Origin of the sequence: Gudongella ferriphila (assembly GCF_046224405.1) — a bacterium.
Taxonomy (GTDB): domain Bacteria; phylum Bacillota; class Clostridia; order Tissierellales; family Tissierellaceae; genus Gudongella.
Genome location: NZ_JBJXRK010000002.1, coordinates 1 through 57671 on the forward strand (window position 1 = coordinate 1; position 57671 = coordinate 57671).

Genomic DNA, 57671 nt, shown 5'->3' on the forward strand with positions numbered 1-57671 from the left:
TTCGGTGTTGTGCACTGTTATTCATATTTAGAGCATAATAAGATAACATTTTTTACTTACAAACTAAATCTTCATGATATAAAATCAAAATTTTCCAACTCGTAACAAAAACGCCTGCTGTCTTTTCCCTGCAGACGTTTTTATGTTGTTTGAAACTACATACTCAAATATTTATTAGAATTTACCAATTATTACATCCGATTCCTGTAGTATTCCAGCATCTACAAGAGCTCTCTGGAATGATGTTGCTTCCCTTGAGACCCTTACTGTCGCTCCGGAGATTGTATCCATTGAATTCTGGACAGTCCCCGTGGCTCCTGACGCTACATCCACTCCAAAGACGTTTTCTTCATTTATAGCACCAGCATAACGTGGATCAGACCAATCTATAAGGGATGTAAACTCTTTCGCATCCTTTCCAACAAGTGAATCAGCTATCGCATTCATGTTACCATTCCAACCGCCTGTACCATAATACCCGTATATAACATCTTGTGGAACTGCAGTCCCATTCTCAAATTCTACTCCAAAGGCTTCCAAGAACTCCTGAACGGTTGAGTCTTCAGTTATTCCTTCAAGAGCTCCCGTCTTTGTTACTACATGTGACCATGGGCTTATGTTAAGTATCATGTTCTCAGCCAATCCATCCCACTCTGCTGCACGAGAACCGCTTGTTCTAACGGTTGGAACCGTCAATCCACTTCCTATTGTCATCTGGCCAACCGGCAAACTCAAATCAAAATCCTGAGGAATCTTCATTTCAAATTGGTATCTCGTAATGGGATCAACCATTACAAGAGCAGTAGTGCTGTCTTCACTTACTCCCACTGCATAAAATGCCATCATATCTGATGTGTATACTTTAAACATGGAATCTCCGGCCTTATATTCTTCTCCACCATGGGCCGGTGTAGGGTCGATTGAATAATCCAACTCCACGTATGCATTTCCGCTTTGACGCATCGTCCAATATCCATCCTTCATAACAAAAAATCTTACCTTTGCATCTTCGATTATACCTTCTTCGTCCAAATTAAGTATGGTTTCGATATACTGGGTTGCATCTTCAAATTCCACACCTTTTGCTTCATCTTTCCATGAGTACCCTACATAGGTTCCTTTCAACGAAGTTTTTTCTTCAATTGCAGCAGGTTCTTTACCTGATTCTAAATCCTCCTGAACGGTATTGCTTCCCGCACACCCAACAAGTGTAAAAACCATGGCAAAGATAATTACTAATATTATTAATTTCTTCAATATCATTTCCTCCTCAATTTATGTATTGTCAGCAACAAAATTAAACTTGACTAAACATAATTATAAGGAGCCCACCAGCCTAAGTCAATTGGAATAAGACCAAATGGTAAAACCAGTGATATTAATACCTTTAAGATTAGGTACTTATGTCACTTTTTTTGTTAACATGGCGCTTTTCATTTATTTTCACTAACTTCCTGACTCCTACTGGACCAATATATTGCTGCTTCAGTTCTGTTGCTGACATCAATCTTCTTGAAAATCCTGGTTACATTATTCCTTACTGTTCTTTCAGATATGAATAAGGTCTTCCCAATTTCCCTGTTTGTCTTGCCAAGACTAATCAACTCCAGAATCTGCTTCTCCTGTGGTTTCAACTCCACTTTGTGCTCCAAGGGATTTCTTACTATGTGCATTATACTTCCTACTACTTCCTCATCCAGAATGGATTTTCCTTCAGAAACATCCCTGATAGCAGTCAAAATTCTATTGCCATCAATATTTTTCAGGAGATACCCTTCCGCTCCAGCCATTATTGAATCACTTATAATTGAATCATCTGTATATGCGGTAAGCATTATGACCTTGACATCTGGATAGATTCTTTTGAACTCTCTACATGCCTCTGTTCCTTTACCATCTGGCAACTTAACATCGAGAAGAATCACATTTGGCTCTATTTCTTCCAAGCGCTTGACTGCTTCCTGAATATTTCCAGCTTCACAACAAACCCTTAAGTCCTTATTTTTATCAATCAAAACTCGCAGTCCATAACGAACAATTTCGTGGTCATCCACTAACATTACATTAATTCTTTTTTCTGTCATGATCAATTCCCTCCCAGGAAACAGAAATCTCAACTACCGTACCCTTGCTATTGCTTTCAATTGTTAAAACACCATTTACACTGGCCGCTCTTTCCTCCATTGACTTAAGTCCATAGTTTTCGGAATCAATCAAATCATCCTTTATGAAACCTGTTCCGTTATCGGCTACTCTAACTACCACCGACTCTGTAGTAGTGTAAATATTAACGTCTATTCTGTCAGCCCCCGAATGCTTTATAGAATTGAGCAATGCTTCCCGGATTATAAAATAAACTTGATTAATTTTTATCTTGGAAAGAATACCCAATGTAATTTGTGTTACATCACAACTCAATTCTATCTTCACATTGGTTTTTCTCCTCAGATCTTCAACAAAAACCTCAATCTCATATCTTAGATCCTCTATCTGAAGGTTTGAGTCCCTTAACTGATTCATGAATCCCCTTATACGGGTTATGGTCTCGTTAAGATTATCCTTTACTTCCCTAAGTTCAGATGCTATCTTCAGATCATTCTGCATTTCAATTATCCCTTCCAGATGAAGACCTGACGCAAATATATTTTGAATTATTACATCGTGCAATTCCTGAGCCATGAGTCTTCTCTCGTTACTTAGTGTCTGCTGTTGAGTCAATCTTTCTAATTTCTTACTGGTCTCCTTTTGGAAAATCCGAATTGCAAGCAAGAAAAACATGGTTATTCCTACTGCTAAAATAGTCCTTCCCAACTCCACAGGAAAACCGAATAAATTATAATATAAATCCTTGTTTATTATATTTGAAGGAAAAAAAGATCTCCTCTCAACAAAGAGTCCAGCAAGTATCCCATACAAGCAAAAAAACACTGACAGTCCTATAAGGTTATTGGATGCATTTTTAAGTTTGATTTCTCTCATTCTTGCTGAATTCTTAAACAATGCGTAGGATGTCATCAAGGCCCCGGGAAGTCCGATAAAGTACCTGCTGGCGACCCCAGCAGATATAAGGGTTTCAATGTAGTTCACACCAATAGAATCATCAAGCTTGTAGATCGTCATCAAAATCCAAACAACAAAAATAATCCAAGGTAAGCTTCCAGTCAAGAACTTTCTTCTATCACCTATTCCCAAAAGCTTAAGTCCAAACATCCACAGGAAAATAAAAGATAATACATTTGTAAAGAGCCCAATCATACCAAGATATAAATTATATTCAGGATATAGATTTGAAATCCTAAACATTACCAGCCATTCTGTTATTCCATGTAGTACTCCAAAAATACCTAGGTAATTGATTGCCCCAAGTAGCCTAAAGCTGCTCTCTTTGTAATTTCTCTGAAATAGTGCCGAAAGTCCCATAATAAAGAATGCAGCTCCATAGACAAAAAACAACAGTACATATTGCCTTTCTGTATACATTGCACCACTCCTCTCCAGATGTATTAGGCAAAACGATATAAACTTCAAAGCAAAATATAGACGGGGTCTCCCCCGCCTTTAGTTTACTTGAAGTTCTCCGCGAATCTCTTTCCAAAGTCCCTGCATTCATCCATGGCTTCATCATTTGGATTCCACAGTACCTTGATTCCGTCCTGTGCAATCTCGAAATTGGCTTCCTTCAATTTGCCTTCGAGAATCTCAATTGACTCACCGCTCCAGCCATAGGATCCGAATGCTGCTGCCTTCTTGTTCTGGAATCCAAGACCCTTGACCATTTCCATCAAGCCGCCTACAGCATGCTGGATGCTCTTGTTGACAGTTGATGAGCCCACAAGGATCCCCTTTGATCTGAAGATTTCAGTGATTATGTCATTCTTGTCTGTAATAGCAGCATTGAAAAGCTTCACTGTAACCTCTGGATCTGTCTTTCTGATCCCCTCCATGATTCCCTCAGCCATTCTTCTGGTTCCGTGCCACATTGAATCGTAAATGATTGAAATCTGATTTTCCTGGTAGTTGTCGGCCCACTCCAGATATTTCTCAACAATCTGTGCAGGATTGTCTCTCCAGATAACTCCATGGGATGTGGCAATCATGCTGAGTGGAAGCTCAAATCCCAGGACTTCATTTATTTTCATTGTAACAAGCTTGCTGAATGGTGTAAGGATATTGGCATAGTACTTAATGCATTCTTCCCAAAGCTCACACTGGTCCACCTTGTCATTGTAGAAGAATTCAGAAGCATAGTGCTGACCGAATGCGTCATTGCTGAACAGGATATTCTCACCGCTCATGTAGGTCATCATGCTGTCTGGCCAGTGTAGCATCCTTGCCTCTACAAAGGTAAGGGTTGATTCACCTATATCCAAGGTATCCCCTGTCTTGACCTCTACGAAATTCCAGTCCTCGTGATAGTGACCCTGGAGTATTTTCTTTCCGTTCTTTGTACAATACACAGGAGTGTCAGGTATTTCCTTAAGAAGCAGCGGAAGCGACCCGCTGTGGTCCACCTCACCATGTTGGGCGATTATGTAGTCAATCTCATTAAGGTCAATTTCCTTCTTGAGATTGTCCACAAATTCCTTTGCATAGGGAGCCCACACTGTGTCTATCAAGACAGTCTTCTCGTCCCTCACCAGGTATGAGTTATAGGAAGAACCCTTGTTTGTTGAGTACTCGTCACCATGGAATTTCCTCAGTTCCCAGTCAATCTTACCTACCCATTTCACCTTGTCAGTAATTTTAAAGCTCATTGAAAAACCCTCCTTTTAATTGTATATATGTTAAACCCCACTTATTTGGGGTAAAAACTCCACTACAAATAACTAATTGGGGTGATAACTTGAAATCTATTGAAATAATGGTAAAGGAACACGAAAACATCCGAAGGATGCTTAAGGTCCTCAGGGAAGTCTCCTACAGGATAATGACAGGTGGCAAATACGACCTTGAGGATCTTCCCGAGATGATTGATTTTGTGAGAAACTATGCAGACAAGCTTCATCACGGCAAGGAGGAGGATATCCTCTTTGAGGCCATGAACGCACAAATCGAGAAACTCGCTAAATCAGGCGCCATCACAGGTATGTATATTGAACACGACCAGGGGCGACTTTTTATTGCAAATCTTGAGTCAGGCTACAAATCCTTCAAGGAAGGCGATGACCGTGCCCGACTGGACATCATCGGAAATGCAATTGCCTACACAGACCTTCTTGACAGGCATATTGAAAAGGAGAATACAGCGCTGTACAAATTTGCTGAAAACATGCTTCCAGATGAAATCAAGTCAAAGGTTGACGCTGATTGTGACCAGGTTGAAAATGAAGCTACAATTTCCGGAACCCAGGCCAGATACCTTAACATGTTGGATATCATGGAGGACAAGTACAGACCAGAATAAAGCCCGCAAGGGCTTTATTCTATTTCTTCTAGCCTTTCCATGTCCAGGACATGGATTTTTCTGTGTCCCTCAAGCCTTATGATTCCAGCCTCCTGAAACTGCCCAAGCTTTCTGCTCAATGATTCCTGGCTCATACCAAGATGTGAGGCCCAGTCCCCCTTTGTCATCTGGAGCTGCACCAGACCGTCTTTTTCCAGGTCCATAATACTTTTTGCAATTCTTCTTTCCACCGATGACAGGCTTATGTCCTCAACAAGGGTTTCTGCCTTTTCAAGCCTCTGGCTAAGCTCCTCCAATATCTTAAGGGCAATTGATGGGAATCTTGACATCAGTCCCTTCAGGTCCTGACCGTCTATCTTGCACATTATTGTCTTTTCCATGGCCACTGCGTTGTCCTTAGTCAATTCCCTGGAGAACAGGGTCAGCTCTCCCATAAACTGACCTGGACCAAGAATACGGAGGATCTGTTCCTTTCCAGACTCACTGAATCTGGTGATCTTGACCCTTCCCTTATGGATTACATAAAGGCTGTCATGTCTATCCCCGGCATGGTATATGGCTTCACCCTTTTCAATGCTCTTCTCCCAGGTGATCATGGCTATTTCGAACATCTCATCCTTTGTTAGATTACTGAAAATCGGTACCAGCTCTATGCAATTTTGGTCTTCCCTTTCATGGCAGTTGCATTTCATAGTTATTCTCCAGTCTGTAAAACCTTTTTCCTTGTCCTTCCCTTGTCTCCATATGCAAGAAGTCTCACTGCGTTTATTATTACCAGCAGGACGCTTATCTCATGAACAAGCATTCCAAATGAAAGGTTCACGGTCTTTACCAAAACTCCCATCAGAAGCAATGCCGCCACTCCGATTGCAAAGTATATGTTCTGCTTCATATTTGCCACAGTGGCCCTGCTAAGGCCTATGGCATGGGAAAGCTTTCTTATTTCCTCAGACATCAGCACCACATCAGCTGTTTCCATGGCCACATCCTTGCCTGCTCCCCCTATTGCTATTCCAAGGTCTGCAGATGCCAGAGCTGGGGCGTCATTCACTCCGTCTCCAACCATGCCCGTGGGACCGTATTTTTCCTGAAGCTCCATAAGGACCCTCACCTTATCTTGAGGAAGCAGTTCGGCATAATAATCATCAAGTCCAAGCTCCTGAGCTATGGCCCCTGCTGCCCTTTCATTATCTCCTGTGAGCATTACTACCTTTTTTATTCCAAGGGATTTGATATTTTGAATCAGTAATTTTGCATCCTCCCTTACAACATCCGCTATTGCAATGATACCCAAAATCCTCCTATCAAATCCAACCATAATGGCAGTCTGTCCCTTATTTTCCTCATTTTGAAGGATCTCTTCAACCTCCTTAAGATCATATCCATTTTCTGATAGAAGCTTTCTGTTTCCAAGTAGATATTCCTTGCCTTCAATCCTTGCCCTGATTCCGTGTCCGGTGATTATTTCAGCCTCATCAACGGTTCCTTTGTATTCACCCAGTTTTTCCTTTGCATGGTTGATAACAGCTCTTCCAAGTGGGTGTTCTGAATAGCTTTCACCTATTGCTGCAATCCTTAGAAGTTCATCCTCTTCAATACCCATTGCTATCACTTCAGTTACTACTGGCTTTCCAATTGTAAGGGTTCCCGTCTTATCAAAGGCCAGCACTTCAAGCTTGCCAAGTTTCTCCATGATCTCGCCACCCTTGACTAGGACGCCGTGTTTTGCACCGTTTCCTATTCCTGCCACTATTGATACGGGGGTGGATATGACCAATGCTCCCGGACATGCTATTACTAGCAAGGTCAGGGAAAGAACCAGATCCCTTGTGAAAAGGTAGAGCATGGCTGATAGAACTATTATTCCAGGGGTGTAATACCTTGAGAATTTCTCCAGGAACTTCTGGGTCTTCGCCTTCTTGTCCTGAGCTTCCTCAACCATTTCAAGTATCCTGGCAAAGGTCGTGTCATCCCCAACCCTGTCGGCTCTTATCTTTAGATATCCGGACTCAAGGATCGTACCTGAAAACACCTGGTCATCCTCGGCCTTTGGTATTGGAAGGGACTCTCCAGTGATTGCCGCCTGGTTTATATATGCATTTCCTTCAACTATGGTTCCATCTACGGATACCTTCTCTCCAGGCTTAACTATAACAGTTTCCCCTTCAAGCACATCCTCAGGGTCAATCTGGATTTCCATCCCTTCCCTGATCACCCTGGCCGTATCAGGTGCCAGGTCCAGAAGCGCCTTAATGGAGGACCTTGTCTTTTCAATGGTTCTTGACTCCAGGTAATCTCCAAGCATGAAAAGATAGGTCACCGCTGCAGCCTCCCAGTACTCCCCTATGAAAAGGGCTCCTGTAACTGCGATTGTGACAAGGGCATCGATCCCTACTATCCTGTATTTAAGTGCGGCAAATGCGTTCTTGAATATGGGAAGACCTGCCACTATTGCTGTCGCCAGCATAAATATGATCGTTATTGGGGAATATCCTGAAATTTCCTTTAGGACAAATGCTGTCACTACAAGAAGAGTCGCTAGGATCACCCTGTGCTTTTTACTTATCTTTGGCATAATCTTCACCTCCTGTGATTACTTTTCCTTCAGTACCTCAAACCCAAGCTTTGCAATGTTGTTCTTTATGGTTTCCGAGTCCACAACATTTTCATCGTACTCAAGCTTGATCTTTGAGGAGTTGAAAAGCACTTCGTACTCCTTCACTCCTTCGGTCTTCTTAAGCATCCCCTCAAGCTTCATGGTACATGACGGACAGGTAAGTGTGTCCAGTTGGTATGTTTTTTTCATTATGTTTCCTCCTTAGTTTTCTTTGTTGATTTAATTATAGGATAGTTTACCCATTAAAGCTTTGACCTAGGTCAAAATTCATTAAAAACATATGACCACAGCGATCCCGAGGGATGGACTGTGGTCAATTGGCCAAAATTCATATGGTTACTTATTATTGTATCTAATTATATACTCGACAAATTCGTCCACATCCTCCTTGGTGATGTCGTAGGAGGTTACAAACCTCACCTGCCCCTGTGAAGGGTCTGTGACATAGAACTTGAAATTCTTCAAAAGGTGCTCAATGAGGCCCTTGTCCATAAAGGCAAAAACCATATTGGTGCTAACTGGGGAGTACAGGCTAACTCCTTCCTGGCCTGAGATTCTCTCTGCCAGATACTTGCCCATCTGGTTTGCATTCCTTGCGTTTTCAATCCAAAGGTCATCCTCCAGGTATGCAATGAACTGGGCGCTTATGTACCGCATTTTCGAAACCAGCTGCATTCCCTGCTTTCTATGGAAAAGATAGCCCCTTCCAAATTCACTCTTCAAGGATACAATGGCCTCACCCATCATCATTCCATTCTTGGTACCTCCGAAGCTCAATAGGTCTACACCTGTATCAGTGATCATTTCCTTCAGTGTGGTGCCAAGGGCCTCAACTGCATTTGCAATCCTGGCTCCGTCCACATGGAGAAGCATGTTATTCTCATGGGCAAAGTCTACCAATGCCCTTATTTCCTCCACCGTATAAAGGGTCCCCATTTCCGTCGTCTGGGAAATCGAAATCACCCTGGGCTGAACTGAGTGCTCGTCTCCAATGACCTCAAGAAGCGGCTCTATGTCATCTATTGAAATCTTGCCTTCCCGGTTTGGCACCTGAATAATCTTGTTTCCTGCAAACTTTTCCATGGCCCCGCACTCGTCAACATTTATGTGTGCAGTCTCCGCAGCCACTATTCCCTCATAGTTCCTCAAGAGTCCCATCAGTCCAATTACATTTGCTGCAGTTCCCGTGGTCACAAAGAACACGTCGGCTTCACATCCCAAAAGCTCACGAATTTTTCCTTCAGCCTTCTTTGTGGTCTCATCTTCTCCATATGCGTGTGCATAGCCTTCATTTGCATCTATGATAGCTTCCATTATCTTCGGATGGACACCTGAAGTATTGTCGCTCTTAAACATTTTCATCACTATTCCCCCCATCATTTCTTATATTATACAACAAATGTTTCAATTTCTCTATTTTACAATATTATAATATAGTATAATTCTAGATGAGAGAGGTGATTTCCATGCTTTCCTATACGGCCATAATAATCATAGGCTACCTGTTTGGTTGTCTTCAGTTTGCATACATATATGGGCGAGTCGTAAAAAAAGTTGACATCAGAAACCTGGGAAACAGGAATGCCGGTGCAACCAATGCTGCCCAATCCCTTGGGATAAAGGTAGGAGTCGCCATTGCCATACTGGATATTTTAAAGGCCATCGCAGCCGCTACCCTTGTAAGATACCTGTTCCCACAGCTTATTTCAACAGATGGCATGCTTCCCCTTTATGTTAGTGGGGCCGCTGTAGTTCTTGGACACAACTATCCTTTCTTTATGAACTTCAAGGGTGGAAAGGGAACCGCCTCAACTGTGGGGATGCTATTTTCAATTAATATGACGCTTGGTATTCTTGCTATGTTAATAATACTGGTTCTTACAATCATAACTGACTATATCATCTATGGGACATTGGGGCTTCTGATACTCCTAGTTTTAGCGACAATCTATTATGATTTTGGTCTGCCCTGCCTGATAATTGCTCTTTTGCTGTCAGTTCAATCCATATACAAACACATACCGAATTTCAAGAGAGTTTTTCGCAAGGAAGAAAAAGGCCTCCGAGCAACCATCAAAAAACAGCCATAGGACAAGGTCCTGTGGCTGTTGCTTTTTAAAGGATTATTTTCTTTTGTTCTTCTTTTCGCTGGCTCTTTCTCATTTCGTATTCAAGTATCAAACGCTTTCGTAGCTTGTATTAATGAATATTCCCTCTTTTGTTTTCATCCTCAAGCCAGGGTATGCAAAAGCTACCACAAGGTATATTAATGTTCCAATAACCTCTGCCCTAGTTAGCTCTATGGCCAGATAGTAGCAGAAGATTATCGTCATGGATGCTCCAATCAATGCCAACACCTTATATAATCTATCATTTATGTGAAACGACGACTTGCTCCAAAGGTCAGGAATCACATCCGGCATTCTCACCAAGGCAATAATTACCACTGTCATTACAACATTGGAGAGGAAGTTCCCAACATTCGCTACACTTCCTATATCCCATCCAAGCAGTATGATTGAAGCTGCCAGGGAATATATTATCATCAGTATGTAATGAGGTGTGTTGAACCTCTTGTTCTTTGTTCCGAGAAATTTGGGGAACCATCCATCTTCACAGGCCTGAACAATTGGTGGAGTTATCCAGCCTAGCAGTGCATTTAGGGATGTGACAAGTGCCGTCATAGCTCCAAATACTATAAAGAAAATATAAACCGGATAAGGAAGCACCTCATAGGCCGTAACTGCAAGAGATTTCCCAGCAACCTCAGAAATCGGAAGAACCCCTGCAGCGACAACTGCAACGAGAACATACAGTCCAGTAACCACTATGGTGCTTACTATTATTGCGAATGGTATATCCTTGGTGGGATTCTTGCATTGACCACTGAAATTTACAATAAATGTTGATCCAATTGTTGCAAAGCTCATCAATGCAGCTGCTGACATTATCCCCGAAAATCCATTAAGCATAAAATCAGGACCACCCATGAAGTCCGGCTTTACATGGAATATTCCATAGCCACCGAATGCCAAAAGTGCAACTGTAAGAAGTATCACCATCATGTACTGGGCTTTTGCTGCCACCTGAACCCCCAAGAGATTTATTATGACAAGTCCAGTCAGTACAATCATGGCCACAAGCTGTATGTTTGCCCCGGGAATAAAGCTTAGCACATAGCTTCCAAATGCCAAGGCATATAGGGATGCGCTGAAGAAGTATGATATGAACACTACAGAATATACCCCTCCAAACCATTTACCTCCAAACAGGGACGCCTGAGTATAGAAGCCACCGTTCATCTTTATGGTAGCTGCCGAAAATATCTGAGGCAAAGAAGAAAGCAGAACCATAACAGAGCATACCATCAAGGCAATTACAATGGACTTTCCAGTAAGACCTATTGCTATGCCCAGGAGAGACATTATTCCTCCTCCGATCACGTTACCAATGGCCATTGCCACCAGGTCTCCTCTTCCAAGAATTGCATTACTTTTGTTACTAGACATAGGATCACTCCTCTTAAGTATATTTTTTCTGGCTGTTTACAAGGTCAATTCTGAGTGTAAGAAAAGCCTAATTTAAGAGCCTGTGTATTGATCTGCTCGAATTTTTCCTTCCCTTTTTTCCGGAACATGTCATTCATTCCATCTATTGCCTCTTGCTCGCTGAAATAACCGCTTTCCCTAACTATGACTCCAGCCATGATTATATTGGCACTCTGAATGTTGCCCAGCTCTTTTGCCATTTTCAGACAGGGTACCTCAATTACAGTTATATCCTCTCTGACATCCTGTGGAATCTCCACCATATCTGAATTCACAACAATTGTTCCCCCGGGTCTGATTGTTCCTATGAACTTGTTGAAGGCAGGTAGATTCATTGCCAGTACAATGTCGGGCTGCTCCATTGATGGATTGTATATTCTTCCCTGATCAAACTTCACGGTGCAGTTTGCTGTGCCGCCTCTCATAGCTGACCCGTACTGAGGCATCCATGTGGCCTTGTACCCCTTGTAGAGGGCCATCTGTGACAATAGAAGACCTGCGGTTAGTACTCCCTGCCCACCAAAGCCTGCAAATACTATTTCTTTCATTTATTTCGCCTCCCTTGATTTAAACTCACCCAGTGGAAAGTATGGTATAAGTTCCCCTACAATCCTTTCCATGGAATCCACAGGGTTTAATCCCCAGTTTGTTGGACATGGTGAAAGCACTTCCACAACTGAATAGCCTTCTTTGTTTATCTGTGCTTCCAAGGCATTCTTGATATACTTTTTGGTCTTGGTTATGTTTACTGTATTATGGACACTTCCCCTGGCTGAGTAGGCAGGATTAAACTGTGTGGCAACGAGTTCGGGGAATCTTATTGGCATTCCCGTAACTGAACAATCCCTACCATGGATACTTGTAGAAGTTTTTTGACCTGGCATGGTTGTATTGCTCATTTGTCCCCCGGTCATCCCATAATTGGTATTGTTTATGATGATAGCGGTGAATCTCTCGTTTCTATAGGCTGCACTGGTGGTTTCACCTATTCCGATACTGTACGCATCCCCATCTCCCTGATATGCGATTACAAGGTTATCACTGTTTACCCTTTTCATGGCAGTAGCAACAGCACCTACTCGACCGTGGGAACAATGAAGTCTGTCTGCCTGAACCACCGCACCCAAAAGGCTTGAGCAGCCTACTCCTATACCGAAAATCACATTGTTCTCCTGCCCAAGCTCCTGTAGGCACTCGCCTATGAGCCTTGTCACTATTCCATGACCACAACCAGGGCAAAACCCATTTTGTTTGTCTATCAGTTCAGGAACTTTTCTTGAAATTGCCATTAATATACCTCCTTAATTTCTCCAGATACAAGCCTATGGAAGTCCTTTTTTATACTCCCGATTGCTGGGACTCCATATACATGTGGATTGCAATAGACTGGAACATTTTTTTCTAATATCTTCTTGACGGTCAATGCAACATCCTCTACCATTTGACCTGTGGCGTTTGCTTCCACTGTGACAAATCCTTTGACCTCAGGGTTAACTTCCATGAAGGCCTTCTCCGGAAAGGGCCAGGCGATTATGGGCCTTATGAATCCTACTTTCCAGCCTTCTTTTCTTAGCTCTTCAACAGCACCAATTGTGGATCTTCCAGGAAGTCCATATGATACAAAAACATACTCTGCATCCTCAAGGTATCCGGATTCCCACCTTTGTTCATTCTCCTTGACTGACCTGTATTTTTCATTCAGTTCAACCGCCTCTGTCAGGCTGTTTCTTTCAAATATCCCAATTTTCTTATTGGTATACTTTCCATCAAATCCCCAAGGAAATCTCTTTGTTTCCCTCATTTCAGGCATTACTGCAGGTTCCATCATTTGCGCCAAAGCTCCCTCTGTCATAAGAACCGAAACCATCCTGTACTTCTCGGCCAAATCGAAGGCAAGTACAGTCAAGTCAACTGCTTCCTGAATGCTGTCCGGGCAAAGAACGATGCATCTGTAGTCTCCGTTTCCACCCCCTCTTGTTTCCCTATGGTAATCACACTGAGCTGAGAGAAGTGTCCCAATCCCATTTCCATATCTAACCGTATTTACAACAACCGCTGGTAGCTGTTCGTCCGAAAGGGTTGTCATTCCTTCCTGCTTGAGGCTTATTCCTGGTCCCGATGATGCAGTTATTGACCTTACACCACAAGCAGCTCCTCCAATGATCATGTTTATTCCGGCAATTTCAGACTCTGCCTGAATAAATGTACCTCCCACCTCTTCCATCCTCCAAGACATATATTCCATAATCTCCGTGGATGGTGTGATGGGATACCCTGCATAGAGCCTTGCACCTGCCCTTATGGCCGCTTCTGCTATAGCTTCATTTCCTTTGATCATATCTGACATTACATTCCCTCCATTTCTAGTTAATATGCCTTGATCTCGTAAACAAAATCAGGGCAAGTTACATAACACATTCCGCATACTATACATTTTTCATGGTCAATCACGGTATATTGATATCCCGCCTGATTAATGTCTTCAGCAAAGGATATGGCATCCTTGGGACATGCTTTAAGGCAAAGACCGCAGTGTTTGCATCTTTCTGGCGTGGTCAAGACCATTCCTTTCTTTTCAGTTGTTGCTCTTTCACCCATTTCAATTCCTCCCCTTATGTTTTCCAGGATTGCTCCTCACTATATGCTTTCCCTCAGCAGCTCTCCCAATATTTTGATTCCATCCACTATCTTTTCATTCTGCATAGTTGAAAAGTTTAGTCTCATGGACGACTCACAGCCTCCTTCAGGATAGAAAGATCCTCCAGGTACAAAGGCGACTTTTCTTTCTATGGCTCTATGTAGAAGTTCCCTGGTGTTCATATGAGATGGCAGTTCCACCCATATAAACATTCCGCCTTTGGGATAATAATACTTGGCATCCTCAGGAAATTCTTTTTTTATGGTTTTCAACATCAGGTCACGGCGCATTTTGTACACACTGTTGATTTTTCCAATGTGTTCATCCAGGTCATTGCTCTCAAGAAACCCATCAACCTGCATTTGTGCAAGTTCAGCTGACTGCAGGTCCATTCCGTTTTTAACCAGTTCGTATTTTCCAATTATTCCCTTGTCAGCGCATACCCATCCGACTCTTAATCCAGGTGAGAGTATCTTTGAAAAGGAACCGAAGTATAGTACTCTCCCCTCAGTATCCATGGACTTGATGGATGGTATCCGATCACCTTCAAACCTCACTTCACCGTAGGCATTGTCCTCCAGTACAATAAGATCATGTCTTTTTGCCACTTCCAGCAGTGCCTTTCTTCTTTCCAATGACCATGTCCTCCCTGTGGGATTCTGGAAGTTTGGAATTACATATATAAGTTTAGCCTTGGGTGTCCTCTTTATGGCCTGTTCAAGCTGGTCGATCATCATTCCTTCCTCATCACCGTCAACACCAATTATATTGGTTGAAAAAGGTTTAAAGGCTGATATGGCTCCAAGGTATGAAGGATTTTCCGTAATAATCACATCCTCCTCTTCCATATACATCATTGCCGCAATGGTAATGGCCTGCTGTGAACCGGTTGTGACAGCTATGTTCTCAACCTCTGCTTCCACACCCTCCCTTTTCATCAGTCCGGCAATTTTTTCCCTCAAGGATATCCGTCCAAGGGTAAGACCATACTGAAGTGCCACATGGGGGCTTTCTCTCATTACCTTATCCGTTGCTTTCCTCATCTCTTCCCTAGGGAAAAGGTCAGGATCCGGCAGTCCCCCCGCAAAGGATATGGTTCCTGGATTTGAGGCTATAAGCTTCATTACCTCCCTAATGTCAGATGGTTTTAAATCATTCATTCTGTTAGCATAATTCATTTTTAATTCCCCCTTTCTTTGATGTTTGATGCTAAACACGCCAGTGCTATTGAATTCAATTTTATTTCCGCTGTATCTGATCTTGACCCAAGAACCACAGGTGCAGATGCCCCAAGGATTATACCTGCCCATTTGGCATTATTCCACAGAAGCCATGACTTACCCAGGGAATTTCCAGTCTCCATGTTTGGAAATAACAGAAGGTCGACATCTCCAGTGATCTTGCTGTCAATCCCCTTGTGGGCAGCAGCCTTAGGGTCAAAGGCAACGTCAAATGCCATTGGTCCTTCAATTATGCATCTTTCCACTTCGTTTCTCTTTGCCATGTTAACCAAACCGTCCGCATCCACTGTGGACTGGATTTTCTGGTCCACATTTTCATTGGCTGCAAGTGCTGCAACCTTTGGCATCTCCATCCCAAAGCCCTGAAGTGCCATTAGGGAGTTCTGTAGAATAACCTTTTTCTGCTCAAGATCAGGGCTTGGGTTCACTCCACTGTCCGTGCAGTAAAGCAATTTATGATATTGTGGAATCTCATAGGCAGCCAGGAGTGACAAGAGTCTGCCAGTTCTAAGGCCATTGGCCTTGTCAAGAATCGCCCTGAGATAGATGCTTGTATTGACGAATCCCTTCATAAGTACCTTGGCCTCACCAGACCTAACTAAATTTACGGCTTCTGAGGAAGACTCCTCAGGGGTTTCTCCATGGATAACCCTATAGTTTGAAAGTCCCATTCCATTGGCTATCTTTTCAATCTCGCCTTTATTACCTACAAGTATGGGCTCCACCAGACCCAAGTTTTCAGCCATGCTGACAGCCTCTATAACCTCTGCATCCTGTGCTCCCGCTACTGCAATGGTCACCCTGTCCTGCCTACTGGCCCTTTCAATCAGTTCCTTAAAATCTTTTATCATTTACACCCTCCTTTATACATACTCCTTTGGTGTCTCCTGACCTGTAAAATATCTGATTGCACCCAGTGCCAAAGCTTCCATTTCCATCTCTCCAGGAATTATCTCAACTGGGGCAAGATAAGAAACCATCTTGGAGACTTCACTTGCAACGTGACTTGAGTAGGCAATTCCTCCTGTCAGTATTATCCTATCCACTTGTCCTGAGAGGGTAGCTCCATACATTGAGATCTCCTTTGATACCTGGTAGACAAAAGCATCCATTACCAATCTTGCCTTCTTGTGGCCTGACTCGATCATTCCCTCAATTTCAATCATGTCCTTGGTTCCAAGATAATCATACATTCCACCGGTATTGCTTATTTTGTCTATCATTTCAGATTCTGTATACTTTCCTGAATAACAGAGCTTTACCAGGGGATATGCCAAAAGACCGCCACTTCTTTCAGGTGAAAATGGCCCATCGCTTCGTCCACCACTTCCATCTATCATCTTCCCCCTCTTATGGGCTACAATTGATATTCCAGACCCAAGATGAGCAACAATGAAGTTAAAGTCCTTGTAATCACCTCCTAATTTTGCTGCGGTTTTTCTTGCAACAGCTTTGTGATTCAATGAATGTAGCCAACTTGCCTTTTCAATATCAGATATTCCTGTTATTCTGGAAACATCCTGAAATTCATCAACAGACACGGGATCCACAACCAGGGAAGGCACACCTAGCTCATCACCTATGGCCTTTGCCAAGACAGCACCCAGATTTGAAGCATGCTCCCCATTGATTGCACCTTCTAGGTCTTGTAGCATTCTGTCATTTACAGGATATATCCCTCCTTCCACAGGTTTCATCAAACCTCCCCTACCCACCACACAGCCCAGCTGATCCAAAGAGTAGTTGTTCTCTGCAAGAGCCTTTTCAATTAGTGACTTCCTGAAGGCGAACTGATGGAATACCGTTTCATAGTTTTCCAAATCTTCCTGTATGTGAGAAATACTCTTTTTAAAAACCTCTTTTTCCCCCTGGAACAATCCTATCTTTGTAGATGTCCCACCTGGATTGATTGTCAATATTAACATGATTCCCTCCTCTTAAAACGTTTATTTTATGCATCAATAGCTTTCAATCTTCCTTCCCTTGCGGGATTAAATGTTGCTGCAATACCAAGAGCCATTATCATAAGGACAGAAGCAGAAACAAATGCAAGCCTGTAGCTTGACAATGAGTCGAACATGACTGCTGCAACCATTGGTCCGATTGTTCCACCAAGACCCCAACCTGTATATACAAGTCCATAATTGATGCCGAAGTTATTCAAGCCATATATATCCGTGACTATTGAAGGGAAAAGAGGAAATGCGGCTCCGTAACAGGCTCCAGTCACGGCAACACCAATTGCCAGGGTCCCTGGTGTGGAATAGTACTGGAAGAGTAGCATATTCAGTGCCTGGATCCCAAATACCATCTTCATTAGGTTCACCCTTCCCATCCTATCGGACAACCTCCCTGCAATTATCCTTCCGGCAGTGTTGAATATCGATATAAGTATAACCAGGAGAAAACCTCCCTCCCATCCTGCCTGAACTTTTGCGATGTTGGTGATATGCCCTATGATCATGAGTCCAGCAGACGCTGAAAGACCAAGCATAAGCCAGAGTTTATAGAATCCTGGGGTGCAGACCATATCCCTCCACCCAATATCAAATGAATCGTGCATCTGTTTATTTATATTGGAACTCCCTTCCTGATAGACCTTAGGAGGATTCCTTAGAAACTGGGCCAAAACAGCTGATGCAAACAGGGCAGCCAGTCCAATGTAAATAAAGGTTTTTTCAACGCCTATGCCATTTATGAGCTTGTTGGTCAAAGGTGAATATAGGGTTGATGACAATCCAGCCCCTGCCACTACAATTCCCAGTACCTTTCCCTTTCTTTCTGGTGGATACCATTTGACTACTGGAGGTGACGTGGATGCATTTATTATCCCTATTCCTGTACCTGTGATTATTCCCATTGTCAGGACCAACCATACCGGGCTCATGAACATTCCTGAAAGTATGAGTCCTGAACCCATCAAAACCACACCAAGACTTGCAATTGCTCTTGGCCCTTTGGTATCCTGCAGCTTTCCGAATACCACCATGGCGATCACAAAAGATATTGTAAATGCCGTATAAGGCAAGGATGCCTGTTTGCTGGAAAAGCCATGATTTTCTATCAATGCTTTGCTTATAACGCTCCACATGTAGATTAACCCTGATATGAAATTTAGTGTTACAGCAGCCCACAAGACTTTATGTCGTGAGTAATCCTTCGATTTTTTCATTTTATCCTCCTTTTTTCGGAACATCGTTCCGATATTAAACCGTAAAGAAAAGTTCTTTGCCCCAAAGGACTTTCAGAACCTTCTTTTTACCTTATCTGTACAACTTCTTTGCTTACTAGATCCGATATCTCCAACAATTTTTCAATTTTTTCCTGAATCTTGTCATTCTTCATCCTAGCCGTGGGTCCCGATATGCTTATGGCAGCGACAGCCTCTCCATTTCTGTCAAGTATTGGCGCGCCTATACAATAAAGACCTATCTCCTGCTCCTCATTATCAATTGCATAGCCCTTTTCTCTTGTTTCAATTAGCTCCTTAACCAGGTCTTCATAGTTATCTATTGTACTTGGAGTATGCTTCCTAAATTCCATACCTGAAAGCTCATCCCAGTCTACTTCACTGTTGTATGCCAAAAGACACTTTCCAACTGATGATGAATAGGGCTCTGTGCTGGATCCTACGTTGGGATTTACGGACAAAACCTTGTCGTTATCAGATTCCTTAAGGATAATAATGCTTCTGTAGCCTCCCTCAGGATCTCTGTCTAGAATCGATGCATTAACTACCTCTCCAAATTCATCAAACAATTTCTTTGCAAAAGGTCTTATTACTTCAGCCAAGGACAGCTTCTCACCTATAAGAAGACCCATTGCATATATCTTTAGTCCAAACCAATATTTTTCATCCTTCTCATTCTTGTAGACAAATCCCTTCTTTTCAAGGGTCGCAAGAATTCTGTGAACAGTACTTTTATGTAAATCCAATTCTCTGCCTATTTCAGAAACCCCCATTCCATGGCCATTTCTGTACATAAGCAACAGTAAATCCAATGCCCTTTCAACGGACAGTATTGTTTCAGACATAAAAAACCTCCCACAAAATTGACACACGTTTTCCATAAGTTTATTCTGAATAATCAATCTTGTCAACCAGAATTTTATTCTGTTTTGTTTATTACCTCCGAGCAACCATCAAAAAACAGCCATAGGACAAGGTCCTGTGGCTGTTGCTTTTTAAAGGATTATTTTCTTTTGTTCTTCTTTTCGCTGGCTCTTTCAATCTTGACCTTATGGCCTTTGATTGTCTTGCCATTGAGTCCATTCATGACCACATCAGCATAGTTACCCTCAATCTCCATAAATGTGAACTTATCGTACACATCGATGTTACCAATAAGCTTCTTGCTTAGTCCAGTCTCCTGGAATATGGCTGAAAGCAAGTGTCTCGGGCTTATTCCCTGCTGTTTTCCAACGTTTACATGAACCCTTGTGCTGGTACCCTTTGACTTGTACTTCTTGGCTGTATCAACCATGTCCAGCTCCTGGTGGTTTTCCATCAGCTTGTTTTCCTCAAGGTACATCTTCAAAAGTGCGCTGGCGATGTCAAAGGAATTGTATTCCTCCTGAAGCAGTGTGTCTATCATTGAGGAGTGCTTTGCAATATCCTCTGAATCAATTGCCTCCCTGATCTTCCCAAGAATAGTGTCAGTATGCTGCTCCTTGATATCCTTCAAGGTTGGCAGGTCTCTTCTCTCTATTTTTGTCTTGGTGTATTTTTGAATGTCCTTAAGTTTGTAGATCTCCCTGCCTGAAACAAAGCTGAAAGCGGCTCCATCCCTACCGGCCCTTGCGGTTCTGCCGATTCTGTGCACGTAATACTCCTCATCCTGTGGGATATCGTAGTTTATTACCATGTCAACATCGTCAACATCCAAGCCCCTAGCAGCAACATCCGTCGCAACCAGGATGTCAATGGTTCCTTTCCTGAACTTACCCATAACATTGTCACGCTGATTCTGCTTTAGGTCTCCGTGAAGTGCATCGACGGAATATCCTCTGGCCTGGAGCTCTCCAGCAAGCTCATCAACCTTTCTCTTTGTGTTGCAGAAAACAATTGTAAGCTTTGGATTGTTTATATCAATAAGCCTGCTCAGTATTTCTGTCTTCATGTGCTGCTTCAGCTCAAAGTATGCCTGTTCCACCCTTGGAACCGTCATTTCCTTGTGAACTACCTTTATAAATTCCGGATTTGTCTGGTACCTTTCAGCAAATCTCCTGATTTCAGGAGGCATTGTAGCTGAAAAGAATATTGTCTGTCTCTCTTCAGGTATCTTGTTTATTACAAGTTCAATGTCATCCCTGAATCCCATGTCAAACATTTCATCCGCCTCGTCAAGTATCATCATACTCAATCCGCCCAGCTTCAAGGTTCTCCTGTTTATGTGGTCAATAACCCTTCCCGGGGTACCTACCACTATTTGAACTCCCTTTTTCAGAGCCTTTATCTGTCTGTCAATAGGCTGACCTCCGTATACCGGAAGTATATTCAAGCCCTTCTTGAACTTGCCCAGTTTGCTGATTTCCTGGGACACCTGTATTGATAACTCCCTTGTGGGACACAGTATCAGTGCCTGCACTGACTTATCATCTGTATTGACCTTCTCCAATATGGGAATGCCAAAGGCAGCCGTTTTACCTGTTCCTGTCTGTGCCTGCCCGATTATGTCCTTGCCCTCCATAAGTAATGGTATGGCCTGTGACTGTATCGGTGAGGCTTCCTCGAAACCCATGGTCCTTACAGCCTTTTTGATTTCCTCTGACAATTGCATTTCTTCGAATCTTAGTTTTTCCATTAAAATAATTTTCCTCCTTGTTGTTAACCTTATCAAGTATATATGCTAGAAGAGAAAAAAGCAACTTAATTTTTTAAGTTTTTTTAATAATTACTTCTTTAGTCTGTATTTCACACTGTATCGGGTTACATTAATTATCTAATTTAGTTAATTATTTGACAATTCGGAAAATAGCTTGTAGATTGTATTTTTGTATGATACACTGTGTATTGCGTCTAAAATATGTATATATTTTAGACGTCTTGTGTAGGGGGAGTCTCTTGCACATGACATTTAAATTATCATTACAACTAATTTTTAGGAGGGATCATATGCAACAACAAAGAGAAAACTGGGGATCCCGCCTTGGTTTTATCATGGCTGCAGCAGGTTCTGCCGTAGGCCTTGGTAACATATGGCGTTTCCCCTATACTGCCGGCGAAAACGGTGGTGGAGCATTTATTTTAATTTATCTGGGATTTGTATTTGTTATTGGAATCAGTGTAATGACAGCCGAATTGGCACTGGGAAGAAAAACCAGTCTGGCAGCTGTAGGGGCACTGAAGAGTCAAAACCGAAACTGGACCTTCGTAGGAGTTCTGGGGGTGCTTTCAGCATTCCTGATACTCGGCTTCTATCCAGTAGTTGGAGGTTGGTCCCTGGCATATATTGTCAAGTCTCTTTCGGGTATATTGGCAACTCCTGATACCATACCAGATGCATTTGGGATCTTTATATCCAATCCAGTTGAACCATTATTGTGGATGCTACTCTTTCTGGCAATGAATATCACAATCGTAGCCAAAGGAATTGCAGCTGGAATTGAAAAAGCCGGAAAAGTTCTAATGCCAATGCTTTTTGCACTCTTGGTTCTATTGGCAATAAGAAGTGTAACCCTTCCTGGCGCGGGGGATGGCATCGACTTTCTTTTAAAGCCCGACTTCAGCAAGGTTACAGCCACAACATTCCTGGCAGCCTTAGGACAGGCATTTTTCTCACTTAGCCTTGGAATGGGCATCATGCTGACATACGGCTCATATCTGGGAAAAGACCAAAACCTGCCACAGAATGCATTCATAATAACATCTATGGATACATTGGTAGCCATACTAGCGGGCTTGGCAATATTCCCAGCACTTTTTGCATTTGGACTAGAGCCTACAGCGGGAGCCGGACTTGTATTTGTTGTGGTACCAACCATCTTTGCCCATATGGGAGTTTTAGGTCCAGTATTTTCTACCCTGTTTTTCATAGCTCTGGCGGTAGCTGCACTAACATCCTCAATATCCCTATTGGAAACTGTAACAGCTTACTTCATAGACGAGAGGGGAATGGACCGTAAAAAGGCCGTTTATGGAATTGGTGCTTCCATGGTTGTAACAAATACCCTTGCATCCCTTTCACTTGGAGCAATGAGCGGAGTTTCAATCCTTGGGGTAGGATTCTTCGATTTCTTCGACATCCTTACTGACAAAATCTTCCTTGCCATAGGTGGCTTACTGATATCAGTGTTCGTTGGCTGGTTTATGAATAAGGAGGACCTAAGGGACGAGCTAACCAACCAAGGCAAGATAAGCTTTGGCCTCTTCAATGTATGGTACAATCTGATTAAATACGTTATTCCCATTGCCATATCCTTTGTAGCTGTGGCTGGAATAATATCAGTTACACAGACTGGTCTGATGCTGTTCGGACTTGCTCTGATCGTGTTTCTTGCCATATTCTCAAAGAAACTTGCATAATATTGCACAGGTTAAAAGCTACTGGAGAGTTTACCTCCCAGTAGCTTTTTTTCTATCCTTAAATTAAATCAACCATTCTCCCAACAGGGAGCCCATCAATGTAACTGCCGCCTGCGCCGTCTGATTCTTGTTGTCAATCAAGGGATTAACCTCAACAAACTCCGCACTGACCATCTTACCTGTCTGGGCAATCAGCTCAAGCCCAAGGTTGCTCTCCCTGAATGTCAAGCCTCCCGGGACCCTTGTTCCAGTTCCTTGAATATAAGCAGGGTCCAAGCTGTCAACATCGAAGCTTACGTGGAAGCCGTCTGTACCGTCAGTGGCAATTTCTATGGCCTTTTCCATGACCATGGTCATACCCCACTTGTCTATCTCATGCATTGTAAACACCGTTATCCCAAGCTCTTTCAACACCTCACGCTCACCTGCATCCAGGTCTCTGCAACCTATCAAAGCCACATTTTTGGGATCAATCTTATTTTCCTTGCCCCCTATTGAAGTGAGCACTTCATGTCCCATACCCAAGCTTACCGCCAAAGGCATTCCATGTATGTTCCCTGATGGGGATGTTTCTCCTGTATTCATATCTCCATGTGCATCAATCCAGATTATCCCAAGGTTTTTCTTGTGCTGTAGAACACCTGCTATTGTCCCAATAGCTATGCTGTGATCCCCCCCTATGACAAGAGGAAACCTTCCTGAAGCCATCTCCTGCTCAACTGTTTTGCATAGCTCTGAGTTTACCCTTGCAACCTCGTCCAGATTCTTAAGGTTTGTTCCAGGAGTTGATGACACTGCTTTTCTATCAGCGACAATATCACCCTTGTCTTCCACCTGGTATCCTATTTTCTGGAGCCTTTCAACTACCCCTGCATACCTCAGGGCAGCTGGTCCCAGGCTGACACCAGGTGTTCCCGCTCCCAGATCCATTGCCACTCCTATCAGTGACAGTTTTTCATTGATTGATGGTTTCATAATCTTACTCCTCCTCGTTTTGGCTATTAATAATAATTCCATATTAATTGTAAGTCATACCATAGGTTGTGTAAACGTTATCCTAAAAATAATCCCCTTACTGGTATATTAAAATTCAGTTTAACTATACCCTAGTCAGTCCTGCCATAAACCTGGAGGCTATAATGTAAAATCATTCGAAAATTTTCTTAAATGATTTAATTTTTTCCCTCAGTCATGTTATAATCATCTGAGTATTAATTGAAAGGAGCATACAATGAGTATTTTAACTGTAAAGAATCTCAATCACAGCTTTGGTGGCCGTGATATTTTGAAGGATGTCAACTTCCGCCTCCTTAAAGGAGAGCATGTAGGCTTGGTTGGGGCCAACGGAGAAGGAAAATCATCCTTTATGAATATAATAACAGGTAAGCTTGAATCTGATGAGGGTCAGGTGGAGTGGGCAAAAAGGGTTAGGGTTGGTTATCTGGACCAGCATGTTGTCCTCCAAAAGGGCATGACAATTAAGGATGTTCTTAAGACAGCCTTCAAGTACCTTTTCGATCTGGAGGAAGAGATGCAAAACCTATACATGAGGATGGCCGATGTGGACGAGAATGAGCTGGCTGAAATGCTGGAGGATGTTGGCACCATCCAGGATATCCTGGACCACAATGACTTCTACATCATAGACTCAAAAATAGATGAAACCTCAAGGGGACTTGGCCTTACGGACATCGGCCTTGACAAGGAGGTCAATCAGCTCAGCGGAGGACAGAGAACCAAGGTTCTGTTGGCAAAGCTTCTTCTTGAGAAGCCTGATATCCTTTTGCTGGATGAGCCTACCAACTACCTTGATGAAGACCATATTGAATGGTTGAAAAGGTATTTGAATGATTATGAAAATGCATTCCTGCTTATCTCCCACGATATACCGTTCCTCAACAGCGTGATCAACCTGGTCTATCATATAGAGGATCAGGAACTGAGTCGATATGTTGGGAACTACGACGACTTCCAAAAGGTGTATGAAGCCAAAAAAGTACAGCTGGAGGCTGCCTACAAAAAGCAGCAACAGGAGATTGCAGACCTTGAAGACTTTGTCCGCAGAAACAAGGCCAGAGTAGCCACAAGAAACATGGCCATGTCCCGACAGAAAAAGCTTGATAAGATGGATGTGATAGAGCTTTCAAAGGAGAAGCCAAAGCCTAAATTCAACTTCAAGGAGGGAAGAACTGCAGGGAAGGAAATCTTCAAGACCAAAGACCTTGTAATAGGATATGACGAGCCTCTTACCAAGGCGCTTGACCTTGTGATGGAAAGAGGTCAGAAGATTGCCCTAACCGGAGCCAATGGACTTGGAAAGACGACTCTCTTGAAGTCAATCCTAGGTCTAACACCCTCCTATTCAGGAGAGGTGGAGCTTGGACAGAATCTTGAAATCGGATATTTCGAGCAGGAGTCCTCAAGTGATAACCAAAACACCTGCATCGAGGAAATGTGGAAGGAATACCCAGGTTGGACCCAGTTTGAAATCAGGGCAGCACTGGCGCAGTGTGGTCTGATGACAAAGCATATCGAATCAAAGGTAATGGTTCTTAGCGGTGGAGAGCAGGCAAAGGTAAGGCTTTGCAAGATAATGAACAGGGAGACCAACATTCTTCTGCTTGATGAACCTACAAACCATCTGGATGTAGATGCAAAGGAGGAGCTTAAGAGAGCCCTCAAGGAGTACCGTGGCGGAATCCTGTTAATATCCCATGAGCCTGACTTTTATCGGGATGTAGCAACCGAGGTGTGGAATTGCGAAGGCTGGAGTAAAAAAATAGTATAAAGGGAGGCTAGCCTCCCTTTATACTATTTTTTGAACTGCTCCAGGTATTCCCCGTAACCTTCATCTTCCAACCGATCCTTTGGAATAAATCTCAGGGCTGCACCGTTTATACAGTATCTGAGCCCTCCCTTCTCCCTTGGACCATCTGTGAATACATGACCCAAATGGGAATCTCCATTGGTGCTTCTTACCTCTGTCCTTACCATCATATGGCTCAGATCCTTTTTCTCTTTTATATTCTCCTTTTCAATTGGCTTTGTAAAGCTTGGCCAGCCACAACCAGCATCGTATTTATCCTGTGATGAAAAAAGTGGTTCGCCGGATACAATGTCCACATAGATACCCTCTTCCGAGAATTTGTCATACTCACTTGAATATGGTCTTTCAGTGGCATTTTCCTGTGTGACTTTGTAGGATATTTCACTAAGTTTTTCTTTCAATTCTTTCTTAGATGGTTTTTCGTATATATTATCACTCACTTGTTTCCACCTCCTAGGTTGATTTATACCCAAAATATTAATTTTAATATAGTTTGAATATTCTGTTATTAATGAACTCAAGCTGTTTTATGCAAATGTTTTCACCCCCATTTTTACACGTTTTCCAGGGTGCAGTTACTCAGTTTTATCCTCCTAGCCTCTTCAAATACACGTTTTTAGGCAAATTATTTTTGTTGACATATACTAAACCCATAGTATATAATAAACTTACAACTTGACAACGAGTTGTAGGTTGTTGGTTGGAGCGTTATGGAAAGGAGGACATATATATGGTGCTTGGAAAGGGAAATTTATTAAAAAACAAACACACCAACATGGAGCTTGAAGAATATAAGATGAAATTATTGGGAAAAGATAGACTAAGAGAGGTCATTGATCTTCAGCAACATGTATATGATAATCTTCCAAACAAGGATGTACTCTACATTGATTCTTACGAGGACATGCTTTCGGATATGGAAGAAGGGGCAAAGGTCATCGGCGTTTTGAACAGCAGAGACCGTGTAATCGCATACAGATATATAGCATTTCCTGGGCAGGATAAAAGAAATATGGGCTATGACATAGGTTTGAGTCCAGAGGAGCTGAACAAGGTGGTGCACCTTGAAACAACTGTTGTGGATCCCAAGTACAGGGGCAACGACCTGCAAAATCTTACTCTGGGGGCAGCCAAGAAGATGGTCACCCAGGAAGGTTACAATCATTTCCTTTGTACTGTATCACCTTATAACTTCTTCAGTCTGTACAATATAATGAAGAACGGCCTAAAGATAAAGGCACTTAAGAGAAAATACGGTTCCTCAGAGGACGGAGACGATGGCCTGTGGAGATTCATTCTTCATAGCGACATGAAAAAACAGGTTCTTAATCCAGTTGATCTTGTAATTTCCAAGTGGGCGAACCTTGAGATGCAAAGAGATCTGATTGAGCAGGGATACATTGGCTACGAAATTAATAAGAAAGACCAACAGCTAAACTACATCAAGTTTGAGAAAGCCAATATTTAAAGCTCGGCTGCGGTTAGTGCCGTAGCGGGCTTTTTTAATTATAAAAAGATGATTCAAGTCTAATAGTTACAGAAAAAGCTTCCTTGATGATTTGTGGGGATGCTATTCTTATATTAATGATCGAGGTGATTTTGTGATAATTGAGGAAGGAAGACTAATCAGGGAAAGACATGGAGCACAGGAGATGGAAAGCTACGTGGCAAAGCTGGTTTCATACGAAGCCCTTGACCACATGGTTGATTTGATACAGAGGGTATACAATGCATTACCAAACAAGGAAGTGCTTTTTGTGGATTCCTATGAGGATATGAAGCAGGACCTTGACGAGGGTGCAAAGGTTATCGGCATTTACGGAGAGGAAAATCAGATGATTGCATATCGTTATGTTAGCTTCCCAGGACTTCAGGAAAGGAATCTCGGCCGTGATGTGGGACTGTCTGAGCATGAACTGGAGAAGCTCTGTCAACTGGAGACAACTGTTGTTGATCCTCCCTATAGGGGTAACAACCTTCAGTATATGACCCTTTCGCTGATGAAGCCCATCGTTGCAGCCGAGGGCTATAAGCATATGGCATGCACCATATCGCCATACAATTATTTCAGTGTCAACAATATTATGAGACATGGCTTGAAGATCAAGGACCTGAAGAAAAAATACGGGACCCTTCCCGATAACAGTGATGGAATCTGGCGTTACATCCTTCACGAAAGAATTGATAGAGAAGAAGACTTTGTAGTTGATAAAATGGTAAATGTACCAATGACAATGATCCAAAAGCAAAAGGAGCTTCTGGAGGCCGGATTTGTTGGCCACAGGCTTCACAGAGACCAATCATTGGATTATGTTCAATACTCCTCCTTACAGGAAAACTCCAGGTAATCCACCTGGAGTTTTCCTTTATAATATACATTTAAGGATTCAGTCTTTTCCCGAATATCAAGGATAAAACAAACAATACAAGGAAAACAAAGAACAAGATTTTAGCAATTTCAGTTGCCGCTCCTGCAATTCCCCCAAATCCCAGCACTGCTGCTACAAGTGCCACTACTATAAATATTATTGACCATCTCAACATTTACTATCCCTCCTAATTTTTTATGTAAATAGGAGTATATGTATTATATTCCCTAAAATATAAGACCTAAACAAAATGCCAGGACTAAAGTCCTGGCATATCTAGAATCTCTATGGTATCTCCCGGCTTGATTACGCCATCTCTAAGTACTTTTGTAAAAATTCCCTCCTTTGGCATTACACATTTGCCAACGGTTTTTGAGATGGCACAGCCTGAGTGACACTCCTTTCCAATCTGGGTCACTTCATGGAGTGTCTCCCCAATTCTCATCCTGGTTCCAACGGGAAGGTCATAAAGTATTATCCCTTCCGTTGTAAGATTTTCTGCAAAATCACCAAACTTTAGTCCCTGGACTCCAGCATCTTTCATCTTATCGAAGCTCTCCTTGCCCAACAGGCTTACCTGTCTGTGCCAGTCACCACTGTGTGCATCCCCCACCAGACCATGGTCTACCTTGAATTCACCATGTCCAACAGACTCCTTCACCACACCCTTCTTCTCTGATATGTTTACCGCTAGAACCTTTCCGAAGCCCTTTCTTCTAAAGGTTCCAGACTTTCCTCCAGTCTTTTCCATAAGCTTTATCTCCTCTATTGTCATCTCCTTGTCCATGGCCTTGCACATATCATAAATGGTCAAAGCGGCAATGCTGACAGCTGAAAGAGCTTCCATCTCAACCCCTGTCTTGCCTGTGGTCTTTACCTGGCCCTTTATTTCAACATATTCCTCTCCAACATTGAAGGTTATGTCTGCACCTGTAAGAAAGATATTGTGGCACATTGGTATCAGGTCACTTGTCCTTTTGGCACCCATGATTCCAGCTACCTGGGCAACACTTAATACATCTCCCTTGTCTACAAGACCTTCCTTTATTCTCCTGGCCGTTTCCCTTTTCATGTTTATTCTTCCATATGCAGTTGCCGTCCTCTTTGTATCCTCCTTGTCGCCCACCTGAACCATGTGGGCCCTGCCTTCTTCATTGAAGTGAGTTAGGTCCATTGTCTAACCTCCTATTTGATTCATGTTTCTGGTGATATATTTCTGGTCTTCCAAATGATGCTCCTCTTCCTTTGTGAGGATGGCCTCGCTGATTGCCTTTTCAAGATTCTCCCCATTTCTGAGAACCTTTTTCAGGTCTATCTCCCTGTTGGAATGAAGACAAAGCTTCAGCTTACCGGTTGCAGTAAGTCTTACACGGTTGCAGTTTGTGCAGAACTTGCAGGAGATTGGATTGATCAAACCAACCTTTCCCTTGCCCTCAGGCAGTTTGTAGTAGGTTGCTGGCGATGATGGATCATCTCTATCAACCTCTACAAGCTCCGGAATCCTTCTTAGTATTTCCTCATTTGAAATGAATCTTGACCTGGCAAATCCTGCTGCCTCACCAATTGGCATAAGTTCTATAAAACGCACATCAACGCCTCCATCTCTGGTCATTCCAACCAATTTAGGTATTTCATCATCGTTGAAGCCACCAATCAATACTGTATTGATCTTTATGGGTTTTATTCCCTTTGCCTTGGCATTCCCAATGGCTTTCAGCACCCTTGCAATATCTCCGCCACGGGTTATTTCCATATACTTTACCGGATCCAGGGTGTCAAGACTTATGTTCAGTCTCTTCACACCGGCATCCAGGAGTTCGTCCAAATAATCATCCAGCAATATTCCATTTGTCGTCAAAGTAACCTCCCTGACTCCCTCAAGGGCATTAACTCTTTTTATCAGGTCAACAGCCCCCTCCCTTACAAGAGGCTCACCTCCTGTAAATCTTATCTTATTGATTCCCAGGCTGACAAATGCCTCTGTTATCTCATAAAGCTCCTCAAGACTGAGCATGTCACAGTGGGGAATCTTGTTCTTGATCCCATCCTCTGGCATACAATACTCACATCTTAAATTACATCGGTCTGTTAGGGATATTCTTAAATAATTTATATCTCTACCAAATCTGTCCCTCATATGATCATCCCTATCCTATCCATATTATCTTACCTGTCTCTTCAAATCCGTATCCACCAAGTTGGCGTACCCGAGTCTGGAACTCCTCCGACTTAATCAAATGGATAAACTCCTTTATTTTCTCCATTTCCAAGGAATCTCCATGTACCAGAAAATCATAGTCCTCATTTGCAAGTGGAATAAAATCAAGGTCCATGGCCTTCGCTGCTGAATAGACTCCTAGTCCTGTTGTTGCTGTATTGTTCTTGACAGCTGCGGCAACAGCCATATGGGTTGTGAACTCCCTCTGGTAGCCCCTGATTTCTTCAGGTTTAAGGTTTTCCTTCTTCAGGTTGTAGTCCAGGAGGACCCTGGTGCCTGCACCTCTCTGCCTGTTTGCAAACACAACATCTTCCCTGATAAGGTCCCTGCAGTCCTTAATGTCACTTGGATTTCCCTTCTGGACTATGAAGCCCTGATTCCGTTGTATCCCCTTAATCAGAGCCATCCTCCTGCCAGGAAAATACTTCTTCACATAGCTTATGTTGTATTCACCGGTCTCCATGTCCAACAGATGTATCGGTGCCAGGTGACACTCGTCCCTTCTCAGTGAAAGTATCCCCCCCATGCTTCCCACATGGGATGAGGCTAGCTTCATCATGTCCGCAATCACATCCATTGCAATGTCATGACTACCAATTGAAAGAAGCTTGTCCCTGATGGATGAGATCGGCTTTAAGAGCTCGACTGTTATCCTGTCTCCTGCTTCGTATCCCTCCACATTCCTGGGTATGATACCAATTCCATCAGCCTTGACAAGACTCATGCTGACTCCTGCCCCTCCTGAAAGAGGAGTTGCAACAAGCTTATCCTTCACCATACCAAGAGTTACTCGTACCATTTCCTTGTTCTTTAATGAAGAAACCATCCTTCTGCTTAGTGTGGCTTCAGTGGTATCGTAAATCTCACCCTGATCCCCTTGAAACTTAAGTATCAATGGCTTGGCAAAGACATCAAACACCATGAATGCCGAAACCGGATACCCTGGTATCCCCATTACCGGCTTACCCTTGATTATTCCAAGGATCGTAGGTTTTCCAGGCTTCATTGCAACCCCATGAACCACAACCTTTCCAAGATCCTGAATTAGGTTAACGGTAAAATCCTTTGTTCCAGCTGCCGAGCCTGCATTAATGATGACCATATCATTTTCTTCCACAGCATCTAAGAGAAGCTGTTTAAGCTTTTCGTAGTCATCCTCCATGGGTGGATACCTTCTTGGGATTCCACCCAATGATTCCACTAGTCCTTTGAAAACATGTGAATTGGAGTCAATTATGGTCCCTTCCCTTACCTGGGATATGTTCTCCACGATTTCAGATCCGGTTGGTATTATTCCAATTCTCGGACTCTTATAGATACCTATCTTCTCAATCCCACCTGAAATGAGAGCCCCGATATCCATAGGACGTATCCTGTGCCTTGAGGGAAGTATCATCTCCGTTGCCACAATATCCTCTCCGATCTGCCTCACATGCTGATAGGGATAGGCCGGCCTTAGTATCTGAACCTTCCCCTCATCCTGCTGTAGGACATCCTCTATCATGATCACGGCATCATAGGGCTCGTTTATGGGATTGCCGGTATTGACATATTTAAAATCAGACCCTTCCATAAGAGTCAAGGGATTGCTTTCATTGGCACCCTCTGTCCCCTTTGAGGTAACCGCTATTCCATCCATTGCCGATGCGTTGTATGCAGGTGAGGATACCTTGGCATAAACAGCTTCCCAGGTTATCCTTCCAAGGGAATCATGGACTGGAACCTCTTCCATCTCCCCCTTGATTGAGAGCTCATCCAGGTAGGTGTCCATGGCCTTGTCAACAGCTACATTGTCTATATAAGTATTTCTTTCCATATTCACACCTCCCTGTGCTAAAACAGATATACCTCTCTCGTCTCGCCCTTGTTTATCCCTTCCTCGTGTTCAGCTATTACAATGTACCCGTCGGAGCTGGAAAGGAGGGTTATCATTCCTGACTTGCCAAAGCTTGGTGTGGCAAACATCTTTCCATCCTCTCTTTTCAACCTCACCATGTGGTAGGTCTCCTTTCCAGGGGATGATGGGAAGTTGTGTGTTGTTATTGCCTCAACCCTTCTAGCATCATAGGGAGCTTTCAGAAGACCCTGAATATAGGGCTGCACGATTGCCTTGAACACTACAATTGATGATACGGGGTGTCCAGGAAGACCCACAATAAGCTTGCCCTTCCCATCTCCAATGATTGTAGGTTTTCCAGGTTTTATGGAGATCCCATGTGCAAGAACCCCCTTTCCCTTAAGGTCTGTTATGACCTTATGGGTGTAGTCTCTGGTCCCCACTGAACTGCCACCTGAAAGAAGCACAACATCCGCATGCTGGAGAGCTCTTCTCACACCCTCAAGCAGAAGGTTATAGTTGTCCTTCACTATTTCACGTCCTGCCACCTCTCCCCCTATTTCCCTTATCATTGCAGAAAGTGCATAGGAGTTGATATCCCTTATTTTACCTATCTTGAGTTCTTCATCCAGATCTATTACCTCATCCCCTGTGGAGAGTATGTATACCTTGGGCTTTTTTATCACTCTGACATGACTAATCCCCAGGCTTGCCAACACTCCAATCTCATTGGGTCCGATCCTTCTACCTGCCTGGAGGGCCACTTCTCCTTTTTTTATGTCCTCGCCCCTAAAAACCATATTCTCTCCCTTGCTTATGGGTTTGAAGAGAAGCACGGTTTCCTCATCCATCTTTTCAGTATTCTCAATCATTATCATTCCAGTTGCGCCCTCTGGCATCATGCCCCCTGTGGGCACATACACGGCTTGACCGCTCCCTACTTGATGTTTTGGGGTCTCACCCATAAGGACCTCTCCAAGTACCTCCAGAATGCTTGGTATTGATTCTGTGGCACCATGGCTATCCTCAACAAGGACTGCATAGCCATCGACAGTTGACCTGTCGAATTCAGGCACATTTATCTCTGAAACAATATCATCAGAGAGCACCCTGCCCTGAGACTCCAGCAGGCTTACAAGTTCAGATTCCAACTGGTATTGCCCAAATTCATCTTTTATGAGTTCCCTGGCATCATCTACTGACACCACCTTAAAGAATTCCATGTAATTCCACCTTTCATGTGCGAAAAAAAAACAACCTGAAAGGAAGGTTGTCAAATAAACATCTTCCTTTCCAAACGGGAGGCTTCAGGATTTCTCCTTTACCCAACGGCATTGCTTCATGGCATCTGCTTTAGAAATCAATGCTCGGAAAATTTGTATATATATTCATTTTTACTCCCCTTGCAAATCCCACAAGGGTTATATTAAGCTCTCTTGCCAGCTCCACCGCCAAAGATGTTGGTGCAGACCTTGATATTACAACAGGAACTCCCCGTCTTGCTATCTTAATAAGCATTTCTGAGGAAATCCTTCCGGTGGTAAGGACCAGCTTATCCTCAAAGCTCTGGTTGTTGATATGTCCCCACCCAAGAATCTTGTCCAATGCGTTGTGTCTTCCAATGTCATCCCTGTGTACAAGAAGATTATCCCTGCTGCAGAGAGCGCAGCTGTGAACTCCTCCTGTTTCATTGAAAAGCTCACTGTGCCTATTGAATTCTCTCATTAATTGTACCACAGTTTCAGGTCTAATTCCCACAATTTTCTTTATTTTCCTACTTTTTGATGAATCCAAAACATTGTAGAAGGAGGAGCCCTTTCCACAGCCTGAGGTTATTGTTCTCTTGCCTCGCAGCCTGTCTCGCAAGGGCTTTTCTCTCACATCTGCCGCTATGTGGATGGTTCCCCTTTCCCTATCAAGATCCATATTGGATACCTCCTGGAAGGAGTCAATAAATCCCTCTGAAATTAGAAATCCAACCGCCAGCTCCCGGAGGTTCTCCGGAGTGCACAGCAAAGTGACTATCTCCTGGCCGTTCATATATAAGGTAAAGGGATACTCCCTTATGACCTTGTCCATAACAGTATCCCTGTGATTACCCTTGATTCTTATTATTTCAACATCTATCTTGTTTTCCATATCATGCACCATTGCCTTCATTCCTTTGCAGATATTCCTGTACATCCTCTCTTGTGTTGAGGTTGTAGAACATGTTCCAATCAGGACTGAACCTTCTTGCTTCCTTCTCAGGAACATACTCAACAGAATGTTCATCCAGCATTCTATGAATTGCCCTTCCACCTGAAGTCAAAAATCTTTCAATATGACCTGATAGGTCCTTTCTATAGAATGCATTAAAGGGTTCAATCCATTCCCCAAGTCTTGTGACGCAAGCCAAAGGATTAGAATTGGCAATTCTGTTCTTCATATACCTTACATATTCCAAATCAATTGAAGGCATGTCGCAGGCAACAACATAGGAATACCTGGAGGAAGCCATCAAAAGCCCCGCATGTATCCCCCCCAGCGGACCTTTACCCTCAATCACATCTCCGGTAATGATATCAGCCAGACCGATATAGTACTCAGGCTTGTTGGTTACTATGACTATCTCCTGAAATTCCTCGCGAAGCTTCTGAATAAGTGTCTCCACAAGGCTTCTTTCCTGGAATCTTATCAGCTGCTTGTCAAAGCCCATCCTTGTGCTTTTTCCACCTGCAAGTATTATGGCACTACCAAATTTTTTCATATCTAGTCCTCTTTTCTGGCACACTCCGAATCTCTGCCCGTCAGGATTTCAAGTCCATGGTCCACACTGTCAAGGCAAAACTCCAGGGATTCCCTGACAGCCTTGGGACTTCCAGGTAGGTTTATTATGAGAGTATTACCCCTGATTCCGGCAGTTGCACGGGAAAGCATAGCCCTTGGGGTGATCTTTAGGCTGAAGTATCTTATGGCTTCTGTGATTCCAGGTGCCATCCTTTCACATACCTGGATAGTGGCCTCTGGCGTAACATCCCTTTTGCTGAAGCCAGTTCCCCCTGTTGTGAGTATCAGCTCAACATCCAGGTTATCAGCCATATTGATCATTTCCTCCGCCAAAAGGTCCTTTTCATCAGGCAGGATCACCTGCCTGATGACCTGATAGCCCTTCTGCTCCACCATTTCCTTTATTACAGCTCCGGATACATCCTCTCTATGTCCAGTTGCTCCCTTGTCGCTTGATGTTATTATACCCACTCTAAACATTTCTAGCCTCCCCACGGAAGTGTCATATACTCCTTCATTCTTCTGTCATACTCTGCTTTGAATAGCCTTTCGTGACCTTCCTCCCATTTGGAAAGCTTTTGGAATATTTTCTTGATACCTTCATCATCAGCATTCTGGGCTGCATTTTCATAAAACTCCTTGTAGTCCCTTTCAATAAGGTAGGCCATCCTGAGAATAGTCAGGTCTGGGATATCGGACTCCCTTAGGGTTGCCTCTATGTGCTCCGATTCCTCTCTGGCCTTGAAGATGTCCTCTTCCCGTTCCATCACCTGGTCACTTGTATCGAAGGTCTCGTTTTCCAAGTAGCTGTCCAGCTGCTTTTTAAGGTACTCGTAATGCTCCATTTCAGTTTCTGCCAAGGTGAGGAACAGCTTCCTTGTGGTGGCATTTGAAAACTTGTCAGCCTTCTCTTTGAAAAAGTTGCTCCCATCAAGCTCCATCTGCATTGCATATTTAATTACCTGCTCGTATTTCATCCTATTCACCTCTATGCTTTCTCAATTCTTACTGCGGCTACCTTCAGTTCAGGAATCTTGGCTATTTCGTCAATCGCACTATTGGTAAGTATATTGGCCTTTCCTTCAGTGTAGTGGAATGGCATGAACACAACCCCATCATCTATTATGTCAGTTATAAGGGCGGTTGTTTCAACCTCTCCACGTCTTGAATATATCCTGACTCTGTCGCCATCTTCAATTCCAAGCTTGTTGGCTGTGACTTCATTTATTTCCACGTATGAATGAGGTGCCAATTTGTTCAGGCCATCCTCTCTACCAGTCATGGTCATTGTATGGTAATGGTACAATATCCTTCCGGTTGTAAGGATCAATGGATATTCATCACTTGTAATCTCGGCACTTGCCACGTGCTCTGCAGGCATGAATAGTCCCCTCCCCCTTGCGATTGCAGCCTTGTGAAGATACTTTGTACCGGGGTGATTCTCATCAAGAACCGGCCATTGAAGACTCTCCCTCTCAAGCCTCTTGTATGTCACCCCTCTGTAGGATGGAGTCAGGGATGCAATCTCTGCCATTATCCTGGCAGGATGTGAGTACCTAGTTTCATCTCCCATCCTGTTCATTATATCCATAAGGATTATCCAGTCTGCCTTGGCTTCTCCCGGTGCATCCACTGCCTTTCTGACCCTCTGGATTCTTCTTTCGGTGTTTGTGAAGGTTCCATCCTTCTCTGCAAACGCTGCAGCTGGAAGGACAACATCTGCCATTGCTGCAGTCTCTGTCAGGAATATATCCTGAACAACCAGAAAGTCTACATGCTGGAGAACGTGGTCTACATGGTTGGTGTCAGGGTCTGATACCATTGGATTCTCTCCCATGATATACAGGAACTTCACCTGGTCCTCCTGGATTGCCTTGAACATTTCCGTTATGGTAAGTCCCACCTTGCTGGATAGCTTGCTACCCCAACTGTCCTGGAACTTGTCCAGTACCTCAGGCTTGAACACCTTCTGGTAGCCTGGAAGGTCCGCGGGTAGTCCACCCATGTCACAAGCTCCCTGAACGTTGTTCTGTCCCCTGAGGGGATTGACTCCTGCTGATTCAACTCCCACATTTCCACAAAGTAGAGCAAGGTTTGAAATGCTCATTACAGCATGGGTCCCTGTTGTATGCTGCGTCACTCCCATGGTGTAGTAGATTCCGGCCTTGGCAGCCTCACCATATATCTCTGCAGCCTTTATGATATCCTGGGGATTCAAACCGCAAATCTCTGCAACCCTTTCAGGGGTGTAGCCCTTGACAAGTTCCTTCAACTCTTCGTAGTTCTCTGTTCTCTCATTGATGTAGGATTCATCCTGAAGCCCCTTCTCAATGATCACATGCATAAGCCCGTTCAACAGGGCGATATTTGTTCCCGGCTTTAGCTGAAGGAAAACATCAGCATATTCCGCCATCTCAATTCTTCTTGGGTCCGCCACTATCATCTTTGCTCCAGCTTTTCTAGCCTGCTTCATTATGGCAGCTATTACTGGATGGTTTTCTGATGTGTTTGAACCTATTATGAATATTGCATCTGTATTCTTGATCTCCTGAATGCTGTTTGTCATTGCTCCGCTTCCCAGTGTGATTGCAAGACCTGCAACCGTTGAAGCATGTCAGAGGCGGGCGCAGTGGTCAACGTTGTTGGTACCCAGGGTTGACCTGAACAGCTTCTGGAACATATAGTTATCCTCATTTGTACATCTTGCCGAGGTCAGACCTGCAAATGCATCAGAGCCGAATTCTCCCTTCACCTCTTTCATCTTTGAGGTGATCACATCCAAGGCTTCTTCCCAGGTCGTCTCAACAAGGACTCCATTCTTTCTCACCATTGGCATTTTAAGCCTGTCCGGATGAGAAAGGAAGTTATATGAGAACTTGCCCTTAACACACAACAGTCCTTCGTTGTGGGCATCAAACGCAGGCTGAACCTCAACTATTTCGTTTCCCTTTACCTTAAGGTCCATTTGGCAGCCCACTCCGCAGTAGGAGCATGTTGTTCTGACAGTCCTGGTCTCCCAGTGTCTGAACTTCTTCTTGCTCTTTGGTTCAAGGGCTCCCACAGGGCAAACTGAAACACAGTTTCCGCAGGATACACAGGTTGAATTTTCAAGCCCTTCTCCGAAAGGAGTGGATACAAGGGTATCAAATCCCCTGTTTTCAAAACCAATGGCATTGGTTCCCTGAAGCTCATCGCATACCCTGACACACAAGCCACAAAGGATGCATTTTCTGGCATCAAATGTATAAAAGGGATTTGTGTCATCAAAATATGGCTTGCTCATTTCCCATCTGTAGGTTCCTTCTGTGATTCCATACTCGTAGCAGTAGTCCTGAAGCTTGCATCCACCCGATTTCTCACAGGTGAGACACTCCAGCGGATGGTTGGATATTAGCATGTCAAGTAAGTCCTGTCTTGCCTTTACAACCCTTTCGCTATGAGTATGTATTACCATTCCTTCCCTCACCTGGGTTGTGCAGGCTGTGTGAAGCTTTCCCCAGCCCTCTATCTCCACCTGGCAAAGTCTGCAGGATCCGGAGGGAACAAGCCTTTCATCATTGCACAGTGCGGGGATATCTATCCCTATTTCACTGCAGGCTTTAAGGACAGTTGTGCCTTTTTCAAATTCATAGTCTTTACCGTTTATTGTTACCTGCATCTACTCTTCCCCCTCTCCACTGTTGTTGGATCCTTCAAGTCGTTCTATTTTCTCAAGGAGCTCAGTGATTTGAAGAGCCTTATCCCATGTTGTCTTCTCAAACGATTTGTCCAGCTTTCTATATGGCGCATCCGGGTTATCCAGATACTTAAGCTCAGTTGTAAGTCTTCCCTTCAGACACAATGGTCTCCCGTTTGTTGGTGCCTTAGCAACCACTGAAACAGGTTTTCTGTCCATGGATCTCACTTCAAATTCACATCCGTATTCACAGGCCTTACAACCCACAATTTTAGTTTCTGCCTCCCAGGATCTGATTTTTCCCATGTCCCTCTTGTCAACGAGAGCACCCACTGGACAGACTGCAACACAGCGGTTGCAGGAAACACAAGGAGATTCCTCAATTGACTCATCCGCTCCAAATATGACCCTGGTCTCGTAGCCTCTTTCCGCAAATGATAGCACCTGTCTGTCGGATACCTGGGCACAGGTCATAACGCATTTTCCGCAAAGGATACACTTGCTGTTGTCCCTCAATATGTATGGACTGGTTGTATCCAGAAGCTGGGGTCTCATTTCACCCTCGTGTTTTCTAAAATTCACATCATATCTGTATGCATAGCCCTGCAGCAAACATTCCCCTGCCTTGTGACAGGTCAAGCAGTCATTTGGATGGCTGTCCAAAAGCATCTGTAGGGTCTGCTTCCTGTTCCAGACCACCTTTTCAGTTTCAGTGTGAACAACCATTCCATCCTTAACCAGGGTGGAACAGGCTGTCTGAAGCTTCTTGCTTCCCTCTATCTCAACAATGCACATCCTGCATGCCCCGAATATTTCAAGGGTCTCATCATAGCATAGGGCAGGAATATCGATTCCCACAGTTTTCGCTGCCTGCAGGACGGTCAGCTGATTTGATACCTCAGCTATTTTACCATCTATTGTTAGCTTTACTGTACTCATATTCTTCCTCCAATGCTATATTATTGAAATGGCATCCACAGGACACACATCGTAGCACGCCCCACATTTTATGCATATTGACTGATCTATGTGGTGCATTTCCTTGACCTTTCCTGTGATGGCTACTACAGGACATACCTTGGCACATCTTGTACAACCTATACATCCCTCAGTTATCTCGTATTTTATAAGGGCCTTGCAGCTCTTGGCAGGGCAGCTCTTTTTCTTAATATGGGCCTCGTACTCATGTCTATAGTACTTTATTGTTGTAATTACCGGGTTTGGTGCTGTCTGTCCAAGCCCACAAAGTGATGTTGAGCTTACGGTTTCAGAAAGCTCCTCAAGTCTCTCAATGTCACCTTCCACTCCCTCACCCTTTGTGATCCTATCAAGTATCTCATACATCCTCTTGGTCCCTTCCCTGCACGGAACACATTTTCCACAGGATTCCTCAACGCTGAAGTCAAGGAAGAACTTTGCAATATCAACCATACAGGTGTTTTCATCCATTACAACCATGCCGCCCGAGCCCATTATGGACCAGATCTTGCCCAATGACTCAAAGTCAACAGGAGTATCTATAAGCTCTGCAGGTATACAGCCTCCAGATGGTCCTCCAGTCTGAACAGCCTTGTATTCCTTTCCATCCTGAGCTCCACCACCGATGTCAAAAACAATCTCCCTAAGGGTCATTCCCATGGGCACCTCAACTAGTCCTGCATTTTCAACCTTCCCAACCAGTGCAAAGACCTTTGTTCCAGGAGATTCCTCGGTTCCTATTCCCCTAAACCACTTTGCACCCTTATTCATTATTACTGGTACATTGGCAAGGGTTTCAACGTTGTTGATTATTGTTGGCTTGCCCCATAACCCCTTGTGGGCTGTCCTATGTATCTTTGGACGAGGCATTCCCCTTCTTCCCTCGATAGACTCCATGAGGGCTGTTCCTTCTCCGCAAACAAAAGCTCCTGAGCCCAGTCTCAGCTCTATGTCAAAATTAAATCCTGTACCGAAGATGTTCTTGCCCAAAAGACCATACTCCCTGGCCTGGTCTATGGCTATTTGGAGCCTTTTTACCGCCATGGGGTACTCAGCCCTTACATATATGTAGCCCTGGTCTGAGCCTATTGCATAGCCTCCAAGAGCCATTCCCTCAAGCACGCTATGTGGGTCCTTCTCAAGGATTGACCTATCCATAAATGCACCAGGGTCTCCTTCGTCTGCATTACAGATTATGTATTTCTTGTCAGCCTGGTACTTGTATGCCTCATTCCACTTTCTTCCTGTGGGGAATCCTGCTCCTCCTCTACCTCTAAGCAAAGATTCTGTAATCTCATCCACCACATCTCCTGGCTCCAGCTCTGTCAGAGCCTTCAGAAGGGCAAAATAACCATCGAATGCTATGTATTCATCAATATTTGTGGGATCGATTATGTCACAGTTCTTAAGGGCAATTCTCACCTGCTTCTTGTAATACTCACCCTTTAATACAATATCCTCTCCCCTAAACTCAACCCTGTCACCTTCCAGCAGATTTTCTACCAGGGATGGCTTGATTTTTCCCCTTATTTCAAACAGCTTCTCCTTTGTTATCATGGCACTCTCCCCTTAATTGTATTTAGAAAGTATCTCTTTAATATCGTCCTTCTTTACCTTTGCGTATACGTCTTCATTCACCAAAATTACAGGCGCTATACTGCAATCTCCAACACATCTTGCTGATGCGATTGAGAATATCTCATCCTTTGTGGTCTCTCCGGACTTGATCCCAAGCTGGGTCTCTATTTCCTCAAGGATGCTTTGGGCACCCTTTACATAGCAGGCCGTCCCAAGACATACACTGATCTTGTTCCTCCCTGTTGGTATAAATGAAAACTGTGAATAAAAGGTTGCAACCCCGTAAATCTCAGCCATTGGAATGGACAGCTTACGGGAAATGACTTCCAGCATCTCCTTTGGCAGGTAACCAAACACATCCTGTGCTCGCTGCAGCGAAGGCATCAATGGCCCGGGAGTATCTTTCTTAGAATCCAGAAATTCCCTGAAGGCTTGAATCTGTTCCTTGTTCTCTTCCATGTCAAACTTGAACTCCATTTTTTCTCCTCCTCATAAATATGTAATGTAATTTGATTTTTCTTCATTTAGTTGAAAATTATATACCCTTTTAGCGTATAATATTAGGGAGAGATTGTCAATGATATCTGAATTTTATAAATTCGGCTGTATATTGCTTGTTTAAGCCATCAGAGCGCTTTTTAGGTGCAAAAAGGAGTTGTAAGAATGCTAGATCAGTACTTAATTTACACTGTCATTATCTATATGATATTTATAAACCTGGTGTCACTTTTGCTTTTCAGGACGGATAAGCAACTTGCAAGGAAGGGGAAGAGAAGAATAGCAGAGAAAACCCTGTTCTTATCAGCCATCCTCGGCGGAGGCCCGGGCGCTGTCCTTGGGATGCATCTTTTCTCCCACAAAACAAAAAAGGCAGCCTTCCAGCTGGGGCTACCCTTGATTGCAATAGTTAATGTGGTCCTTGTTATGATGGTTCTTAAGGATCTGGTATAGCTATCTTATTTTGCAAACATCGGGGACAAACATCGGGGACGGTTCTTTTTGTTTTTTGGTATCTGGGTTTAGAACAAATTAAAACAAAAAGAACCGTCCCTACTGTTTTTGTTACCTGCACATTCTTACAAAGAAGTTGAAGATTTCCTGATGCTCAGGGTATTTTGGTGCAATTGCCTCTGGGTGATACTGCACTGCCAGAATAAACCTTTCATTGGTGGATTCAATGGATTCTACAATTCCATCAGGAGCCCTTGATGTGACCTTGAGGTCCCTGCCAATATCCTTGATTGCCTGGTGGTGCTCTGAATTTACGTGGACAGTATCTTTCCCGTAGATCTCCTTCATTATGGACTCCTCTTCAATACTGATCGAATGATAAACCTCCTCTGGATTGTAGCCAAACGAGTGGCCACCAACATTCTCCACCTGACTGTAGATGTCCTGATAGAGGGTCCCACCCAGGGCTATGTTTACAAGCTGAAGTCCCCTGCAAATACCCAGTATAGGAATTCCTGCCTCATATGCCTTGTCAAAGAGGACAAGCTCAAGCTGGTCCCTTTCGTGGGTAATTTCAACAACCTGCTTGATTGGCTCCTCCCCAAACCTTTGTGGCCAAACGTCATGCCCCCCTGTGAATACAATTCCATCAAGGATTTTGCCATATTCTGATATGGTCTTTTCATCTGTTACCGAAGGAATAATAAGGGGCACACCACCTGCCTTAAGAACTGCATTAAAATAAAAGTCATTGATCGTATTGACCTTCTTCCCCTTTATATTTGCCTGAATACATGTAATACCGATTAAGGGCTTTTTCATCCTACACCTCCGCCATTTTAATATCCAACCATTTCCCCATTTCCTCAAGCATATTTGTAGTAACGAAGTGATCCAGATTCTTGTAGGAAACCATCCTAAGACCACCCTCAACCCTGTGAAGCTCACGGAGCTTCTCGTAAAAATCCCTTTGGGGAGTTATTTCAACCATTGAATCGGCTTCCCCATGGAGTATAAGAATCGGTCTGTCCAAAAGATTGTCTATGCTTTTCAAGGGGTTCCTGTCCTCAATCTCCTGCTCAAGCTCCTTGAACTCCTTGGTCATATGGACATTTAAACTCCTCTTGAATTCCTCGTTGCTTTCCAGCCAACTGAAGGATCCATTTAGGATAATGCAGGTTCTGATATCCTTGTTCTCAGTAAAGATTCCAGCTGATGTAAATCCTCCCATGGAATGACCTGCAACAGCTATTCTTTCTGGATCAGCCTCCAGCTGTTCTACGGCATAGGTCTTTATTTTCTCCCATTCGTTCAGGTTGTTCAACACAACCCTCCAGAAGAAGCCTGAGTTTTCAGAAGCGGCATAATCAAGTTCACCTCTCTCACCATGGTGCATGGCATCTGGAATGATAACCTGATATCCCAGACCTGCAATCACCGAGCCCCGAAATTCCTGGTGCTCCTTGCTTGAACTCCAGCCGTGATAGAATACAACCGTAGGATAGGTGTCCATATCCAATTTTGGCTTGAGGACAATGGCCGGAACTCCATCAATATCTATGTTTGCCTTCGTAATGTTAATAAACTTCATTTTCATCCTCCTGGTTTCAAAAATACTTGTCTCTGATTCAATATATACCAATGTCATTCATTATCCAATCCTTTAAATCTCTTCTGTATGTTGTGTGCAAGAAGCATTATCACAAATGCCCAGGCCATTCCAAAAACAAAAGCAATCGCTCCCGTTATGGCTGTAAATGTCATATCTTCAGTCTTGGTGGATGTTCTATACAGGGAGATTCCCGAATAGAACAACAAAGCGCCAAGTGCTCCAAATGGTATGATCAATTCCAGATGCGGTGTGGCAAAAAGTACTGCCACCACCAAAAGTACTACTCCGGATATTAAATTGGACCCACCGGTTCTTGCCCCAAACCTGTATTGTGCCACAAGGCCCCCTGCGCCGTGGCACATTGGAAATCCCCCAAAAGGAGCAGAGAGGAGGCACATTGCACTCATGCTAAGAAGCAACTGCTTTTCCTTAACCTTCCTGTCAAGGAGGTCTGTTATGAGCAGAGCCGTTGCAAGAACAGCATTTCCAATGGTTAGGGCAATCTGTGGAAGTGTTCCTTTCACAATCCCATTAATCATTGAACCAGCATCCGGTATCATAAGTTCAGGCATGGTCATCATTGATATTTCAGGTGCACCAAAGCGAAAAATCCCAACCGTTATCCCCAGTGCAAATACAATAAGGGCTGAAATATCCAGTCTAGTTGATTTAGCATAGAATATTACTATGAGCATAGAGATCACACCCATAATGGGGTCACCCCAAATCATCTTGATTGCCTGCCAACCAAGGGTTAATGCCAGACCAAACTGTATGCCTCTGATCAGGCGAGTAGGCATTATTCTCTTTATCCAGCCCATCAGGCCAGTTGAGGCAATTAAAAGAAGGATTATTCCCATTCCTATACCCGCGCCTGCTATTTCAGCCGAAGACAGTCCCTCTGCTATTGCAACCACACCTATTGCCTTCATGGGCTCCACAGGCATTGGCATTTTATAGTACAGCCCTGTCCCAAAATATGCAAGTGCAAAAAAGAAAAGCATCCTGGACAGGTCCATATCAGTGGCTACCGATACACCTACCACAATGGGTAACAATGTCCCAAAATCCCCCAGAGCCCCTGCAATCTCATCCAATGTAAACCTAAAATCCTTCTCTCTCATTTTCTTCACTCCTGACTGGTCATATTAGGTTAAATAAATTGTTTGCCTTAGAGTTTTCCTGAATGTATTTTATCAAAAATTCACAGGGTTGAATACCCGTTATGTTTATGGGTATATAACGTACAAAATCTAAGGAGGGATTCTATGAATTTAAGCGCTAAGAACCAATTTAAAGGAACCATTACCAATATCACTGAAGGAGTTGTGACTGGTATTGTAACTGTAGATATCGGTGGAGGAAACATTGTAACATCCTCCATAACCATGGACTCCATCAAATCCCTTGACCTAAAGGTGGGCAAGGAAGTTGTTGCCTTGGTGAAGGCTTCAAATGTAATGATAGGATTAAATGATTAGGAAGCTACCATTCTAATTTCGCCAATCGAGAATATGAGAGAGACCTTGGACTTGATTTTGATGCCAAGGTCTTTTTTAGTCAATCAAATTAAAGTATGGGTGCTTCCCTTCATCTTCTGAAAATCCTCCTATTATACCTCTGCCTTCTGAACCACTCATCCAATTTATAAACTTCTTAGCCTCTGTGTACTTGATCGCTTCTTCCGGGCGCCTTCTAACGGCTATGGCAGAGAATATGTTATCAAGCTTTGGATCAAGACCATCCTTGTTCCCTGCATAGACCTTTAACTCATTACTATATGCTGAAAGCTTGTAGCTTGTTGAATCCACAAGGGTATATGCTGATTCCTCATATGCTCTTCCAAGGCAATCCATATTGCTGGCAATGCTGCCGCCGATGGTTATATTTCTTTTTTCCGGAGGAATTTCTGCGCTATTCCAAATTTCAAGCTCCTTCTCATGGGTTCCTGAACTGTCCCCTCGGCTTATGAAGACGGATTTTGTCAATGCAATCTGTCGGAAAAACACCTCTACTCCGGCTTCCTCTTTTAAATACTTTAACCCCGCGGGATCAGATTCCGGTCCAACCAGATAGTACCTGTTTGCCATGATTTTTCTTCTATAAACCCCAAAGCTTTGAGACATGAAATCATCTTCCTCCATGGGGCTATGAACAAATACCAAGTCAACACCTCCTGATCTTGCAATTTGAAGGGCCTTGCCACTACCAACGGCAATATGCCTGACAAGTGTCCCCGTCTTTAGGAAATATTCCTTTTCCAGTGCATCCATAAGCCCTGTTTCTATGGGTTCCATTGTACTTGCCATCAAGAGGTACCTGAAGTAATTACCGTCCTCGGCATTCTGATCTTTTCCTTGGTCATCAACCTTATTTTTTATAAGTGCGGTCAGTTGGCTGTCAACAGAATCTCTGATGGCATGATAATGCTCAAGCATATCCATCCCTTCTTCGGTCAGGGTAGCCCCTCCACCTTCGGCACCTCCAACCTTCTTGTCCAGGAGCTTTATCCCTAGAAAATCTTCAGTATCGTTTATAAGTCCCCATGCATAACGATAGGATATCTTCATATCTGTGGCAGCCTTTGAGATGGAACCCTCCCTCTCAATGTTCTCAAGCAATAGGAAAAGCTTATCCGTTGAAATCTGTTTCTTGTTCTTGAGCTGTATGTATAGCTGAAATCCATCCAGTTGGTCGCTGTCCATTTAACTCACCCCTTATGAATCCTTTTATTTGATTCTATGCCATTTAGTCACTAAAATCAATAGCACGCCCATGAGTTTTAATCTCATGCAAATTTATGAAAATAACCACCATTCGTTATGCTTTGATTGACATATCGGTTTGTATTAATTATAATTACAAGTAATTAAACGAGTATTTGCATGCTCCGAGTCCTTGTTTCTAAAGCAATACCATGCCATGAATCAAAGACCGGCAGGGTAATATGGGAAACCGTATTGCCTCCCATTGCGGAAAGGAGAGTGTTTGGCATTGTAGATCAATATTGCCTTCATTTGACACAACTCCTTTTATTATACTCAGGAGTTTTTTTATCGGAGGTGATAATCCAGAAATTTGAGCCATTCATCCTTTTCAAGATCACAAAAACAAGCTAAAATTAAGGAGATGATCATGTGAAATTCAACAAATTAAACCTATTGATTTTACTTATTCTACTTACATTGCCTTTGGTTACAGCCTGCAGCAATGGATCAGAACCAGCTCCGGCTGAGGAGCCTGCACCAGTTGAAGAACCTGAGGCTGCTGACGAATACGAAGAGCTCACAAACACTGAGCTTATACTGGCTACCACAACAAGTACGGAAAACAGCGGATTGCTGGATTTCATCCTGCCAATCTTCAATGAGATGTTTGGTATTGAGACCAAGGTTGTAGCAGTTGGGACAGGCGCAGCCCTCCAGATGGGCGTTGACGGGGAGGCGGATGTGATCCTTGCCCATGCAAAGGCCAATGAGGAAGAACTTGTAGCCAATGGAGATACTCTAGAAAGATTTGATGTTATGTATAATGACTTCATTATAGTTGGACCTCCATCGGATCCAGCAGGTCTTTCAGAGAACGCACCAGCTGATGTAAATGCCGGCTATGCATTGATAGCTGAGAATCAAGCTCCCTTTGTATCAAGAGGAGACAATTCAGGAACCCATATAATGGAGCTTTCATTATGGGAGTCCTCAGGTGTTGGAGCGCCTTCAGAAGATTGGTATGTTGAGGCTGGTCAGGGAATGGGTGATGTTATCCTGATGGCCAGTGAAATGGAAGCATACACAATGACTGACAGGGCAACCTACCTTGCAATGAAGGATGATGTGGAGCTTGATATCGTACTGGAAGGTGACGAGACTCTTTTCAACCAATACGGAGTCATGGCTGTAAATCCTGACAAGGGAGATCATATAAACTATCCAGCAGCAGAAAGATTCGTAGACTGGATATTGGCACCAGAAACTCAGGAATTAATAGCAGAGTTTGGTGTTGAGGAATACGGTGAGCCGCTTTTCTTCCCAAACGCTAAATGATTATGATTTTGACACATAGCAAAGCAATTTAACTTTACGATATGGATGCTGCCCCTTTCGGGGCAGTATTAAGGAGTTTTTTATGGATAACTTTGTAAGTGGATTTAAGGATGCATTTCAGCTAATAATCACTCTGGACCCTGAATTCTTTGAAATAGTAAGACTGTCAATGGTTGTGTCCCTTACAGCCACCTTACTTGCTGCAATCTTCGCGATACCATTTGGCACGTGGCTGGGAATAAAGGAATTTCCAGGAAAAAGAATTCTGGTAAGGATAATCTATACCCTAATGAGCATGCCGCCTGTAGTAATAGGATTGGTTCTTTTTCTGCTGTTCCTTAGAAATGGACCATTGGGAGAATTCAGGTTAAACTTCACTGCAACGGCAATGATTATAGCCCAATTTGTTCTTGTAACACCAATCATAACAGGCGTGGTATTCAATGGAACCAAGGAGAGGGGTCCTGATATTCAAGCTCTTGCCAGAACCATGGGGGCAAGTCCTATCCAAACGGTTTGGCTCTTAATAAGGGAAATGAGGATAAATATCCTTTCAGCTGTTGTTACTGGCTACGGCAGAGCAATGTCTGAGGTAGGTGCAGTCATGGTGGTTGGCGGAAACATCAAAGGCCACACCAGAATCATGACAACCACCATTGCAATGCTTAGAAATATGGGTGAGTACTCCCTTGCCATTGCAACTGGAATTGTCCTATTGCTGATATCCTTTCTAATAAATTCACTACTATATCATTGGCAACAGGAGCGTTGATATGAATATTACAATCGACTCACTTACAAAAAAATATAATGACAAGTCAGTTTTGGATATACCTGAGATGGAATTTCAAGAGGGTTGCCTATGGGGCATTCTTGGTCCAAACGGTTCTGGCAAGACCACTTTGGTCAGAATTGTAGCGGGAATACTTGATTCCTGCTCAGGAAATGTACTATATCAGGGTGACAAGTACAGCGACTCAATTAAGAAGGCTATGACTCTTGTATTTCAGAGGCCATACCTTATAAGGTCCACAGTATATGAAAACATAGCCTACCCCTTGCGAATCAGAGATATCAATGAGCAAGAGGTTTCCTCCAGGGTGAATGAACTTATAGAATCCTTTAGGATCCAATCCATCCGTGATCAAAAGGCCTGGACCCTTTCCGGGGGAGAAGCCCAGAAGGTTGCACTTGCAAGGGCTCTTGTGTTTAAACCGAGAATTCTTATTCTCGATGAACCCACATCAAACATTGACCCTGAATCCATCATGCTACTGGAAGAAAGGATTCTTGATTACTACAGAAAAGAGAAGCCAACAATACTCATGGTCACACACAATATCCAGCAGGCCAAAAGGCTTTGCAACCGGATTGCATTTATGAACGAGGGGAAGATAATCGATAGTGGTAGTCCATCGGAGATCTTTGGACCTGGTGCCATACCAAAAATAAAGGAATTCATAAAAAAAGGATTGATTTAGCAATAACCCCCTCCTGGTTGTTTTCAGGAGGGGGTTCTTTAGGGTGTACCTGCTATACTCTTTCAATTCTCCAATCAATTGGCTCCATAGCATTTGACTTGAGAAATTCATTTGTCCTTGAAAATGGTCTGGAGTCGAAGAATCCCCTGTATGCAGCCAAAGGACTTGGGTGGGGGGACTTGATTATGTGATGCCTGCCATTATCTATCATCTTTTCCTTTGATATCGCCTGGCTTCCCCAAAGGATAAACACCATGGGCTTTTCCCTTTCATTGAGAAGCTGAATTATCCTGTCCGTGAATATTTCCCATCCCTTGTTTTTGTGGGAATTTGCCATACCGGCCCTTACAGTCAAAACTGTATTGAGCATAAGGACACCCTCCCTTGCCCACTTTTCCAGATAGCCATGATTGGGGATTTCATATCCCAAATCATGCCTCAGTTCCTTGTAGATGTTTACAAGTGAAGGAGGAGGAGCAATTCCATGCTTTACACTGAAGCAAAGCCCATGGGCCTGTCCAGGTCCGTGGTAGGGGTCCTGCCCCAATATCACAGCCTTCACATCATTGTAATCTGTGTAGTGAAGGGCATTGAAAATGCTGTGCTTGTCCGGATATATGGTTTTGGTCTTGTATTCCTGGATCAGAAACTCTCTCAGGTCCATGTAGTAATCCTTTTCCATCTCATCATGGAGCAGTTCCTGCCAGCTGTTTTCAAATATTTTCTTCATAATTCACCCCTTAGATCTCCAGGAGATAATCCACCACCTCAGGTACTCGTCTTTCCTTTACATAAACTCTTGGCAGTCTCTTGGTGAGCATGCATAGTACCGAAGCGGGTATCTGCCCTATCTGGTCTGCAATTTCCTCTATCGTAATCTGCTCCCCACCTTGGCTTCCCATAAGTACGGCTTCATCTCCCCGCTTTACATCCATACCTGTTACATCAAGCATTAGCTGGTCCATGCATATTTTCCCGATTATCGGTACCCTTTTACCGTTTACAAGGGCAATTCCCTTGTTGCTCAAATCCCTGCTCCAGCCATCTGCGTACCCTACGGGGACAGTAGCCACCTGGGTCCTGGAATTTGCTTCAAAGGTCAATCCATAGCTTACCTTCTCTCCCTCTTCGATGGTCTTTACGTGGGATATCTGAGCCTTAAGGCTTATGCAGGGCTTAAGGGGCAGGGTTTCCCGCTTTGCTTCTGGGTAGGGATATATTCCATAGAGTATAATCCCTGCCCTGACCATATCCAGTCCAAATTGTGGAAAATTCATGATGGCAGCACTGTTGCTGACATGCTTTACCGGTATGTCTATGTTCCTTTCATAAAGCATCCTGCAAAAACTCCTGAATTTAGACATTGACCGCTCTGTGTATTCATGATCGTCATCTGCCGCCGGAAAATGTGTAAACATTCCTTCAATGATGACGTTATCCATTTCCTTTATCCTTTCCACAGCCTTAAGGGTATTTTCATCCGGCAAGAATCCAAGGCGGTTCATTCCTGTTTCAATCTTTAGATGAATCACCGCATCCTTATTTAGTGATTTTGCTACCTTTGCAAAATGCTCTGCCTGTTCCTCAAGATAGACAGTGAGCCTTACTCCCCATTCTATTGCATTCTCCGCGAGATAATCTGGTGTGTAGCCCATTACCAGTACCTGGGCATGTGGAGAGTGATTCTTTATGTGAATGGCTTCTGAGAGATGTGCCACCCCAAATCTCTTTACTCCAAGGTCCATAAGTTCCCTTACTATTGCTGCAGCTCCATGTCCATATGCATCAGCCTTTACCACCGCCATTATGTCCGCTGTGTCCCTTACAAGCTTTCTGATTTCTTTGTAATTGAAGTGGAGATTATCAAGGTCAATCTCCAGCCATGCAGGTCTTGTCAAATCCATAATCTAATCCCCCTTCTCAATAAGATTCTTCCAGTATCTCACAGGCATATATGCCCTTTGCTGACGTGTGTTTCTTCTACTTTGTATGGTGGCGCTCCTGTAGTACTCCCTCCACATGTCCTGGTATCCTTCCTCTTCCTCACACAGAACCATTGTTTCTGGTCTCACTATGTTTCTGATGGTCCACTCCCGGGTGTCGTAAAATACTGCTACACCTCTCTTAATGTCATGAATTATCCATCTCTCCGAGGGGATTCTTTCCACGAAGTGAGGAGCCAAAAGCGAAACCACATTATGGTCAGGCTCAACCTGTGAGTAGAATATTCCATTCTGCAGCTTCTTGAACCTTACAAGTCCCAAAAGCCTATGCACCTCCAGCCTAACCTTGTGATATATCTCCTCCAGGTCCCTAACGGCTGGATTGGTCTGATAATCATCAATTTCTCCACCGATCCTGAATCCTTCCCTTAAGTATCCTAAGATAATTATACCACTATCCTCCATATCTGAAAGATAAACATTGTATATCCTTCTTAGGGAAGACTGGGAAATCTTCTCCTGAACGGCATTGTAAACCTTGTTCCACTTTTCACTATCGGTCTCTATTGCCTTATATGAATATAAAAAATTGGACCCTTCCTCCCAGAAGGGAAGAATGGCCACAGGGTCATCCTTGTCGTAATATGCATGATATATAGCTGTAAGAAGTCCTTGGAAGGACCCGTCATACAGATATGCCAGTCTTGATTCCACTGTCTGCACCCCCGGAAATATCAAATATTGACAGCTGTTCCACTCCCAACGAGCTGCCCCCAATTATTGCACTTCTGATCTTCATATCATCCATGGAGGATATTCCATAGTGTCTCCCATCTATTGTAATGAAGTGCTTTGCTCTCTTTAGGGCCACTCCCATTTTTTTTAGGTCATCATACCCGATCTTTGCAAACCTTCTGCTGCTGATTATTCTCCTGGCTGATTTGACCCCTATGCCCGGCACCTTCAACAGCAGTTCGTATTCAGCCCTATTAATCTCCAATGGAAAAATTTGCATGTTTCTCAACGCCCAATCACACTTTGGATCAAGAAGAAGGTCAAAGTTTGGTTTGGCCTCACTTAGAAGTTCTCCTGCCTGAAACCCGTAGAACCTCAAGAGCCAGTCAGCCTGATAGAGTCTGTTCTCCCTCAATAAAGGTGGTGTCTTGATCTGTGGCAGAAGCGGGTTTGTTGATACAGGCACAAAGGCTGAGTAGTAGACCCTTTTTAGGCCATATCCCTGATAAAGATTCTCTGAAAGGTTCAGAATCCTGTAGTCAGAATCCCTGGTAGCTCCTACAATCAATTGGGTGGTCTGCCCTGCTGGTACGTACCTTGGAGCGCTTCTGAACACTTTTCTCTCCTCTTGGTATCTTGTGATTCCCTGGTTTATCTGGGTCATTGGAAGAAGGATATCCTCCTTCTTCTTTTGAGGAGCCAGGAGCTTCAGCCCTTCATCAGTTGGCAGCTCAATATTTACGCTTAGCCTGTCCACATGTACAGCCACCTTGTCAAGAATCTCCCTGTCAGCACCAGGAATTGCCTTAAGGTGGATGTAGCCGTTGAAGTTTTCCTCTTCCCTCAATCGACTTACTATTTCCAGGAACCTTTCCATTGTATGGTTTGGTGACTTCACCACTGCCGAGCTCAGGAAAAGTCCTTCAATGTAGTTTCTCTTGTAGAAGTTTATTGTGATGTCAATGATTTCATCAGGTGTAAAGGTTGCTCTTGGAAGGTCATTTGAGGTCCTGCTTACACAGTATGCACAGTCGTAGATACAGGAATTGGACATGAGAATCTTAAGTAGGGAAATACACCTGCCATCGTCAGTCCAGGAGTGGCATATACCGGCCTCGCTGGCATTTCCGAGCCCCCCGTTCCTGTTAGCCCTGGAGCTTCCACTGGAAGAGCATGAAACATCGTATTTAGCTGCATCTGAAAGTATCTTAAGTTTAGATATTGTATCCAGCATAAAAACACCTCAAGAAAGATTTTCTTGAGGTGATTATATCATATTACAAGCTTTTAAGCAAACACTTGTTCGACTACACGTCGATTCTCCAATGCTTGGGCGCAACAAGTGCTATTATGGTGAATAACTCAAGTCTCCCCAATAGCATAAGCACTGACAGCCACAATTTTGTCGGTATTGAAAAGAAACTGTAGTTCTGGGTTGGTCCTACCAATTCAAGTCCAGGCCCTATGTTTCCAAGTGTTGCTGCAACTGCACTTCCCGCTGTTAGAAGGTCCACCTGCTCAAGGGAGACCAGAAGAGTAGAGAAAAGGAACAGGAGCAAATAAAGGGCAAGGAAGCTGTTGATTCTTGCAACCGTTTCATTAGATACCACCTTGTTGTTAACCTTGACCGGCAACATTGCCCTGGGATGGTAGAGCTTGCCAACCTCACGCTTTACAAGCTTCATCATTACCAGAATTCTAATGATTTTCATACCTCCACCTGTCGAGCCTGCACTGGCTCCTACAAACATCAGTATCAAAAGAATTCCCTTGCTAAAGGTGGGCCATATGTCAAAGTCAGCTGTCCCATAGCCTGTTGTGGTGATTATCGAAGATACCTGGAAGAAGGCATCCCTAAGTGAATAACCAACATTATGGTAGCTTACTAGCCACAGGTCTACAGCAATTGCTATGGTAGCAACCGCGATGATCTTGATATACAGCCTGAATTCCTCATCCCTGAAAAACTCTGTCCCCTTTCCCCTAAAGAAAGAATAGTACAGTGAGAAGTTTACACCTGATGCAACCATGAAAAATGCTATGACCATGTGGATATAGGTGCTGTTGTAGTCTCCAATGCTTCCATTTCTATTGGAAAAACCTCCAGTTCCAACCGTACCAAAGGTGTGGATAAAGGATTCGTATATGCTCATTCCACCAATTGTAAGAAGGAGCACTTCTGCCAATGTGATGGTAACATAGGTTATATATAGTATCTTGGCAGTGTCCCTAAGTCTTGGGGCAATTTTTCCCGCAACAGGTCCGGGAGCTTCTGCCTTGAATATCTGAAATCCACCAATTCCCAATGCAGGCATAAGGGCAAGGGTAAACACGAGTATGCCCATCCCTCCAATCCAGTGGGTAAAGGATCTCCAAAACAGTATCCCTTGGGGAAGTCCCTCTATCTCCGTTAGAATGGTTGCTCCTGTAGTTGTGAAGCCTGATACTATTTCAAAAAATGCATCCACATATGTTGCTGTCGATCCGGAAAAATACAACGGAAGGGCCCCCATTATGGAAGCAAAAACCCATCCAAGCGCAACGATGGCCAGTCCTTCCTTGGCTCCAATTGAGGATTGTACACTTTTTTTACTGGTCATTAGTCCGCCTATTATTGCTGTTAGAAGTATTGTTATAAGAAAGGGCATCCTGTCGGGTCCCTGGCTTGAAACAGCTATCAAATATGACGGAAGCATGAGGGCCGCTTCAACTATCAGCAGGCTTCCCAGCACTCTTGTTACGATTCCATAGTTCACCGAACAGACCTCCCTTTTTCGGTTTAAAGAACATCTTCAAGCCTGCAAGATTTTCCGATAGACAGAATACAACAATCCTGTCGTTGGCCATCAGCTCAGTATTGCCCTTTGGAATGATCACGTCATTGTCCCTTACGATGGCTCCAATTATCATCCCCTTAGGCATACCAAGGTCTATAAGCTTTTTGCCTACACAAGGAAGCTCCTTGTCGATTATTATCTCTGTAACCTCAGCATTTCCTCCCAGAAGCAGTGATACCGAGACCACCTTCCCGCCTCTTACATACTTCAGTATGCTGCTTGCGGTTATATATACCGGGTTTATTGCAGCATCTATCTTTAATCTGTCAATTATCTTAATGTAGTTGGATCTGCTTATTTTTGCAACTGACTTTCTAACTCCCGATTGCTTGGCCATAAGTGCCATCAGAAGATTTTCTTCATCAAATCCAGTCACTCCTATAAAGGCATCCATCCCACTGAGGTTCTCTTCCTCCAGAAGATGAATGTCAGTACCGTCACCATGTATTATCAAAACATTGTCCAGTAGCTCGGAAAGCTCCTGGCACCTTTTCTTATCCTGTTCAACAAGGGTTACCTGTATCTTGTTTCTCTCCAGTCTTTGGGCAAGATAATACCCCACATTTCCTCCCCCAAGTATCATTGCAGACCTGATTAGCTTGGTCCTGTAATCATCCCCCAGTCTTTTGCTCACCTTTTCGATTTCATTGGATTTCCCGATAATGTGGATTATGTCCCCCTTCAGGATTTCAGTGGAGCCGTTTGGAATGATAAGATTTCCATCCCTTGAAATAGCTGTTATAAGGAGTGTGTCCAGACCCTTGAGATCCATTATTCTCATTCCAACAAATTCCTTGTTGTCAGCAACATCGAAATCAACCATCTGGACCTTTCCGCTGGCAAATTCATCCGTGTAGAAGCTGTAGCTCTTAAGAAGATACTTTTCCATTGCAATTGCAGTTGCAAGGTCGGGATTAATTATGTGGTCTATTCCCAATTCAGTCTTTATGAAATCAATCTGCTGCATATACTCAGGATTTCTTATTCTTGCGATGGTCTGCTTGCAGCCCAGCTTTTTTGCAAGGGTGCATATGAGGGTATTGGTTTCATCATTTTCGGTGCTGCCAACCAAAAGGTCATAGCCTTCTATCCCCAGCTCTCTCATCATTCTTATATCAATTCCATTTGCAACTACGGTAAGTACGTCAAGATGCTCATTGAGCCTTTCAAGAACCCTTGTGTTGCTATCCATCACTGTAACGTCAATATTCTCAGCAATCAAGAATTCAGCCAGCTTAGCACCGAGTTTTCCAGCCCCGACTATCATTGCCTTCATTTTTTCACCCCTTCAGGTATTAACACCATATTTATATATAATATTTTCCCGAACATACATCATAAATTTTGTTTGTACACTAAAATAACAGGCGGTGCATTTAACACCCGCCTATTTTAAATTCATCTATGTTTTGTTACATACTTTGTCACTTACAGTATACTATATAGCAGCCAAGATTCCAACTCCATTCCAAGGATATCTTTTTTGTGTTTGATATTGACATATGTTCATAAAAGGGTATAATGAATGTAGAGGTAGATAATCATTATCAATTACAAAAGGAGGATTAATTATGCCTAGATTTGATATGTCAGGACCAATTGGCGCTGGCCCATTTACCGGTAGAGGTATGGGGTATTGTGCTCAAAGAGCTTATGGAGGCATGGGCTACGGAAGAGGCGTTGGCTATGGACGTGGTATGGGATATGGAAGAGACGTTGGCTATGGACGTGGCATGGGTTTTCGAAGAGGACCAGTGTTTGGTCCGGCTTATTACGATATGCCCGCAGGAACCGAAAAGGATTTACTGGAAGAGGATAAGGCATTTCTTGAAGAGCAACTTGCCGCAGTCAAGGAAGCTCTAGCAAAAATGGACACTGAATAGGAGGTCATGGAATGATAATAGGTATACCAGCAGATATTGAGGACATGGATGGACCCGTTAGCGGTTCCTTCGGAAGAGCACCATATTATTTTATCTATGACAATGAGAAAAAAATAGGACATTTTGTCCAGAATACCGCGGCCAACGCACAGGGTGGAGCTGGTGTCAAGGCTGCACAGATCCTTGTGGATCAAAAGGTGGAAGTGGCCATATCTCCTCAACTTGGAGAAAATGCAGCCATGGTCTTGCGGGATGCAAATATTGAATTGTTCATGCCAGAGGATGGAAGTCTTATGGATAATGTGCTCCTGTTTAAAGATGGCAAGCTTGAGCAGCTGAATAATATCCATGAAGGATTCCACAAGCACTAGAAATGAAAATAGCGGTTTTAAGTGGTAAGGGAGGCACTGGAAAGACCTTTGTATCCACAAATCTAGCCAGAGTTATTGAAAGCTCAATATATCTGGACTGTGATGTGGAGGAACCAAACGGCCATCTGTTTCTAAGGGGTCCGGTACTTGAGACCGATCCAGTTGCTCTCCCTATACCTGTGGTTGATGATAAGCTTTGTGACGGTTGCAAAAAGTGTGTGGATTTTTGTCAGTTCAACGCTCTTGCATATACTGGACAGAGGGTTATTGTTTTTGACAAGATATGTCATTCCTGTGGTGGTTGTGAGATTATATGTCCTCAAAATGCAATCAAGGAGATTCCCAGAGAAATAGGGAAAATTGAAAAACGGTCCTATGAAGATACAACACTTTACACTGGAATGCTAAACACAGGTGAAGAGTCAGGAACCTCAATTATTGGCGACCTGCTCAAGAAGGTTTCTGAAGAGGACTCAGTGGTTATTGACTGTCCTCCTGGAAGCTCTTGTGTTGTTATGGATTCCATTAAGGATGCTGATTATTGCGTTCTTGTTGCCGAACCTTCAATATTCGGGGCCCATAACCTGAAA

At 43.5% G+C, this 57671-nt stretch carries 58 protein-coding genes and 2 riboswitches (1 of these 60 running past the window's edge); of the genes, 14 read left to right on the forward strand and 44 right to left on the reverse strand.

Annotated features, from left to right (window positions below):
• Positions 1 to 174: 174 nt before the first annotated feature.
• From ACKVDP_RS02300 to ACKVDP_RS02315, 4 genes are all read right to left on the reverse strand, one after another.
• A complete protein-coding gene (locus tag ACKVDP_RS02300; RefSeq protein WP_409227186.1) occupies positions 175 to 1257 on the reverse strand; it encodes a hypothetical protein in 1083 nt (360 codons plus the stop codon).
• A gap of 176 nt (positions 1258 to 1433) precedes the next feature.
• The gene (locus tag ACKVDP_RS02305) at positions 1434 to 2084 is read right to left on the reverse strand and encodes a response regulator transcription factor (protein ID WP_409227187.1); all 651 of its coding nucleotides are present in this window, start codon (positions 2082 to 2084) and stop codon (positions 1434 to 1436) included.
• A complete protein-coding gene (locus ACKVDP_RS02310) occupies positions 2065 to 3480 on the reverse strand; it encodes a sensor histidine kinase (protein WP_409227188.1) in 1416 nt (471 codons plus the stop codon). The genes ACKVDP_RS02305 and ACKVDP_RS02310 overlap by 20 nt, the downstream gene beginning before the upstream one ends.
• A gap of 83 nt (positions 3481 to 3563) precedes the next feature.
• Positions 3564 to 4754, reverse strand: coding sequence for an anaerobic nitric oxide reductase flavorubredoxin (locus ACKVDP_RS02315; RefSeq protein WP_409227189.1), 1191 nt, complete (start codon positions 4752 to 4754; stop codon positions 3564 to 3566).
• An 89-nt stretch (positions 4755 to 4843) separates the two neighbouring features.
• Here ACKVDP_RS02315 and ACKVDP_RS02320 point away from each other — a divergent pair, with 89 nt between their 5' ends.
• Positions 4844 to 5404 (forward strand): hemerythrin domain-containing protein, encoded by a 561-nt coding sequence (locus ACKVDP_RS02320; RefSeq protein ID WP_409227190.1) that lies wholly within the window; start codon positions 4844 to 4846, stop codon positions 5402 to 5404.
• Between the two features lie 14 nt (positions 5405 to 5418).
• Here the strand turns inward: ACKVDP_RS02320 and ACKVDP_RS02325 are convergent, their stop codons facing one another.
• The 4 genes from ACKVDP_RS02325 to ACKVDP_RS02340 form a co-directional block, all read right to left on the reverse strand.
• The gene (locus ACKVDP_RS02325; RefSeq protein WP_409227191.1) at positions 5419 to 6096 is read right to left on the reverse strand and encodes a Crp/Fnr family transcriptional regulator; all 678 of its coding nucleotides are present in this window, start codon (positions 6094 to 6096) and stop codon (positions 5419 to 5421) included.
• A gap of 2 nt (positions 6097 to 6098) precedes the next feature.
• On the reverse strand, positions 6099 to 7979 hold the full coding sequence (locus ACKVDP_RS02330) for a heavy metal translocating P-type ATPase (protein ID WP_409227192.1): 1881 nt from the start codon (positions 7977 to 7979) through the stop codon (positions 6099 to 6101).
• Between the two features lie 18 nt (positions 7980 to 7997).
• Positions 7998 to 8210 carry a heavy-metal-associated domain-containing protein gene (locus tag ACKVDP_RS02335; protein ID WP_409227193.1) on the reverse strand — a complete coding sequence of 71 codons (213 nt, stop codon included), beginning with the start codon at positions 8208 to 8210 and terminating at the stop codon, positions 7998 to 8000.
• Positions 8211 to 8357: 147 nt separating this feature from the next.
• On the reverse strand, positions 8358 to 9383 hold the full coding sequence (locus tag ACKVDP_RS02340; protein ID WP_409227194.1) for a threonine aldolase family protein: 1026 nt from the start codon (positions 9381 to 9383) through the stop codon (positions 8358 to 8360).
• 104 nt (positions 9384 to 9487) lie between these two features.
• Here ACKVDP_RS02340 and ACKVDP_RS02345 point away from each other — a divergent pair, with 104 nt between their 5' ends.
• Positions 9488 to 10111 carry a glycerol-3-phosphate acyltransferase gene (locus ACKVDP_RS02345; protein WP_409227195.1) on the forward strand — a complete coding sequence of 208 codons (624 nt, stop codon included), beginning with the start codon at positions 9488 to 9490 and terminating at the stop codon, positions 10109 to 10111.
• An 87-nt stretch (positions 10112 to 10198) separates the two neighbouring features.
• Here ACKVDP_RS02345 and ACKVDP_RS02350 read toward each other — a convergent pair whose 3' ends face one another.
• The 11 genes from ACKVDP_RS02350 to ACKVDP_RS02400 all read right to left on the reverse strand — a co-directional run bounded on the left by ACKVDP_RS02350 (position 10199) and on the right by ACKVDP_RS02400 (position 21252).
• Complete coding sequence (locus tag ACKVDP_RS02350) at positions 10199 to 11530, reverse strand: APC family permease (protein ID WP_409227196.1); 1332 nt, start codon at positions 11528 to 11530, stop codon at positions 10199 to 10201.
• A gap of 44 nt (positions 11531 to 11574) precedes the next feature.
• Positions 11575 to 12117 carry a 2-oxoacid:acceptor oxidoreductase family protein gene (locus tag ACKVDP_RS02355; RefSeq protein WP_409227197.1) on the reverse strand — a complete coding sequence of 181 codons (543 nt, stop codon included), beginning with the start codon at positions 12115 to 12117 and terminating at the stop codon, positions 11575 to 11577.
• The gene (locus tag ACKVDP_RS02360; protein WP_409227198.1) at positions 12118 to 12858 is read right to left on the reverse strand and encodes a thiamine pyrophosphate-dependent enzyme; all 741 of its coding nucleotides are present in this window, start codon (positions 12856 to 12858) and stop codon (positions 12118 to 12120) included.
• The gene (locus ACKVDP_RS02365; protein ID WP_409227199.1) at positions 12858 to 13916 is read right to left on the reverse strand and encodes a 3-methyl-2-oxobutanoate dehydrogenase subunit beta; all 1059 of its coding nucleotides are present in this window, start codon (positions 13914 to 13916) and stop codon (positions 12858 to 12860) included. Before ACKVDP_RS02365 ends, ACKVDP_RS02360 begins: the two co-directional genes overlap by 1 nt.
• 20 nt (positions 13917 to 13936) lie before the next feature.
• Complete coding sequence (locus tag ACKVDP_RS02370; protein WP_409227200.1) at positions 13937 to 14167, reverse strand: DUF362 domain-containing protein; 231 nt, start codon at positions 14165 to 14167, stop codon at positions 13937 to 13939.
• A 39-nt stretch (positions 14168 to 14206) separates the two neighbouring features.
• Positions 14207 to 15385, reverse strand: coding sequence for an aminotransferase-like domain-containing protein (locus ACKVDP_RS02375; RefSeq protein ID WP_409227201.1), 1179 nt, complete (start codon positions 15383 to 15385; stop codon positions 14207 to 14209).
• A gap of 2 nt (positions 15386 to 15387) precedes the next feature.
• Positions 15388 to 16299, reverse strand: a complete 912-nt coding sequence (locus ACKVDP_RS02380) for a phosphate acyltransferase (RefSeq protein WP_409227202.1) — start codon at positions 16297 to 16299, stop codon at positions 15388 to 15390.
• Between the two features lie 12 nt (positions 16300 to 16311).
• Positions 16312 to 17373 (reverse strand): butyrate kinase, encoded by a 1062-nt coding sequence (gene buk, locus ACKVDP_RS02385; RefSeq protein WP_409227203.1) that lies wholly within the window; start codon positions 17371 to 17373, stop codon positions 16312 to 16314.
• Positions 17374 to 17399: 26 nt separating this feature from the next.
• Positions 17400 to 18620, reverse strand: a complete 1221-nt coding sequence (locus ACKVDP_RS02390; protein ID WP_409227204.1) for an L-lactate MFS transporter — start codon at positions 18618 to 18620, stop codon at positions 17400 to 17402.
• 86 nt (positions 18621 to 18706) lie between these two features.
• A complete protein-coding gene (locus tag ACKVDP_RS02395; protein ID WP_409227205.1) occupies positions 18707 to 19483 on the reverse strand; it encodes an IclR family transcriptional regulator in 777 nt (258 codons plus the stop codon).
• 158 nt (positions 19484 to 19641) lie between these two features.
• Positions 19642 to 21252 (reverse strand): DEAD/DEAH box helicase, encoded by a 1611-nt coding sequence (locus ACKVDP_RS02400; RefSeq protein ID WP_409227206.1) that lies wholly within the window; start codon positions 21250 to 21252, stop codon positions 19642 to 19644.
• Between the two features lie 311 nt (positions 21253 to 21563).
• Here ACKVDP_RS02400 and ACKVDP_RS02405 point away from each other — a divergent pair, with 311 nt between their 5' ends.
• Complete coding sequence (locus tag ACKVDP_RS02405; protein WP_409227207.1) at positions 21564 to 22973, forward strand: sodium-dependent transporter; 1410 nt, start codon at positions 21564 to 21566, stop codon at positions 22971 to 22973.
• Positions 22974 to 23036: 63 nt separating this feature from the next.
• Here the strand turns inward: ACKVDP_RS02405 and rocF are convergent, their stop codons facing one another.
• Positions 23037 to 23948, reverse strand: coding sequence for an arginase (gene rocF / locus ACKVDP_RS02410; protein ID WP_409227208.1), 912 nt, complete (start codon positions 23946 to 23948; stop codon positions 23037 to 23039).
• Between the two features lie 256 nt (positions 23949 to 24204).
• On the opposite strand from rocF, the gene ACKVDP_RS02415 reads away from it, so the two are divergent.
• The gene (locus ACKVDP_RS02415; RefSeq protein WP_409227209.1) at positions 24205 to 25761 is read left to right on the forward strand and encodes an ABC-F family ATP-binding cassette domain-containing protein; all 1557 of its coding nucleotides are present in this window, start codon (positions 24205 to 24207) and stop codon (positions 25759 to 25761) included.
• Positions 25762 to 25784: 23 nt separating this feature from the next.
• On the opposite strand, the gene msrB is transcribed toward ACKVDP_RS02415, so the two are convergent.
• Positions 25785 to 26240, reverse strand: coding sequence for a peptide-methionine (R)-S-oxide reductase MsrB (gene msrB / locus ACKVDP_RS02420; protein WP_409227210.1), 456 nt, complete (start codon positions 26238 to 26240; stop codon positions 25785 to 25787).
• 290 nt (positions 26241 to 26530) lie between these two features.
• On the opposite strand from msrB, the gene ACKVDP_RS02425 reads away from it, so the two are divergent.
• Positions 26531 to 27268: a hypothetical protein gene (locus ACKVDP_RS02425; RefSeq protein WP_409227211.1), complete on the forward strand. Its 738-nt coding sequence runs from the start codon at positions 26531 to 26533 to the stop codon at positions 27266 to 27268.
• 133 nt (positions 27269 to 27401) lie between these two features.
• Positions 27402 to 28148 carry a hypothetical protein gene (locus tag ACKVDP_RS02430; protein ID WP_409227212.1) on the forward strand — a complete coding sequence of 249 codons (747 nt, stop codon included), beginning with the start codon at positions 27402 to 27404 and terminating at the stop codon, positions 28146 to 28148.
• A 31-nt stretch (positions 28149 to 28179) separates the two neighbouring features.
• On the opposite strand, the gene ACKVDP_RS02435 is transcribed toward ACKVDP_RS02430, so the two are convergent.
• The 13 genes from ACKVDP_RS02435 to nuoE form a co-directional block, all read right to left on the reverse strand.
• Positions 28180 to 28344 (reverse strand): DUF1328 domain-containing protein, encoded by a 165-nt coding sequence (locus ACKVDP_RS02435; RefSeq protein WP_409227213.1) that lies wholly within the window; start codon positions 28342 to 28344, stop codon positions 28180 to 28182.
• A gap of 84 nt (positions 28345 to 28428) precedes the next feature.
• Positions 28429 to 29343, reverse strand: a complete 915-nt coding sequence (gene moaC, locus ACKVDP_RS02440; RefSeq protein WP_409227214.1) for a cyclic pyranopterin monophosphate synthase MoaC — start codon at positions 29341 to 29343, stop codon at positions 28429 to 28431.
• 3 nt (positions 29344 to 29346) lie between these two features.
• Positions 29347 to 30306 carry a GTP 3',8-cyclase MoaA gene (moaA, locus tag ACKVDP_RS02445; RefSeq protein ID WP_409227215.1) on the reverse strand — a complete coding sequence of 320 codons (960 nt, stop codon included), beginning with the start codon at positions 30304 to 30306 and terminating at the stop codon, positions 29347 to 29349.
• 10 nt (positions 30307 to 30316) lie between these two features.
• Positions 30317 to 32203 (reverse strand): molybdopterin biosynthesis protein, encoded by a 1887-nt coding sequence (locus ACKVDP_RS02450; RefSeq protein WP_409227216.1) that lies wholly within the window; start codon positions 32201 to 32203, stop codon positions 30317 to 30319.
• A 17-nt stretch (positions 32204 to 32220) separates the two neighbouring features.
• The gene (locus tag ACKVDP_RS02455; RefSeq protein ID WP_409227217.1) at positions 32221 to 33447 is read right to left on the reverse strand and encodes a molybdopterin molybdotransferase MoeA; all 1227 of its coding nucleotides are present in this window, start codon (positions 33445 to 33447) and stop codon (positions 32221 to 32223) included.
• Between the two features lie 47 nt (positions 33448 to 33494).
• Positions 33495 to 33609: riboswitch (molybdenum cofactor riboswitch) on the reverse strand.
• On the reverse strand, positions 33578 to 34363 hold the full coding sequence (gene fdhD, locus ACKVDP_RS02460) for a formate dehydrogenase accessory sulfurtransferase FdhD (RefSeq protein WP_409227218.1): 786 nt from the start codon (positions 34361 to 34363) through the stop codon (positions 33578 to 33580). (Overlaps the previous riboswitch by 32 nt.)
• 1 nt (position 34364) lies before the next feature.
• Positions 34365 to 34973 (reverse strand): molybdenum cofactor guanylyltransferase, encoded by a 609-nt coding sequence (mobA, locus tag ACKVDP_RS02465; RefSeq protein WP_409227219.1) that lies wholly within the window; start codon positions 34971 to 34973, stop codon positions 34365 to 34367.
• 2 nt (positions 34974 to 34975) lie between these two features.
• Complete coding sequence (locus ACKVDP_RS02470) at positions 34976 to 35473, reverse strand: MogA/MoaB family molybdenum cofactor biosynthesis protein (protein WP_409227220.1); 498 nt, start codon at positions 35471 to 35473, stop codon at positions 34976 to 34978.
• Positions 35474 to 35475: 2 nt separating this feature from the next.
• Positions 35476 to 35970, reverse strand: a complete 495-nt coding sequence (locus ACKVDP_RS02475; protein WP_409227221.1) for a ferritin-like domain-containing protein — start codon at positions 35968 to 35970, stop codon at positions 35476 to 35478.
• 11 nt (positions 35971 to 35981) lie between these two features.
• Positions 35982 to 38651, reverse strand: coding sequence for a formate dehydrogenase subunit alpha (fdhF, locus tag ACKVDP_RS02480; RefSeq protein ID WP_409227222.1), 2670 nt, complete (start codon positions 38649 to 38651; stop codon positions 35982 to 35984).
• Positions 38652 to 39608, reverse strand: coding sequence for a 2Fe-2S iron-sulfur cluster-binding protein (locus ACKVDP_RS02485; protein ID WP_409227223.1), 957 nt, complete (start codon positions 39606 to 39608; stop codon positions 38652 to 38654).
• Positions 39609 to 39623: 15 nt separating this feature from the next.
• Positions 39624 to 41204 carry an NADH-ubiquinone oxidoreductase-F iron-sulfur binding region domain-containing protein gene (locus tag ACKVDP_RS02490; protein ID WP_409227224.1) on the reverse strand — a complete coding sequence of 527 codons (1581 nt, stop codon included), beginning with the start codon at positions 41202 to 41204 and terminating at the stop codon, positions 39624 to 39626.
• A gap of 12 nt (positions 41205 to 41216) precedes the next feature.
• Positions 41217 to 41702 carry an NADH-quinone oxidoreductase subunit NuoE gene (gene nuoE / locus ACKVDP_RS02495; protein ID WP_409227225.1) on the reverse strand — a complete coding sequence of 162 codons (486 nt, stop codon included), beginning with the start codon at positions 41700 to 41702 and terminating at the stop codon, positions 41217 to 41219.
• A gap of 186 nt (positions 41703 to 41888) precedes the next feature.
• On the opposite strand from nuoE, the gene ACKVDP_RS02500 reads away from it, so the two are divergent.
• Entirely contained in the window at positions 41889 to 42176 is a 288-nt protein-coding gene (locus tag ACKVDP_RS02500) for a DUF1294 domain-containing protein (RefSeq protein WP_409227226.1), read from the forward strand.
• Positions 42177 to 42287: 111 nt separating this feature from the next.
• Here ACKVDP_RS02500 and ACKVDP_RS02505 read toward each other — a convergent pair whose 3' ends face one another.
• The 3 genes from ACKVDP_RS02505 to ACKVDP_RS02515 are packed head-to-tail and all read right to left on the reverse strand — an operon-like array spanning position 42288 to position 44912.
• Entirely contained in the window at positions 42288 to 42998 is a 711-nt protein-coding gene (locus ACKVDP_RS02505; RefSeq protein ID WP_409227227.1) for a gamma-glutamyl-gamma-aminobutyrate hydrolase family protein, read from the reverse strand.
• Between the two features lies 1 nt (position 42999).
• Complete coding sequence (locus tag ACKVDP_RS02510) at positions 43000 to 43824, reverse strand: alpha/beta hydrolase family protein (RefSeq protein ID WP_409227228.1); 825 nt, start codon at positions 43822 to 43824, stop codon at positions 43000 to 43002.
• On the reverse strand, positions 43821 to 44912 hold the full coding sequence (locus ACKVDP_RS02515; RefSeq protein WP_409227229.1) for a putative sulfate/molybdate transporter: 1092 nt from the start codon (positions 44910 to 44912) through the stop codon (positions 43821 to 43823). Before ACKVDP_RS02515 ends, ACKVDP_RS02510 begins: the two co-directional genes overlap by 4 nt.
• 144 nt (positions 44913 to 45056) lie before the next feature.
• On the opposite strand from ACKVDP_RS02515, the gene ACKVDP_RS02520 reads away from it, so the two are divergent.
• Positions 45057 to 45269, forward strand: a complete 213-nt coding sequence (locus ACKVDP_RS02520; RefSeq protein ID WP_409227230.1) for a TOBE domain-containing protein — start codon at positions 45057 to 45059, stop codon at positions 45267 to 45269.
• Between the two features lie 75 nt (positions 45270 to 45344).
• Here ACKVDP_RS02520 and ACKVDP_RS02525 read toward each other — a convergent pair whose 3' ends face one another.
• On the reverse strand, positions 45345 to 46493 hold the full coding sequence (locus ACKVDP_RS02525; protein WP_409227231.1) for a substrate-binding domain-containing protein: 1149 nt from the start codon (positions 46491 to 46493) through the stop codon (positions 45345 to 45347).
• Between the two features lie 171 nt (positions 46494 to 46664).
• Positions 46665 to 46787, forward strand: a riboswitch (molybdenum cofactor riboswitch).
• 138 nt (positions 46788 to 46925) lie between these two features.
• Between ACKVDP_RS02525 and ACKVDP_RS02530 the strand changes: the two genes are divergently transcribed.
• From ACKVDP_RS02530 to ACKVDP_RS02540, 3 genes are all read left to right on the forward strand, one after another.
• Positions 46926 to 47831, forward strand: a complete 906-nt coding sequence (locus tag ACKVDP_RS02530) for an ABC transporter substrate-binding protein (protein WP_409227232.1) — start codon at positions 46926 to 46928, stop codon at positions 47829 to 47831.
• An 82-nt stretch (positions 47832 to 47913) separates the two neighbouring features.
• Positions 47914 to 48603 (forward strand): ABC transporter permease, encoded by a 690-nt coding sequence (locus tag ACKVDP_RS02535; RefSeq protein WP_409227233.1) that lies wholly within the window; start codon positions 47914 to 47916, stop codon positions 48601 to 48603.
• A gap of 1 nt (position 48604) precedes the next feature.
• Complete coding sequence (locus ACKVDP_RS02540; RefSeq protein ID WP_409227234.1) at positions 48605 to 49312, forward strand: ABC transporter ATP-binding protein; 708 nt, start codon at positions 48605 to 48607, stop codon at positions 49310 to 49312.
• A 52-nt stretch (positions 49313 to 49364) separates the two neighbouring features.
• On the opposite strand, the gene ACKVDP_RS02545 is transcribed toward ACKVDP_RS02540, so the two are convergent.
• The 6 genes from ACKVDP_RS02545 to trkA form a co-directional block, all read right to left on the reverse strand.
• Positions 49365 to 50042 (reverse strand): uracil-DNA glycosylase, encoded by a 678-nt coding sequence (locus ACKVDP_RS02545; RefSeq protein ID WP_409227235.1) that lies wholly within the window; start codon positions 50040 to 50042, stop codon positions 49365 to 49367.
• Positions 50043 to 50052: 10 nt separating this feature from the next.
• Positions 50053 to 51216, reverse strand: a complete 1164-nt coding sequence (gene alr, locus ACKVDP_RS02550) for an alanine racemase (RefSeq protein WP_409227236.1) — start codon at positions 51214 to 51216, stop codon at positions 50053 to 50055.
• 3 nt (positions 51217 to 51219) lie between these two features.
• The gene (locus tag ACKVDP_RS02555; RefSeq protein ID WP_409227237.1) at positions 51220 to 51969 is read right to left on the reverse strand and encodes a TIGR03915 family putative DNA repair protein; all 750 of its coding nucleotides are present in this window, start codon (positions 51967 to 51969) and stop codon (positions 51220 to 51222) included.
• Complete coding sequence (locus ACKVDP_RS02560; protein ID WP_409227370.1) at positions 51941 to 53221, reverse strand: putative DNA modification/repair radical SAM protein; 1281 nt, start codon at positions 53219 to 53221, stop codon at positions 51941 to 51943. Before ACKVDP_RS02560 ends, ACKVDP_RS02555 begins: the two co-directional genes overlap by 29 nt.
• 76 nt (positions 53222 to 53297) lie before the next feature.
• The gene (locus ACKVDP_RS02565) at positions 53298 to 54746 is read right to left on the reverse strand and encodes a TrkH family potassium uptake protein (RefSeq protein WP_409227238.1); all 1449 of its coding nucleotides are present in this window, start codon (positions 54744 to 54746) and stop codon (positions 53298 to 53300) included.
• Positions 54697 to 56103: a Trk system potassium transporter TrkA gene (gene trkA / locus ACKVDP_RS02570; RefSeq protein ID WP_409227239.1), complete on the reverse strand. Its 1407-nt coding sequence runs from the start codon at positions 56101 to 56103 to the stop codon at positions 54697 to 54699. Before trkA ends, ACKVDP_RS02565 begins: the two co-directional genes overlap by 50 nt.
• 295 nt (positions 56104 to 56398) lie before the next feature.
• Here trkA and ACKVDP_RS02575 point away from each other — a divergent pair, with 295 nt between their 5' ends.
• The 3 genes in view from ACKVDP_RS02575 to ACKVDP_RS02585 are tightly spaced (at most 11 nt apart) and all read left to right on the forward strand, a layout consistent with a single transcriptional unit that may run on beyond the window.
• Entirely contained in the window at positions 56399 to 56710 is a 312-nt protein-coding gene (locus ACKVDP_RS02575) for a DUF5320 domain-containing protein (protein ID WP_409227240.1), read from the forward strand.
• Between the two features lie 11 nt (positions 56711 to 56721).
• The gene (locus ACKVDP_RS02580; protein WP_409227241.1) at positions 56722 to 57081 is read left to right on the forward strand and encodes a NifB/NifX family molybdenum-iron cluster-binding protein; all 360 of its coding nucleotides are present in this window, start codon (positions 56722 to 56724) and stop codon (positions 57079 to 57081) included.
• A gap of 2 nt (positions 57082 to 57083) precedes the next feature.
• Positions 57084 to 57671: the 5' portion of an ATP-binding protein gene (locus ACKVDP_RS02585; protein ID WP_409227242.1), read on the forward strand. Its footprint extends 249 nt past the window's final position; only the first 588 of its 837 coding nucleotides appear in the window; the start codon lies at positions 57084 to 57086; the stop codon falls past the right edge of the window.

Excerpts from the sequence above, each read along its gene's own strand:
- ACKVDP_RS02305 (WP_409227187.1), bottom strand. The coding sequence starts at position 2,084 with ATGACAGAAAAAAGAATTAATGTAATGTTAGTGGATGACCACGAAATT.
- ACKVDP_RS02310 (WP_409227188.1), bottom strand. The coding sequence starts at position 3,480 with ATGTATACAGAAAGGCAATATGTACTGTTGTTTTTTGTCTATGGAGCT.
- ACKVDP_RS02315 (WP_409227189.1), bottom strand. The coding sequence starts at position 4,754 with ATGAGCTTTAAAATTACTGACAAGGTGAAATGGGTAGGTAAGATTGAC.
- ACKVDP_RS02325 (WP_409227191.1), bottom strand. The coding sequence starts at position 6,096 with ATGAAATGCAACTGCCATGAAAGGGAAGACCAAAATTGCATAGAGCTG.
- ACKVDP_RS02330 (WP_409227192.1), bottom strand. The coding sequence starts at position 7,979 with ATGCCAAAGATAAGTAAAAAGCACAGGGTGATCCTAGCGACTCTTCTT.
- ACKVDP_RS02335 (WP_409227193.1), bottom strand. The coding sequence starts at position 8,210 with ATGAAAAAAACATACCAACTGGACACACTTACCTGTCCGTCATGTACC.
- ACKVDP_RS02340 (WP_409227194.1), bottom strand. The coding sequence starts at position 9,383 with ATGAAAATGTTTAAGAGCGACAATACTTCAGGTGTCCATCCGAAGATA.
- ACKVDP_RS02345 (WP_409227195.1), top strand. The coding sequence starts at position 9,488 with ATGCTTTCCTATACGGCCATAATAATCATAGGCTACCTGTTTGGTTGT.
- ACKVDP_RS02350 (WP_409227196.1), bottom strand. The coding sequence starts at position 11,530 with ATGTCTAGTAACAAAAGTAATGCAATTCTTGGAAGAGGAGACCTGGTG.
- ACKVDP_RS02355 (WP_409227197.1), bottom strand. The coding sequence starts at position 12,117 with ATGAAAGAAATAGTATTTGCAGGCTTTGGTGGGCAGGGAGTACTAACC.
- ACKVDP_RS02360 (WP_409227198.1), bottom strand. The coding sequence starts at position 12,858 with ATGGCAATTTCAAGAAAAGTTCCTGAACTGATAGACAAACAAAATGGG.
- ACKVDP_RS02365 (WP_409227199.1), bottom strand. The coding sequence starts at position 13,916 with ATGTCAGATATGATCAAAGGAAATGAAGCTATAGCAGAAGCGGCCATA.
- ACKVDP_RS02370 (WP_409227200.1), bottom strand. The coding sequence starts at position 14,167 with ATGGGTGAAAGAGCAACAACTGAAAAGAAAGGAATGGTCTTGACCACG.
- ACKVDP_RS02375 (WP_409227201.1), bottom strand. The coding sequence starts at position 15,385 with ATGAATTATGCTAACAGAATGAATGATTTAAAACCATCTGACATTAGG.
- ACKVDP_RS02380 (WP_409227202.1), bottom strand. The coding sequence starts at position 16,299 with ATGATAAAAGATTTTAAGGAACTGATTGAAAGGGCCAGTAGGCAGGAC.
- buk (WP_409227203.1), bottom strand. The coding sequence starts at position 17,373 with ATGTTAATATTGACAATCAATCCAGGTGGGACATCTACAAAGATAGGA.
- ACKVDP_RS02390 (WP_409227204.1), bottom strand. The coding sequence starts at position 18,620 with ATGAAAAAATCGAAGGATTACTCACGACATAAAGTCTTGTGGGCTGCT.
- ACKVDP_RS02395 (WP_409227205.1), bottom strand. The coding sequence starts at position 19,483 with ATGTCTGAAACAATACTGTCCGTTGAAAGGGCATTGGATTTACTGTTG.
- ACKVDP_RS02400 (WP_409227206.1), bottom strand. The coding sequence starts at position 21,252 with ATGGAAAAACTAAGATTCGAAGAAATGCAATTGTCAGAGGAAATCAAA.
- ACKVDP_RS02405 (WP_409227207.1), top strand. The coding sequence starts at position 21,564 with ATGCAACAACAAAGAGAAAACTGGGGATCCCGCCTTGGTTTTATCATG.
- rocF (WP_409227208.1), bottom strand. The coding sequence starts at position 23,948 with ATGAAACCATCAATCAATGAAAAACTGTCACTGATAGGAGTGGCAATG.
- ACKVDP_RS02415 (WP_409227209.1), top strand. The coding sequence starts at position 24,205 with ATGAGTATTTTAACTGTAAAGAATCTCAATCACAGCTTTGGTGGCCGT.
- ACKVDP_RS02425 (WP_409227211.1), top strand. The coding sequence starts at position 26,531 with ATGGTGCTTGGAAAGGGAAATTTATTAAAAAACAAACACACCAACATG.
- ACKVDP_RS02435 (WP_409227213.1), bottom strand. The coding sequence starts at position 28,344 with ATGTTGAGATGGTCAATAATATTTATAGTAGTGGCACTTGTAGCAGCA.
- moaC (WP_409227214.1), bottom strand. The coding sequence starts at position 29,343 with ATGGACCTAACTCACTTCAATGAAGAAGGCAGGGCCCACATGGTTCAG.
- moaA (WP_409227215.1), bottom strand. The coding sequence starts at position 30,306 with ATGAGGGACAGATTTGGTAGAGATATAAATTATTTAAGAATATCCCTA.
- ACKVDP_RS02450 (WP_409227216.1), bottom strand. The coding sequence starts at position 32,203 with ATGGAAAGAAATACTTATATAGACAATGTAGCTGTTGACAAGGCCATG.
- ACKVDP_RS02455 (WP_409227217.1), bottom strand. The coding sequence starts at position 33,447 with ATGGAATTCTTTAAGGTGGTGTCAGTAGATGATGCCAGGGAACTCATA.
- fdhD (WP_409227218.1), bottom strand. The coding sequence starts at position 34,363 with ATGGAAAACAAGATAGATGTTGAAATAATAAGAATCAAGGGTAATCAC.
- mobA (WP_409227219.1), bottom strand. The coding sequence starts at position 34,973 with ATGAAAAAATTTGGTAGTGCCATAATACTTGCAGGTGGAAAAAGCACA.
- ACKVDP_RS02470 (WP_409227220.1), bottom strand. The coding sequence starts at position 35,473 with ATGTTTAGAGTGGGTATAATAACATCAAGCGACAAGGGAGCAACTGGA.
- ACKVDP_RS02475 (WP_409227221.1), bottom strand. The coding sequence starts at position 35,970 with ATGAAATACGAGCAGGTAATTAAATATGCAATGCAGATGGAGCTTGAT.
- ACKVDP_RS02485 (WP_409227223.1), bottom strand. The coding sequence starts at position 39,608 with ATGAGTACAGTAAAGCTAACAATAGATGGTAAAATAGCTGAGGTATCA.
- ACKVDP_RS02490 (WP_409227224.1), bottom strand. The coding sequence starts at position 41,204 with ATGATAACAAAGGAGAAGCTGTTTGAAATAAGGGGAAAAATCAAGCCA.
- nuoE (WP_409227225.1), bottom strand. The coding sequence starts at position 41,702 with ATGGAGTTCAAGTTTGACATGGAAGAGAACAAGGAACAGATTCAAGCC.
- ACKVDP_RS02500 (WP_409227226.1), top strand. The coding sequence starts at position 41,889 with ATGCTAGATCAGTACTTAATTTACACTGTCATTATCTATATGATATTT.
- ACKVDP_RS02505 (WP_409227227.1), bottom strand. The coding sequence starts at position 42,998 with ATGAAAAAGCCCTTAATCGGTATTACATGTATTCAGGCAAATATAAAG.
- ACKVDP_RS02510 (WP_409227228.1), bottom strand. The coding sequence starts at position 43,824 with ATGACATTGGTATATATTGAATCAGAGACAAGTATTTTTGAAACCAGG.
- ACKVDP_RS02515 (WP_409227229.1), bottom strand. The coding sequence starts at position 44,912 with ATGAGAGAGAAGGATTTTAGGTTTACATTGGATGAGATTGCAGGGGCT.
- ACKVDP_RS02520 (WP_409227230.1), top strand. The coding sequence starts at position 45,057 with ATGAATTTAAGCGCTAAGAACCAATTTAAAGGAACCATTACCAATATC.
- ACKVDP_RS02525 (WP_409227231.1), bottom strand. The coding sequence starts at position 46,493 with ATGGACAGCGACCAACTGGATGGATTTCAGCTATACATACAGCTCAAG.
- ACKVDP_RS02535 (WP_409227233.1), top strand. The coding sequence starts at position 47,914 with ATGGATAACTTTGTAAGTGGATTTAAGGATGCATTTCAGCTAATAATC.
- ACKVDP_RS02540 (WP_409227234.1), top strand. The coding sequence starts at position 48,605 with ATGAATATTACAATCGACTCACTTACAAAAAAATATAATGACAAGTCA.
- ACKVDP_RS02545 (WP_409227235.1), bottom strand. The coding sequence starts at position 50,042 with ATGAAGAAAATATTTGAAAACAGCTGGCAGGAACTGCTCCATGATGAG.
- alr (WP_409227236.1), bottom strand. The coding sequence starts at position 51,216 with ATGGATTTGACAAGACCTGCATGGCTGGAGATTGACCTTGATAATCTC.
- trkA (WP_409227239.1), bottom strand. The coding sequence starts at position 56,103 with ATGAAGGCAATGATAGTCGGGGCTGGAAAACTCGGTGCTAAGCTGGCT.
- ACKVDP_RS02575 (WP_409227240.1), top strand. The coding sequence starts at position 56,399 with ATGCCTAGATTTGATATGTCAGGACCAATTGGCGCTGGCCCATTTACC.
- ACKVDP_RS02580 (WP_409227241.1), top strand. The coding sequence starts at position 56,722 with ATGATAATAGGTATACCAGCAGATATTGAGGACATGGATGGACCCGTT.